The 57,671-nt window shown below is 44.0% G+C and carries 51 protein-coding genes (1 of these 51 running past the window's edge); 31 read left to right on the top strand and 20 right to left on the bottom strand.

Features of this window, described 5'->3' with window-relative positions:
* Positions 1-309: the 3' portion of a serine hydrolase domain-containing protein gene (locus E8M12_RS14170; protein WP_211245051.1), read on the top strand. 963 nt of this gene lie to the left of the window's left edge; the window shows 309 of its 1,272 coding nt (coding positions 964-1,272); its start codon lies off the left edge, out of view; it ends in the stop codon at positions 307-309.
* Positions 310-393: 84 nt separating this feature from the next.
* Here the strand turns inward: E8M12_RS14170 and E8M12_RS14165 are convergent, their stop codons facing one another.
* From E8M12_RS14165 to ppsR, 3 genes are all read right to left on the bottom strand, one after another.
* Positions 394-1,605, bottom strand: coding sequence for a uracil-xanthine permease family protein (locus E8M12_RS14165; protein ID WP_136736919.1), 1,212 nt, complete (start codon positions 1,603-1,605; stop codon positions 394-396).
* Between the two features lies 1 nt (position 1,606).
* Positions 1,607-2,236, bottom strand: coding sequence for a uracil phosphoribosyltransferase (gene upp / locus E8M12_RS14160; protein WP_136736918.1), 630 nt, complete (start codon positions 2,234-2,236; stop codon positions 1,607-1,609).
* Positions 2,237-2,451: 215 nt separating this feature from the next.
* The gene (ppsR, locus tag E8M12_RS14155; RefSeq protein WP_136736917.1) at positions 2,452-3,261 is read right to left on the bottom strand and encodes a posphoenolpyruvate synthetase regulatory kinase/phosphorylase PpsR; all 810 of its coding nucleotides are present in this window, start codon (positions 3,259-3,261) and stop codon (positions 2,452-2,454) included.
* 130 nt (positions 3,262-3,391) lie between these two features.
* Here ppsR and ppsA point away from each other — a divergent pair, with 130 nt between their 5' ends.
* Complete coding sequence (gene ppsA, locus E8M12_RS14150; protein ID WP_136736916.1) at positions 3,392-5,764, top strand: phosphoenolpyruvate synthase; 2,373 nt, start codon at positions 3,392-3,394, stop codon at positions 5,762-5,764.
* A gap of 114 nt (positions 5,765-5,878) precedes the next feature.
* Here ppsA and E8M12_RS14145 read toward each other — a convergent pair whose 3' ends face one another.
* Complete coding sequence (locus E8M12_RS14145) at positions 5,879-6,874, bottom strand: NADP-dependent oxidoreductase (RefSeq protein ID WP_136736915.1); 996 nt, start codon at positions 6,872-6,874, stop codon at positions 5,879-5,881.
* 194 nt (positions 6,875-7,068) lie between these two features.
* Between E8M12_RS14145 and E8M12_RS14140 the strand changes: the two genes are divergently transcribed.
* Together E8M12_RS14140 and ydiJ are read left to right on the top strand one after the other, a co-directional pair.
* Positions 7,069-7,497 carry a MarR family winged helix-turn-helix transcriptional regulator gene (locus E8M12_RS14140; protein ID WP_136736914.1) on the top strand — a complete coding sequence of 143 codons (429 nt, stop codon included), beginning with the start codon at positions 7,069-7,071 and terminating at the stop codon, positions 7,495-7,497.
* A 280-nt stretch (positions 7,498-7,777) separates the two neighbouring features.
* Positions 7,778-10,831, top strand: a complete 3,054-nt coding sequence (gene ydiJ / locus E8M12_RS14135) for a D-2-hydroxyglutarate dehydrogenase YdiJ (RefSeq protein ID WP_136736931.1) — start codon at positions 7,778-7,780, stop codon at positions 10,829-10,831.
* A 66-nt stretch (positions 10,832-10,897) separates the two neighbouring features.
* Here the strand turns inward: ydiJ and E8M12_RS14130 are convergent, their stop codons facing one another.
* Positions 10,898-13,012: a GGDEF domain-containing protein gene (locus tag E8M12_RS14130; RefSeq protein WP_136736913.1), complete on the bottom strand. Its 2,115-nt coding sequence runs from the start codon at positions 13,010-13,012 to the stop codon at positions 10,898-10,900.
* Between the two features lie 334 nt (positions 13,013-13,346).
* Positions 13,347-14,390, bottom strand: a complete 1,044-nt coding sequence (locus tag E8M12_RS14125) for a Glu/Leu/Phe/Val family dehydrogenase (RefSeq protein ID WP_136736912.1) — start codon at positions 14,388-14,390, stop codon at positions 13,347-13,349.
* 252 nt (positions 14,391-14,642) lie between these two features.
* On the opposite strand from E8M12_RS14125, the gene E8M12_RS14120 reads away from it, so the two are divergent.
* Entirely contained in the window at positions 14,643-15,074 is a 432-nt protein-coding gene (locus E8M12_RS14120; RefSeq protein WP_136736911.1) for a DUF4826 family protein, read from the top strand.
* Positions 15,075-15,179: 105 nt separating this feature from the next.
* Here the strand turns inward: E8M12_RS14120 and E8M12_RS14115 are convergent, their stop codons facing one another.
* The 7 genes from E8M12_RS14115 to E8M12_RS14085 form a co-directional block, all read right to left on the bottom strand.
* Entirely contained in the window at positions 15,180-15,641 is a 462-nt protein-coding gene (locus E8M12_RS14115; protein WP_136736910.1) for a GNAT family N-acetyltransferase, read from the bottom strand.
* Between the two features lie 8 nt (positions 15,642-15,649).
* On the bottom strand, positions 15,650-16,795 hold the full coding sequence (locus E8M12_RS14110) for a cupin domain-containing protein (RefSeq protein WP_136736909.1): 1,146 nt from the start codon (positions 16,793-16,795) through the stop codon (positions 15,650-15,652).
* 438 nt (positions 16,796-17,233) lie between these two features.
* Positions 17,234-18,601 (bottom strand): adenylosuccinate lyase, encoded by a 1,368-nt coding sequence (purB, locus tag E8M12_RS14105; protein WP_136736908.1) that lies wholly within the window; start codon positions 18,599-18,601, stop codon positions 17,234-17,236.
* A gap of 13 nt (positions 18,602-18,614) precedes the next feature.
* Positions 18,615-19,232 carry a high frequency lysogenization protein HflD gene (gene hflD, locus E8M12_RS14100; protein ID WP_136736907.1) on the bottom strand — a complete coding sequence of 206 codons (618 nt, stop codon included), beginning with the start codon at positions 19,230-19,232 and terminating at the stop codon, positions 18,615-18,617.
* A 70-nt stretch (positions 19,233-19,302) separates the two neighbouring features.
* Positions 19,303-20,433, bottom strand: coding sequence for a tRNA 2-thiouridine(34) synthase MnmA (gene mnmA, locus E8M12_RS14095; RefSeq protein ID WP_281277726.1), 1,131 nt, complete (start codon positions 20,431-20,433; stop codon positions 19,303-19,305).
* Between the two features lie 67 nt (positions 20,434-20,500).
* Entirely contained in the window at positions 20,501-20,971 is a 471-nt protein-coding gene (locus E8M12_RS14090; protein ID WP_136736906.1) for an NUDIX hydrolase, read from the bottom strand.
* A gap of 3 nt (positions 20,972-20,974) precedes the next feature.
* The gene (locus E8M12_RS14085; RefSeq protein ID WP_246034157.1) at positions 20,975-21,715 is read right to left on the bottom strand and encodes a pseudouridine synthase; all 741 of its coding nucleotides are present in this window, start codon (positions 21,713-21,715) and stop codon (positions 20,975-20,977) included.
* A gap of 454 nt (positions 21,716-22,169) precedes the next feature.
* On the opposite strand from E8M12_RS14085, the gene E8M12_RS14080 reads away from it, so the two are divergent.
* Complete coding sequence (locus tag E8M12_RS14080) at positions 22,170-24,401, top strand: NADP-dependent isocitrate dehydrogenase (RefSeq protein WP_136736905.1); 2,232 nt, start codon at positions 22,170-22,172, stop codon at positions 24,399-24,401.
* 505 nt (positions 24,402-24,906) lie between these two features.
* Here the strand turns inward: E8M12_RS14080 and cspD are convergent.
* The gene (gene cspD, locus E8M12_RS14075; RefSeq protein ID WP_136736904.1) at positions 24,907-25,131 is read right to left on the bottom strand and encodes a cold shock domain-containing protein CspD; all 225 of its coding nucleotides are present in this window, start codon (positions 25,129-25,131) and stop codon (positions 24,907-24,909) included.
* 219 nt (positions 25,132-25,350) lie between these two features.
* On the opposite strand from cspD, the gene clpS reads away from it, so the two are divergent.
* Both clpS and clpA read left to right on the top strand, forming a co-directional pair.
* Complete coding sequence (gene clpS, locus E8M12_RS14070; RefSeq protein ID WP_136736903.1) at positions 25,351-25,671, top strand: ATP-dependent Clp protease adapter ClpS; 321 nt, start codon at positions 25,351-25,353, stop codon at positions 25,669-25,671.
* Positions 25,672-25,701: 30 nt separating this feature from the next.
* Positions 25,702-27,960, top strand: a complete 2,259-nt coding sequence (gene clpA, locus E8M12_RS14065; RefSeq protein ID WP_136736902.1) for an ATP-dependent Clp protease ATP-binding subunit ClpA — start codon at positions 25,702-25,704, stop codon at positions 27,958-27,960.
* Between the two features lie 84 nt (positions 27,961-28,044).
* Here the strand turns inward: clpA and infA are convergent, their stop codons facing one another.
* The 5 genes from infA to ald all read right to left on the bottom strand — a co-directional run bounded on the left by infA (position 28,045) and on the right by ald (position 32,102).
* The gene (infA, locus tag E8M12_RS14060; protein WP_011043571.1) at positions 28,045-28,263 is read right to left on the bottom strand and encodes a translation initiation factor IF-1; all 219 of its coding nucleotides are present in this window, start codon (positions 28,261-28,263) and stop codon (positions 28,045-28,047) included.
* A gap of 85 nt (positions 28,264-28,348) precedes the next feature.
* Positions 28,349-29,059, bottom strand: a complete 711-nt coding sequence (locus tag E8M12_RS14055) for an arginyltransferase (protein ID WP_136736901.1) — start codon at positions 29,057-29,059, stop codon at positions 28,349-28,351.
* Positions 29,060-29,119: 60 nt separating this feature from the next.
* Entirely contained in the window at positions 29,120-29,833 is a 714-nt protein-coding gene (aat, locus tag E8M12_RS14050; protein WP_136736900.1) for a leucyl/phenylalanyl-tRNA--protein transferase, read from the bottom strand.
* Positions 29,834-29,846: 13 nt separating this feature from the next.
* Positions 29,847-30,809, bottom strand: coding sequence for a thioredoxin-disulfide reductase (trxB, locus tag E8M12_RS14045; RefSeq protein ID WP_136736899.1), 963 nt, complete (start codon positions 30,807-30,809; stop codon positions 29,847-29,849).
* Positions 30,810-30,986: 177 nt separating this feature from the next.
* Positions 30,987-32,102, bottom strand: coding sequence for an alanine dehydrogenase (ald, locus tag E8M12_RS14040; protein ID WP_136736898.1), 1,116 nt, complete (start codon positions 32,100-32,102; stop codon positions 30,987-30,989).
* Between the two features lie 145 nt (positions 32,103-32,247).
* Here ald and lrp point away from each other — a divergent pair, with 145 nt between their 5' ends.
* The 9 genes from lrp (at position 32,248) to E8M12_RS13995 (ending at position 41,897) form a co-directional block, all read left to right on the top strand.
* Complete coding sequence (lrp, locus tag E8M12_RS14035; protein WP_136736897.1) at positions 32,248-32,724, top strand: leucine-responsive transcriptional regulator Lrp; 477 nt, start codon at positions 32,248-32,250, stop codon at positions 32,722-32,724.
* Positions 32,725-32,939: 215 nt separating this feature from the next.
* Positions 32,940-35,495: a DNA translocase FtsK gene (locus tag E8M12_RS14030; protein WP_246034155.1), complete on the top strand. Its 2,556-nt coding sequence runs from the start codon at positions 32,940-32,942 to the stop codon at positions 35,493-35,495.
* Positions 35,496-35,596: 101 nt separating this feature from the next.
* Positions 35,597-36,229, top strand: coding sequence for an outer membrane lipoprotein periplasmic chaperone LolA (gene lolA / locus E8M12_RS14025; RefSeq protein ID WP_136736895.1), 633 nt, complete (start codon positions 35,597-35,599; stop codon positions 36,227-36,229).
* Positions 36,216-37,574, top strand: coding sequence for a replication-associated recombination protein A (locus E8M12_RS14020; protein ID WP_136736894.1), 1,359 nt, complete (start codon positions 36,216-36,218; stop codon positions 37,572-37,574). The genes lolA and E8M12_RS14020 overlap by 14 nt, the downstream gene beginning before the upstream one ends.
* Positions 37,567-37,953, top strand: a complete 387-nt coding sequence (gene crcB, locus E8M12_RS14015) for a fluoride efflux transporter CrcB (protein ID WP_136736893.1) — start codon at positions 37,567-37,569, stop codon at positions 37,951-37,953. The genes E8M12_RS14020 and crcB overlap by 8 nt, the downstream gene beginning before the upstream one ends.
* Positions 37,954-37,966: 13 nt before the next feature.
* On the top strand, positions 37,967-39,247 hold the full coding sequence (gene serS / locus E8M12_RS14010) for a serine--tRNA ligase (protein ID WP_136736892.1): 1,281 nt from the start codon (positions 37,967-37,969) through the stop codon (positions 39,245-39,247).
* 130 nt (positions 39,248-39,377) lie between these two features.
* Entirely contained in the window at positions 39,378-39,983 is a 606-nt protein-coding gene (locus tag E8M12_RS14005; protein WP_136736891.1) for a membrane lipoprotein lipid attachment site-containing protein, read from the top strand.
* A gap of 210 nt (positions 39,984-40,193) precedes the next feature.
* Entirely contained in the window at positions 40,194-41,402 is a 1,209-nt protein-coding gene (locus tag E8M12_RS14000; RefSeq protein WP_136736890.1) for an acyltransferase family protein, read from the top strand.
* Positions 41,403-41,426: 24 nt separating this feature from the next.
* The gene (locus E8M12_RS13995) at positions 41,427-41,897 is read left to right on the top strand and encodes a helix-turn-helix domain-containing protein (RefSeq protein ID WP_136736889.1); all 471 of its coding nucleotides are present in this window, start codon (positions 41,427-41,429) and stop codon (positions 41,895-41,897) included.
* A 139-nt stretch (positions 41,898-42,036) separates the two neighbouring features.
* On the opposite strand, the gene gap is transcribed toward E8M12_RS13995, so the two are convergent.
* Entirely contained in the window at positions 42,037-43,047 is a 1,011-nt protein-coding gene (gap, locus tag E8M12_RS13990) for a type I glyceraldehyde-3-phosphate dehydrogenase (protein WP_136736888.1), read from the bottom strand.
* A gap of 237 nt (positions 43,048-43,284) precedes the next feature.
* On the opposite strand from gap, the gene gnd reads away from it, so the two are divergent.
* From gnd to E8M12_RS13915, 14 genes are all read left to right on the top strand, one after another.
* Complete coding sequence (gene gnd, locus E8M12_RS13985) at positions 43,285-44,814, top strand: NADP-dependent phosphogluconate dehydrogenase (RefSeq protein WP_136736887.1); 1,530 nt, start codon at positions 43,285-43,287, stop codon at positions 44,812-44,814.
* Between the two features lie 16 nt (positions 44,815-44,830).
* Complete coding sequence (gene msrB / locus E8M12_RS13980) at positions 44,831-45,214, top strand: peptide-methionine (R)-S-oxide reductase MsrB (protein WP_136736886.1); 384 nt, start codon at positions 44,831-44,833, stop codon at positions 45,212-45,214.
* Positions 45,215-45,466: 252 nt separating this feature from the next.
* Positions 45,467-46,915, top strand: a complete 1,449-nt coding sequence (locus E8M12_RS13975) for a glyceraldehyde-3-phosphate dehydrogenase (protein WP_136736885.1) — start codon at positions 45,467-45,469, stop codon at positions 46,913-46,915.
* 223 nt (positions 46,916-47,138) lie between these two features.
* On the top strand, positions 47,139-47,654 hold the full coding sequence (locus E8M12_RS13970; protein WP_136736884.1) for a TlpA disulfide reductase family protein: 516 nt from the start codon (positions 47,139-47,141) through the stop codon (positions 47,652-47,654).
* A gap of 132 nt (positions 47,655-47,786) precedes the next feature.
* Entirely contained in the window at positions 47,787-48,914 is a 1,128-nt protein-coding gene (locus E8M12_RS13965) for a M14 family metallopeptidase (protein WP_136736928.1), read from the top strand.
* 92 nt (positions 48,915-49,006) lie between these two features.
* Positions 49,007-50,485, top strand: a complete 1,479-nt coding sequence (locus tag E8M12_RS13960) for an alanine/glycine:cation symporter family protein (protein ID WP_136736883.1) — start codon at positions 49,007-49,009, stop codon at positions 50,483-50,485.
* Positions 50,486-50,562: 77 nt separating this feature from the next.
* Positions 50,563-50,886 (top strand): hypothetical protein, encoded by a 324-nt coding sequence (locus tag E8M12_RS13955; RefSeq protein ID WP_136736882.1) that lies wholly within the window; start codon positions 50,563-50,565, stop codon positions 50,884-50,886.
* 3 nt (positions 50,887-50,889) lie between these two features.
* Complete coding sequence (locus tag E8M12_RS13950; protein WP_136736881.1) at positions 50,890-51,198, top strand: YeaC family protein; 309 nt, start codon at positions 50,890-50,892, stop codon at positions 51,196-51,198.
* Positions 51,195-53,999 (top strand): DUF349 domain-containing protein, encoded by a 2,805-nt coding sequence (locus tag E8M12_RS13945; protein ID WP_136736880.1) that lies wholly within the window; start codon positions 51,195-51,197, stop codon positions 53,997-53,999. Before E8M12_RS13950 ends, E8M12_RS13945 begins: the two co-directional genes overlap by 4 nt.
* Positions 54,000-54,292: 293 nt before the next feature.
* Positions 54,293-54,697 carry a ribosomal maturation YjgA family protein gene (locus E8M12_RS13940; protein WP_136736879.1) on the top strand — a complete coding sequence of 135 codons (405 nt, stop codon included), beginning with the start codon at positions 54,293-54,295 and terminating at the stop codon, positions 54,695-54,697.
* A 562-nt stretch (positions 54,698-55,259) separates the two neighbouring features.
* Entirely contained in the window at positions 55,260-55,595 is a 336-nt protein-coding gene (locus E8M12_RS13930; protein WP_136736877.1) for a hypothetical protein, read from the top strand.
* 184 nt (positions 55,596-55,779) lie between these two features.
* Positions 55,780-56,202 carry a hypothetical protein gene (locus tag E8M12_RS13925; RefSeq protein ID WP_136736876.1) on the top strand — a complete coding sequence of 141 codons (423 nt, stop codon included), beginning with the start codon at positions 55,780-55,782 and terminating at the stop codon, positions 56,200-56,202.
* Between the two features lie 178 nt (positions 56,203-56,380).
* Positions 56,381-56,803 (top strand): hypothetical protein, encoded by a 423-nt coding sequence (locus tag E8M12_RS13920; protein WP_136736875.1) that lies wholly within the window; start codon positions 56,381-56,383, stop codon positions 56,801-56,803.
* Positions 56,804-56,848: 45 nt separating this feature from the next.
* Positions 56,849-57,283: a hypothetical protein gene (locus E8M12_RS13915; RefSeq protein WP_136736874.1), complete on the top strand. Its 435-nt coding sequence runs from the start codon at positions 56,849-56,851 to the stop codon at positions 57,281-57,283.
* Positions 57,284-57,671 lie beyond the last annotated feature (388 nt).

Raw genomic sequence — 57,671 nt, 5'->3', positions numbered from 1 at the left:
CAAGTTATGTTAAATGGCGGTGCATTAAACGGCACCAGATTTTTAAGTGAAGACTGGGTAGCCAAGGCTCAATCGCCTAACGTTTCTAACAATGATCCTCGATATGGCTATCAGTTTTGGTTAAATGCGGGCGGTGATGAGTTGCGCTGGCCAGAGCTACCAGACGACGCCTACGCGATGTCCGGTAATCGTTCGCAAGTGGTGATGATGATCCCATCTCAAGATGTCGTCATTGTTCGCCTTGGCTGGAGTGCTGACCCGTATCCGACATCAAGGAAACTTGCACAAGTACTGTCACTGTTAAACTAAATAAAAAATCAAGGGGTCAGAGTTGTTGAAATTTCAACGACTCTGACCCCTTGATTAATACGCTGAGAAATAACGTAATTTTCGCTATTTTTCTTTCGGCAGGACCAGATTCAAAACGATCGCTGAAATCGCCGCCAGGGCGATCCCCTGTAATTGCATGATGCCAAGGTCAAAGTGCATACCACCGAGGCCAAATACCAGGGCAACGGCAACAATGGCCATGTTTTTCCCTTTGGACAGGTCAACCTGAGCAACCACCAGGGTTTTCAGGCCAATGACCGCAATGGTACCAAACAGCAACACCATAATGCCGCCCATTACCGGTACCGGGATGGTACTTAATAGCGCACCGGTTTTTTCCAGGAACGACAAGGCTATAGCAAATACCGCGGTCCAGGTCATAATCACCGGGTTAAACGATTTGGTTAATGCCACGGCGCCGGTAACTTCGGAATAGGTCGTATTCGGTGGACCACCGAACATTGCCGCCGTCGAAGTTGCCAGGCCGTCTCCCATCAGGGTACGTTTTAGCCCGGGCTTTTCCAGGTAGTCTTTACCGGCAACACCGGAGATGGCGGTTATATCGCCAATGTGTTCAACGGCCGGCGCAATCGCAATCGGCAAAATAAACAAAATGGCTTCCCAGTGGAAAACCGGTGCAGTAAAGTTGGGCATGGCGAACCAGCCAGCGCTAGTCACCGCATCAAAATTTACGATTCCGAAGTATAAAGACAGTACGTAACCAACTAAAAGACCAACCAGGATCGGAACCAGCTTAAATATTCCTTTACCCAGCAGTGAGGTCAGTAAGGTTACGGCTAACGCCGATAAGGAAATGATTAATGCAATGTTACTATCGACCAGTTGCGCAGCACCGTCACCGGTTTTACCGAGGGCCATGTTGACACCAACTGGCGCCAGGTTGAGACCAATAACCATGATGACCGGAGCTACTACAACCGGCGGCAGTAGCTTGTGAATAATCGCGTTGCCGCGCCACGCTACCAGTAAGCTTAACAGTACATAGAGTAAACCGGCGGCAGCCAGGCCAGACATAGTCGCAGCGATGCCCCAGGTTGCAACGCCGTAGCTAATTGGCGCGATAAAGGCGAAAGATGATGCCAAGAACACGGGTACCTGACGTTTGGTGACGAGCTGGAATACCAGGGTACCAACACCGGCGGTAAACAGGGCTACGTTAGGGTCCAGTCCGGTTAAAATCGGGACCAACACCAGGGCGCCAAAGGCAACGAACAGCATTTGTAAGCCCAACAAGGGCGTTTTAAGTTGCGTCATGTTATTTGGTACCGAAGATTTTATCACCTGCATCTCCCAGTCCCGGGATGATGTAACCGTGATCGTTTAAATGATCATCAACAGAAGCCACATAGATATCGACATCTGGGTGAGCTTGCTGAAGTTTTTCAATCCCTTCAGGTGATGCCACCAGAAACAGGCCACGAATGTCTTTACAGCCTTTGGCTTTCAATAAATCGATGGTCGCGATTAAGGTACCACCGGTTGCCAGCATAGGATCAACGATTAACGCACTGCGTTCATCAATGTCTTTAACCACTTTGTCGAAATAAGGCACAGCTTCGAGCGTTTCTTCATCGCGATAGAGGCCAACGACACTGACTTTGGCGCTCGGCAATAATGTCATCACACCGTCAAGCATACCCAAACCGGCACGCAGGATAGGCACTAAGGTCATTTTTTTGCCTTTGATGTGTTGTACATCGATGGTATTTCCTTGCCAGCCATCGATAGCTTTGGTTTCCATTGCCAAATCGCGGGTCGCTTCGTAGGTTAGCAAGCTGCCAATTTCTGAGCATAACTCGCGAAAACTTTTGGTACTGATGCCAGCGGCACGCATCAGGCCTAGTTTATGTTGTACTAAAGGGTGTTTAATTTCATGTACAGCCATGATCAATCCTCGGTAAATCTTTTCGCGGGCGATTATAGCAATTTTGCCGGGATTTTGTGGTGGGATATCGAAGATTAATGCACTTTTTGTGGTGCAAAATTAACTACTGCGAATGGCAATGTAAGTAAGATTAAGCGTTACCGTTAACCTGATGTTTCTTTAATTGGACGATTAGTAGCACACGCAGGTTAACGATAGGGATAAGGATTCGAGATCTAATATTTGTAGCGTTGCAGGCCGGTATCCGACAGGATTTTTGCCGAGATTTCTTCCACGGAAAACTTGGTGGTGTTCAGATACGGAATTTTTTCTCGCTTGTAGAGCTTCTCAACTTCTCTTACTTCGAGGCGACACTGCCTGGCGGAAGAGTATTTCGAATTTGCCATACGACCATTGCGAATGTCGGTTAATCGATCCGCATCTATCGTCAGGCCAAATAACTTGTGTTTATGCTTTTGCAAAAATTCTGGTAGGCGTAATTCATCGATGTCATCTTCGGTAAATGGGTAGTTTGCCGCTTTAATGCCATATTGCAGGGCCAGGTAAAGACAGGAAGGGGTCTTACCTGAACGAGATACTCCGACCAAAATAATGTCAGCGTGTTCATAATCCGTTACACGAGTGCCATCATCATTTGCCAGTGCAAAGTTCACGGCGTCGATTCTGTAGTCATAACTGTTCTCATGAATCGAGTGAGTTCGGTGCGCTTTTGGCTTTGCTCCAATACCTAATTGTTGCTCTACCGGGCTGATAAAATGTTCTAAAAAATTGTAAATCACACCATCACAACTGTCGATGATTTGTCGCGTCTCAGGATTTACAAAGGTATGAAATACAAAGGGTTTTAATCCAGATTTCTTATAAGTCTGGTTGATTTGCTGCTTTACCTGTTGGGCTTTTTCGGCGGTCTCAACAAAGGGGATGGTAAAGTGTTCAAACTCGACCGGAAATAACGATAATAAAGCATGACCGAAGACTTCAGAGGTGATTGCTGTACCGTCGGAAATGTAAAAAGCTGCGCGCATTTGTGCTTCCTTGTAAAAACTTACATTATGTGTTTCAGTTAAGTTGAGGGTTGTGTAGAATACCGGCGACTTAATTATCTTTACTATAAGTCACTTCGATCCTGTTTCATACTTCTTGGAGAATAATAACGTGCAAGAACATGTACTTTGGTATGAAGACCTGAACATGAACGACGTTGATCGCGTAGGAGGCAAGAATGCCTCGTTAGGGGAAATGATCAGCAATTTGTCTTCTTTGGGTGTTCAAGTACCATCGGGCTTTGCCACCACCGCTTTCGCTTTCAATGAATTTCTTGACCAGTCGGGTCTCACTGAAAAAATTTATGCCGAATTAGATAGTCTGGATGTTGATAATATTCAGGCCCTTACCGAAGCTGGCGCAAAAATCCGCCAGTGGATTATCGATACGCCATTTCTACCTGAAATGCAAAATGACATCGCTCAGGCATACGAAAAATTAAGTGCCGGGCATGGCGATGAAGTCTCATTTGCGGTGCGCTCTTCGGCAACTGCGGAAGATATGCCGGATGCGTCATTCGCCGGGCAGCAGGAGACGTTTTTGAACGTGCGTGGTTTTGACGCCGTGATGGTTGCCATTAAACACGTATTTGCCTCGTTATTTAACGACCGAGCTATTTCTTATCGTGTCCACTCAGGATATGACCACAAAGGCGTATCCCTGTCAGCGGGCATTCAGCGCATGGTTCGCTCCGATATCGCCTCATCCGGGGTAATGTTCAGTATCGATACAGAATCTGGTTTCGACCAGGTGGTGTTTATTACATCCAGCTATGGCCTGGGTGAAATGGTGGTACAAGGCGCTGTTAATCCTGACGAATTTTACGTATTCAAGCCTTCGGTAGAGAATGAAAAACCGGCGATACTGCGCCGTAATATCGGTTCTAAGTTGGTGAAAATGGTATATACCGACGATACCAGTCACGGCAAGCAGGTCGAAGTTATTGATGTAGAACAGGCTCAGGCTGATCGTTTCTCCATTACCGACGCGGAAGTACAGGCGTTGGCAAAACAGGCAATGATCATCGAAAAACACTATGGTCGTCCAATGGATATTGAGTGGGCCAAAGACGGACTCGATGGCAAGCTGTACATTGTTCAGGCTCGCCCGGAAACCGTGCGCAGTCGTGAAAGCGGCAATGTAATGGAACAGTTTTTATTACAGGGCAACTCCAACGTATTGTGTGAAGGTCGTGCTATCGGTCATAAGATCGGTAAAGGTACGGTAAAAGTTCTCAACAGTATTGATGAAATGGATAAAGTATTACCGGGTGATGTCCTGGTAACGGATATGACGGATCCTGACTGGGAGCCAATCATGAAACGTGCCTCTGCGATCGTAACGAATCGTGGTGGCCGAACCTGTCATGCGGCAATCATTGCCCGTGAAATGGGTATTCCTGCGGTTGTTGGTTGCGGCAATGCCACCGATTTACTGTCCCACGGCAGCAAGGTAACAGTAAGTTGTGCCGAAGGTGATACCGGTTTTATCTATGATGGTGAACTGGATTTCGAAGTTAAGCGCTCTGAAATTGATAATATGCCGGCGATCCCATTTAAAATTATGATGAACGTTGGTAACCCGGACCGGGCATTTACCTTTGCTCGATTACCACACAGTGGTATTGGCCTGGCTCGTCTTGAATTTATCATTAATAAAATGATCGGTGTTCACCCTAAAGCATTGATTAATTTTGATACGCTTGACAGCGGCCTGCAGGATGAAATCAAAGATATCATTGCCGGCTATGATTCTCCCTGTGAGTTTTACATCGGCAAATTAACCGAAGGTATTGCAACACTTGCAGCATCATTCGCACCAGAGCGAGTGATTGTTCGTATGTCTGATTTCAAATCAAACGAATATGCGAACTTAGTGGGTGGTGATGTTTACGAGCCGGATGAAGAAAACCCAATGATTGGTTATCGTGGTGCATCTCGTTATATCAGCGAAGAGTTCCGCGAGTGTTTTGCGATGGAATGTGAAGCGATTAAACGCGTTCGCAATGAGATGGGCTTAGAAAACGTCGAAATTATGATCCCATTCGTTCGTACCTTGAAAGAAGCAGAGCAGGTAATCGATATTCTTGCTGATAACGGTCTGGTGCGTGGTGAAAACGGTCTGAAAGTGATCATGATGTGTGAGTTGCCATCTAACGCCTTACTGGCAGATCAGTTCCTCGATTATTTCGATGGATTTTCGATTGGCTCCAACGATTTAACCCAGCTAACCTTAGGCCTGGATCGTGATTCTGGTCTGGTGGCGCATTTGTTTGATGAGCGCGATCCGGCCATTAAAGCCTTGCTGGAAATGGCTATTCAGGCCTGTAAACGACGTGGAAAATATGTTGGTATTTGTGGCCAGGGGCCATCTGATCATGAAGATTTTGCCGCCTGGTTGATGGAGCAGGGCATCGATAGCGTATCGCTTAACCCGGATTCGGTGTTATCCACCTGGATATATTTAAGCGAAGCCCATAAGTAATTCGCGGATTCGCCAATCAGTAGTGCCGTAAGGCAGGATTAAAAAAGAGGATCTGAAGAGATCCTCTTTTTTGTTATGTCAAAACCCTAAGGGCTTCAGGCCAATCTATGACGGTTATAGTTTGACCAACATTTTGCCCTTGTTTTTCCCTTCAAAAAGGCCGATAAATGCGTCAACGGCGTTATCGAGGCCGTGGTAAATGGTTTCTTCGGATTTAATCTTACCTTCCGCCATCCAGTTTGCCATTTGCGCAACAAACTCAGGAAAACAATCAAAATAATCGATAACGATAAAGCCTTGTACGGTTAACTTCTTTGAGTTGATAAAGAATAAGTTACTCGGCCCAGGAGTAGGTTTGTCTGCATTATATGAGGAAATCATCCCGCATACCGGGATGCGGCCATAATCATTCATGACGTTCAGCGCGGCTTCTAAATGTTCACCACCCACATTTTCAAAATAAACATCGATGCCTTCTGGTGCCGCTTTCTCGAGGGCTTCGGTTAGGTTATCTACCTTTTTATAATTAATCACTGCATCAACGCCGAGTGCTTTAACGAACTCGGCCTTTTCGTCAGAGCCAACAGAGGCGATGACTTTGCAACCTTTTAACTTTGCTATTTGGCAGACGATGCTACCTACTGCGCCCGATGCGGCGGAGACGAAGATTGTATCCGATTCTTTAAGCTCAATGACTTTCGTTAAACCTGCCCATGCGGTAAGCCCTGGCATCCCTAACGTCCCCAGGAACAGTTGCTCCGGCACCTCAATATCGGGCAATACGGTGAGATCTGTACCATCACTAATAAAGCTGGTGCGCCAGCCACTCAGATGGCTTACTTTGGTGCCAACCGGAAAATTGCTGTTGTTAGACTCAATAACCTCGCCGATGGCGCCACCCTCTAGTACTTCATCGAGCTGGAAAGGTGGAATGTAAGATTCACGATCGATCATTCGAGGACGCATGTATGGGTCAACGGACATCCAGGTATTCTTGACCAGGACCTCGCCTTGACCAGGAGCAGGTAAAGTGATCTCAACCGACTTAAAGTTATCTGCTGTTGGTAATCCTGTAGGGCGAGAAATCAAATGGATTTGTTGGCTTTTCATGATAATGAACCTCTGAATGTGTTTAGCTGATGACCGGGTTACGCTCGTTAGCAAGGGTAGTGGTCATAAATGTTTGCGCGCAAACTATTAGCGAGCTAATTTATAGCACTTTTAACTCAGGAGCAAGCAAAATAATTTGCGCGCAAACTATTTTGCGGCAATAATACGATTCCCAAGTCCTCAAGAGTTATCTTATGTCACAGCGCTTATCTGATAATGTGTGTTTTACGCTATACAGCGCCACCAATGCACTAATACGAGCGTTCAGGCCGATTCTCGAGGCCTATGATCTCACTTATCCTCAGTACATTGTAATGCACTCCCTGTGGTGCAAAAATCACGTAAGTTTAAAGGCTCTCTCAGAAGATACCTATTTAGACTCAGGCACGTTAACGCCGATAGTAAAAAGACTCGAAGGTAAAGGCTTATTAACGCGTCGGATTTCGACCGAGGACGAGCGTAAAAAAGTGATTTCTTTAACGGAAAAGGGCGTTAAGTTACAAGCCGATGCGGAAGAACTGTCGGCAACTTTAGTGGCAAATTCTAATATGTGCCTGGAACGAATTGAAAAACTCAGGGAACTGAGCCTGGAACTTCACAAGGAATTGACAAAGGCCAGGTAATTTCCCCAATACAGCTGCTCCCGACTCTTAGCCCATAGACATAGTTCTGATCGTGCCTGTTTGAATATTTGAACGCAACTTATTGAATAATTTGTATTAGTTTTTTTTAGCCTCGCTTTAAACTTATAAAAAAACAAAATTACTTTCCGCTTGCAGCCTGAAGCTTACAGCTAAGAAACCAGAGTTCAATTTCTGGTTTCGCCCACTAAAATCAATTGTTTTTTAACGTGATTTTTAGCATTATAGGCGCATATTCTCCAGGACTTGTGATTTGTTGTATATGCTACCTCGCCTCGATATTGACGATTTGATTTCACCGCTTTATCAAAAGTATCTCGATACCCTTAAATCCAGTGGCTATCGTGGTGATATTTCCTGTCAATACAGTGCGCGTTTGGCTGTGGCCACCGACAACAGCGTCTATCAACAAATACCGCAGGCGGTATTACATCCCAAATCAGTGGATGATATTTCGATACTGACGTCTCTTGCTAATCTTGAAAAGTTCCAGGAAATTCAATTCTCTGCCCGAGGTGGCGGTACCGGCACCAATGGCCAGTCATTAACGCCGGGGATTGTAGTCGACTTGTCCCGCTATATGAACCGCATTCTTGAAATCAATGTGCAGGAACGCTGGGTGCGGGTGCAGGCGGGAGTCGTTAAAGACCAGCTAAATGAGTTTCTAAAGCCCCATGGATTTTTCTTTTCTCCGGATCTATCGACGTCTAATCGCGCCACAATTGGTGGCATGATCAATACTGATGCTTCCGGGCAGGGGTCGCTGGTTTATGGAAAAACTTCTGATCATGTGCTTGGGCTGACCAGCATCCTGGCAAATGGTAGTCTGCTGGAAACGATGCCATTACCGATTGAAGATGCCGAAGCTAAAGCGACACTCGATACCACAGAAGGGTTGCTGTACCGAACGGCTTTGAGTAGCTGTGGTGACAATCGCGATAAAATATTAGCTAAATTTCCTCGCCTGAACCGATTTTTAACCGGTTATGATCTGGAAAACGTTTTTGATCCAAGCCTGACTCAGTTTGATTTAGGCCGTTTGATCACCGGCTCGGAAGGGAGCCTGGCGATTGTCGCCGTAGCAAAACTAAATATTACCGAAATTCCCAACGTCAGGGCCCTGGTGAATATTAAATACGACAGCTTTGAGTCAGCTCTTCGACATTCTCCGGATTTGGTTGAAGCTAAGGCGTTAAGTGTTGAGACCGTTGATTCCAGGGTTTTGAATTTAGCTAAACAGGATATCGTCTGGCACAGCGTTAAGGATTTGATCACCGACGTGCCAGGTGTTGTCATGGATGGATTGAACCTGGTGGAATTCACTGGCTTTGAACAATCCGATGTAGAACGGAAAATCACCGACCTTGAGCGGACGTTGAACGGTGATCAGGCAAAAGCGAAAGGGGTGATTGGCTACCAGGTTACTTATGATCTGGGTAGCATTTCAAAGCTCTATGCGATGCGCAAAAAAGCGGTTGGCCTATTGGGGAATGCAAAAGGGCAGGCCAAACCCTTGGCATTTGCAGAAGATACTGCCGTACCGCCGGAAAACCTTGCCGATTTCATTATTGAATTCCGGGAATTGCTAGACCAGCACAATCTCGATTATGGCATGTTTGGCCATATTGACGCGGGCGTGCTGCACGTGCGTCCAGCGCTTGATATGTGTGACCCGCAACAAGAAGTTTTACTTCGGGAAATCTCCGATAAAGTGGTTGCCCTTACCGCTAAATATGGTGGGTTAATGTGGGGTGAACACGGCAAAGGCTATCGCAGCGAGTATGGCCCGGAGTTTTTCGGCGATGAGTTGTTCTTAGAGTTAAGAAAGATTAAAACCGCGTTTGACCCCCTGAACAAAATGAACCCGGGGAAGATCTGCATACCGTTGGAGCGTGACGACAAGCTGGTGAGTGTCGATGATAAGAAACGTGGTGCGTTTGATCGTTTGATACCAATCCAGGTCCGTGAAGATTTTCCTTCGGTGATGAACTGTAACGGTAATGGCCTGTGCTTTAACTTTGATAGTAAAAGTCCTATGTGTCCATCGAGTAAAATTACCGCTGACAGGCGTCACTCGCCGAAAGGCCGGGCCGGGCTGATGCGAGAATGGTTGCGATTGCTGGCGGATAAGGGCGTTGATTTAGAAACCTTACAACAGGGTAATTCTGGTTTTTCGGTAAAAGCCATGGCATTAAAAACGGCTAATACATTACGGGCAAAAGTGGGCGAATACGATTACTCGCATGAGGTGATGGAAGCCATGTCTGGTTGTTTAGCCTGTAAGGCCTGTGCGAGTCAGTGTCCGGTAAAGGTGGATGTGCCTGACTTTAGAGCGAGATTTATTGACCATTACTATGGCCGTTATTTAAGGCCGATAAAAGACCATTTTGTCGCTCATATCGAAACCCTGGCGCCGATCATGGCTCAGTTTCCGCGTACCGTGAACGCTGGCATTGATAATCCGGTGTTTTCCTGGGTTTCTAAGAAAGTACTGGGTTATGAAGATACACCATTGTTATCTGTTCCTACCCTGGAGCAATACCATAGCGACGAACAGTTCGATGAATTTGATGTCTATGCCTTAGAGCAACTCAATGACGCAGAAAAAGCCAAGACCGTTTTGATTGTCCAGGATCCCTTTACTTCATTCTATGACGCACAGGTGGTTGCCGACTTTATGCGCCTGGCACGAAACCTCGGTTATCGACCGATTCTGTTGCCATTTAAACCGAATGGTAAACCCCAACATGTTAAAGGGTTTCTTGCTAAATTTGCGAAAACAGCAAGCACTTCGGCTGAGTTTTTAAATGAATTGCAGCGTCTTTCTATTCCAATGGTTGGCCTGGATGCATCCTTGGTACTTTGCTACCGAGACGAATATGTACAGGTGTTAGGTGAGCAACGTGGTGATTTTAACGTCCAGCTCAGTCATGAGTGGTTATTACAGGAACTGGATAACCTGGCCGCAGAACCCGTCACTTCCAATCCGGAGACATTTAAATTATTTGCCCATTGCACCGAGAAAACGGCATTGGCACAGACGGAAAAACACTGGCAGCAAATTTTTAAGCATTTTGGACTGGCACTTGAACCAGTCAGTGTCGGCTGTTGTGGTATGGCGGGTACGTACGGTCATGAAACCCAGAATAAACAAAACTCACGGGGATTATTTGAATTAAGCTGGCAGCAACCGTTGAAGCAGAGCCCGGCAGAAATGCAATTAGCGACAGGGTTTTCCTGCCGCAGTCAGGTAAAACGTTACACCGATAAAAAACTTCAGCATCCGGTTCAGGCCTTGTTGAAGCACCTGAATTAGTCTTTTCTTAATAAAATCAAGGGGTCAGAGTTGTTGATTTTCAACAACTCTGACCCCTTGATTTTATTAAAACGAAGATTCAACCTCAAGACCGGTAACACTGGCAATTTCCACCATCGATTTATTATCGCTACCATGGGCTCCCATCCAGGCATTACGGCCTGAATGTTTCGCTGCATACAGACAATGATCGGCAATTTCTAAGGCTTTTGACCAACTGACGCTTTCTGGTTGTGACTTAAATACCGGGAAACTGACAAAACCTATGCTACATGTCACCGAAATGCGATCTCCTGCTTCGGTTAAAAATTCAGTTTTCTCAATAACATGGCATAAACGCTCTGCCATGATTTTGGCCTGTTTTCGCTGTTGAAACCTTAATACCAACAAAAATTCTTCGCCGCCCCAGCGAACTTTATAATCGGACTGGCGCGCGTTCTCATTAAGAATTTGTGCAATTTTTATCAGTATTTTGTCACCTTCTTTGTGACCATAGTTATCGTTAATTTGTTTGAAGTGATCTATGTCTAACAGCAGGCAACAAAGATCCGGGTCCTGTTCATTGTCACCCTGTTGCAGGCTGAGCACCGATTTTATATCGTCAGGCAGATTTTGTTCCAGGTAACGGCGATTGTTGAGACCTGTCAGGCTATCTTTTACCGATGCTTCTTCGGCACTTTTATAGGCAACCTGTAACGCCTGGTTAGCACTTTCCAATTCCTTAGTACGGATTTTTACCAAGCGTGATAGCTTTTTGTTGAGCTTTTTCGATTGCCATCGGGTCCAGCTTAAAAAACTTAAGCCAAGAATCAATATTACACCCAGGTATAGAAACTGGTATAGCTGCTGTTCCTGCTTCGCCCTGACTTCACTGAGTTGATTATCCTTTTGCAGCAGGGCGATGGTCTGTGCCTGGCGAACCGCTTCAGTACGAGCCTGAAAGGCGGCTAATTCTAATGATTTTTGTCGGCTAAAAAGCTCTTTCTCATGATCTCTTAGATCGTTCAGTAACTGAAAAGCCTGGGCATAGTCGCCACTGGCAACACTAATCTCAATGCGCATGCTATTCAGCGCAGCGAGCATCGCTGTCTGGTTTCGTGATTGGTAATAGGCGACTACGGTGTCAGTCAGCTCACTCGCTTTGTCAATATCGCCCTCCTGTAACGCTATTTTAGCGAGTGATTTCCTGACTCGGTTCTTGAGATTTTGCGATCCCTGATATTGGCTTTGCAAAATATCCAGCAGTGTAGTTTTGGCACTCGCTAACTCACCCTTTGCGATGCCGATCTCCGCATTTTTTAATCGCGCCCAGTCAATGTCCCGAGGCGTTTTTAGTTCGTTAAATATCTTTAAAGCTTCGCTTGCATGTACCTGGGCCTCACTCAAATTAGCCATTTTCAAATACACATCTGCCAGTTTTATGTTGCTATAGGCGATGTCTTTTTGATTGCCGGTAGATTGGTCGATGATCAGGGTGTCACGAAAGTAATCGAGAGCGGTATCTACCATCCCCATATCGAGATAAATAGAGCCTATGTTGTATGAATTGGCTGCCATTTCTTTCTGTCGATTCAGGTACTTGTTAATTTTCAGGGCTTTTTCGACGGTCAACAATGACTCTTGATAGCGGCCCTGATATTCATAAATTAATCCAAGGTTCGCATACTGGTTGGCAATACCGGCTTGATCATTAAGGTGTGTGAATGTTTTCAGCGCCTGTTGATGGGCGATAATGGCTTTATCATATTCAGCAACAAAGCGATAATTTCGCCCTAAATCATTGTCGACCATAGCGATAAGAGCAGGTTCATTGATTTTTTCGAAATTATCCCGGGCAGCTGAGAACATTAATTTGGCTTGTTGATGTTCATTAAGTTGCATGGCAATTTCACCAAGCATAGATTCTGCCAGGCCTTGCTTGAGGAAAGGGTTGTTGTCAGCGTTAAGCTGCCATTGTTCGATGGCCTGCCTGGACTGTTGCCAGTCACTGTTGTGGATCAGAGTTTCTATTCGCTGTAGCTGTGTTATCTCATCAGCAGATAAAAGTGCTTTTGCCCGATCTGGTAATGTATAAGCCAGTGCATTAGCGCTATAAAGAAAGATTAATACGAAAACACTTAAGCAAAGGTGCGTTGCAACCTTTTTCCCTGAAAAAGGATCCGATAGTCGTTGATACCACACTGATGAACATCCATTTATTTTTTCTTTTGAGGGTATCCTGTTAACAGAAAAAAAGAAACTGTGATTGTTTATTTCATGGTACCGTTGATTTTTTCGTGTTTATCAAAGGCATGGTATTCAAACTTGCAACGAATGGGCTATGAGCAGTGGGGGAAGTGGTTTGTAAAGACTACAGCATGATTTTTTAGCAATATCGCTCTTAGGTACTCTAGCACTAATGCAGTCAAAGTTGGCTTTGGTGTTAATGGGGGGAATATTAGGGTAGCCGACTTTAGCAGCTACCCATGATATCTTTAATCTGAAATGATATTAAAGCCTGGTTGCCGGGCCAGGATTATTTATGACCGTTAGCAATAATGTCACGGGCCATTTGATCGGCAACCTGACCCGTAGGCAGGCCTTGTTCAGCGGCTTTGGTAAATACATCCATTAGCGTATTGTAGATATCTTCAACCAAGGCAGTCGCTTTATCGGCACAGTATGGCTCGTCACCAATTTCCAGGGCAACGTTGATGATACCACCGGCATTAATGACATAATCAGGCGCATATAGAATACCTTTGTCTTTAACCGCTTGATCGTGTCTGGCTTCCGCTAGTTGATTGTTTGCACAACCGGCAATAATGACTGCTTTCAGCTGTGATAGGGTTTCATCATTAATGGTCGCACCCAGTGCACAAGGGGCATAAACATCAACGTCCTGGCTATAAATTTCATCAAGACCAACGACTTTGGCATTCAACTCCTGGTGCGCGCGTTCAAGCGCTTCTGGGTTGATATCAGTAACAACCAACTCAGCACCGGCGGCGACTAATTTCTCACAAAGTGAATAACCAACACTGCCCAGGCCCTGCACGGCAACGCGAATGCCGTTTAAATCGTCTTTGCCTAACTTAAACTTAACCGCTGCTTTAATGCCTAAGAAAGTACCCAAAGCTGTGAATGGTCCAGGGTTGCCACTTTTACCTTCAAGCCCGGAAACAAACTCAGTTTCCTGGTTGACGATAGCCATGTCGGCAGTCGTAATATTCACATCTTCAGCAGTGTAATATCGACCACCCAAATTATTAACCGCGCGGCCAAAGGCTTTAAACAATTCTTCTGATTTTAGCGATTTTGGATTACCGATTATAACCGCTTTACCGCCACCAAGGTGCAGGCCGGCCATGGCATTTTTATAAGTCATGCCTTTCGATAAACGTAATACGTCTTTCAACGCTTCATCTTCATTTGCATAGTCCCAAAAGCGGCAACCACCGGCTGCAGGGCCTAAGTTTGTGTTATGCACGGCAATGATTGCTTTTAAACCGGTTTGTTCGTCGGAGCAATAAACAACCTGTTCGTGGTAGTCGAAGTCGACAAGTTCAAAAAGAGCCACACCTTTCTCCATTTTGTTGTTCAATACAGGGTGATTGACAGGGTAATTGCAAGCCCGAATTGTGCTGGCAATTATAGCGCTTAAAAATTTCGCGAACCTTATCATTTAAATGCGCCACAGGCCATAAAAAGCGCTAATTTCTTTTTTTTATTCTGTTCATTAAATACTACAACCGATTTGCTTATTTTCTACTTGAGTTTGAGAAGATTATCGGCGAGTATGGGCGAAAAATTTTTCACTATGAGGCATCAAATGAGTGATTCAGACAATAAAAAACCTGAGCAAATGACCGAAGAAAACCGTAGTGCATGGGTAAGAGAACAATATCAGAAAGCAACCAAGTACATGGCTGAAAAAGGACTGGTTGTTGAATCAGTTGCTACGGAAGAAAGTCGTTATGTTGCGCCACTTGTGGCTGTATGGAAACTGCAGGCGATGGATAAGCAAAGCTATTGGGTAATTAGCGGTGATTTGCCTGCCGATCATATCCCGGTGGCAAACGCTGTTGATGGTCGTGAAGCATTAAGAAATTTTTCGATGAAGTGGCAACTTCAGGCACAAAACCTGATGGCTAATGCGGCTGATAATACTCAGGTTGAATTTGCAAATTTATTAGTCAGTCGCGCAGAAGGCCTATACCAAATGTTTGATAACGAAAAACTGTGGACGACGAACGCTAGTTAATCTGTGGTATTTCGTGTCAGCGCTTAGCCGTATTGTTAAGCGCTTGAAAGCGAACAGGCGACAGCCCTTGCACAGCAATAAGGTGTCGCCTTCGCTTATCAATGTTTAGTGACTTAAATAGAAGCGCTTGAAGTCAACTTCGCGAAGGGGACAGGACATTCGTTGCCTGGGTATACCCGCTTCCATAAATACCGCACCAACCGGGCGGAAGTTATGACTGGCGAAATAGCTAACCGCATCTAAATCTGAATTAATATAAACTTCATTTAGCTGGTTTTTTCTGGCTATTTTCAGCAGCGCCTGAATGACTTCTTTACCCACCGGACTTTTCCGTTGTGAAATGACCACAGCAATACGAGAAATCTCACCACTGTTGGTGATTCTTCCGGTCGCTATGGGTTCCTGGGTTTCTTCATCCACCACCAGAACATGGTGGGCTTTTCGGTCTTGCTGGTCGAATTCGATATCGTAGGGGATTCGCCGTTCACAGCAAAACACTTTCTCACGAACAGATTTCAACTGTCGCTCGGCTTGCTGCCAACGAACAATATTCACTTTGTAGCGCACTACTCACCTCAAGCTAACTGCCAAAGTCCTATATTTATAACCCTAGTTAACAGCTCCAGGTTTTTCAAATTGCTTAGTGCGCTTTTCAGCAATTCGGAATTAAGGTGCTGTTTGTTGGCGAGTGCGAGGGCCAGATCGAGTGTATCTTCATAAATGGTAAATCGTTCGCCATTAATAAATAATTTACGTTGCTCGATCAGTAAGGTTTTAAAGCCCAGCACCGGTTCCAATGCGCCATCATCTTCGATGATTTGTTCGATGATGTCAGGAATTTCCTCTATGCTGATTGGTTGTTCCGGTAATCCAACATCCAGTGCGTGGTGCACAGACGTTAATAGCTGACCGAGAAAGTTTTCCATAACATCGTCATTATCAAGCACGTTTTGCATTTGCTGTTTTAACAATTGTAAATCGCGATCGCTGAATAACTCAGGTTGACTGGTTGCCAGACGCTGACTATCGTCGATGCGCTTTGCATAAATGTCTTCATCTAACATGTAATCGGCAAGTCCACCAATCAACTCTTGAGGGTTTGGCGCCTGGAATCCCACCGAATAGTTCATCGCATTATCAATGGCGATGCCATCGTGCGGGTGATGCGGTGGGATATAGAGCAGGTCACCGGCTTCTGTTGTGACATCAATACAGCTTTCAAATGCAGACACCTGCTTTAAATCCGGGTGAGGTACGAGGGTCTGCAGCGTTGAATCGGGTTTACCGACTCGCCATTGTCGTTTGCCGCTTCCCTGGATGATAAAAACGTCATATTGATCGACATGAGCACCAACACCACCTCCAGGTGTCGAAAAACTTACCATTACATCATCAATTCGCCAGTTGGGGATGAACCGGAATGGGCTTATCAGTGAGTCAACGTCTTCAAACCAGTGGTTTACCGCCTGGACCAATAACGTCCACTGGTTATCTCCGTATGACTCAAAATCGTCGAAAGGACCATGGTCGACATGCCATTTATTATCCCGATGTTGGACAATGCGAGATTCAATCATGTCTTCCATGGCAAGACCGGCGAGTTCATCAGGCGCTACCGGGTCTATAAAGTTTGCAAAGGCACCTTTGATAAGCAAAGGCTTTTTCTGCCAGTATTGTTCAAGAAATAATTCAGGGGAGAGATCTTTCCAGTCTATGATCATGGTTTTACAGCAAATTTATCAATCTAATGGTTATAGGATACACGTCAATACGGAAAAAATCAGGCAACTTTAGCTCGATATCGCTTTAAGGCTTTAAGGCGGTAAGGCTCTACAGCTCTACAGCTCTACAGCGTTTTTGGTTAATGCTAATGGTTGTGCAACAGCGCCCGGTCGGTTCGCTTGAAATATTTGCCCAAATTTAGGAGGAGGAAAGTTGTGAATTCTCTGCTAGCGAGGTGCACTTTTAAGGTGCTAAGCGGAGTCAGATGTGTATGCATATAGGGAGGAGTTATGTTGTCTCCTCCCTATATTAACGCTTGAAGGCGATAGAGCCCTATAGCCGTAACGTAAGTTACTTTATCGCCTTACCGCTATACAGCCTTACCGCTTACAGCCTTAAAGCCTTACAGCTTACAGCTCTATAGCGCTTTTTCGAGCTTAAAGTTCGTCGATAAAGCTTACTGCGCGACCAATGTAGCTTGCTGGTGTCATCGCAATCAATTCATCTTTTGCAGACTGCGGTAATTCCAGGTTTTCGATAAATGCTCGCATAGAGTCACCGTCAACACGCTTGCCACGGGTTAACTCTTTGAGTTTCTCGTATGGCTTTTCGATGCCGTAGCGACGCATTACCGTTTGTACAGGCTCTGCCAGTACTTCCCAGTTAGAATCTAATTCATCCAACAGGCTCTGCTCGTTTACCTGCAATTTGCTGATGCCTTTTAAGGTAGCCTGATAGGAAATCAATGAATGAGCAAAACCAACACCTAAGTTACGCAAAACGGTAGAGTCGGTTAAGTCGCGCTGCCAACGGGAGACTGGAAGTTTCTGTGCAAGGTGAGAAAATAATGCGTTAGCGATCCCCAGGTTTCCTTCAGAGTTTTCAAAGTCAATTGGGTTGACTTTATGTGGCATAGTCGAGGAACCAATTTCACCGGCGACGGTCTTTTGTTTGAAGTGACCAAGAGCGATATAACCCCAGATATCACGATCGAAATCAATTAAGATGGTATTAAATCGGGCAACCGCATCGAACAGTTCTGCGATATAGTCATGCGGCTCAATTTGTGTGGTGAATGCGTTCCAGGTAATACCAAGTGAAGTCACGAAACTCTCAGAAAACCCGTGCCAGTTCAGTTCCGGGTAGGCTGAAAGGTGCGCATTGTAATTACCGACAGCGCCATTGATTTTACCGAGGAATTCAACCGCAGCAATTTGATCACGCTGGCGCTTCAGGCGAACATAAACGTTAGCCATTTCCTTACCCATTGTGCTTGGGCTAGCTGGTTGACCGTGGGTACGGCACATCATAGGAATCGTTTTGTATTCTACTGCCAGGTTTTTAATTTCAGTAAGGATTTCATCCATCACCGGTAATAAAACCAGTTCACGACACTCTTTTAGCATCAGCGCATGCGACAGGTTGTTGATATCTTCTGAAGTACAGGCAAAGTGAATGAATTCAGAAACCGCATTTAGCTCAGCGTTGTCCGCAACTTTTTCCTTAAGAAAATATTCGACTGCTTTCACATCGTGGTTTGTTGTTGCCTCGATAGTTTTCACGCGAGCGGCATCTTCTTCGCTGAAATTCGCAACGATAGCATCTAAAACAGCGTTTGCGTCGGCAGAAAATGCCGGTACTTCAGCAATCTCAGCGGTAGCAGCCAGTTTTTGTAACCAACGCACTTCGACGGTAACTCGGTACTTTATTAGTCCGAATTCACTAAAGATTGGGCGCAAGGCCTTAACTTTACTGCCATAACGACCATCTACCGGAGAAATAGCACTGATGCTTGAAAGTTCCATATCTGATTCCTAATTAATGTATAGACTTTAATAATTCTTGCGCTTGCGCCACTACCTGGCGTCTGCGAAATAAAATGACTCGGCGTTTACCACCCATTTGTCGCCACAACACAGCGGCGCGTATTCCTGCAAGAAGCAGGGCGCGAATGCGGTTCTGATTGCCGACTTGTTTTAAAATCCCGGGTTCGCCCGCAATCTGAATCGGGGTTGCCAGCGGGCTGATGATATCACTGTAGACGCTGGCGAAATTGGCAATCATATTATCGCTGTTCAATTCAAAGTGAGTTAACTGACGCTGGCACTGATCGATACGCTCACCAAGACTGGTCATATGCTTTTTCTTGCCTTGCAGGCGACGTTCGAGATTAAGAAGACTGACAATATACCGGGTAATTTCCGGATCTTTATTTACAGTATTATCGCCCAGTTGAGTGACAATCAGCTGTAACCCGGTTTTCAGGTGCGCAATATCGGATCCATAAACGTCCAGTGTATCTTTCGGATTGGTGTTTACAATGGAGTTCAACATTAAATCAAACAGGGAGTCGTCCAGTTGATTTTTGCGAGCAATGCCCTGAACCATGGCAGCAGCCTGGCAAATTGCAGCGAATGTTAAGGTTTGTTCTCTCATATACCTACGGCTTAATTGTTATGATTTATTGGGTTTTTACTAACAACCATTAAAGCAATGGGCTCGTGCCTTAGTTTAGTGAATCAAAATCGCGAATGAGCGTATCAATGATTCCACCACCAAGACATACCTCATCCTGATAAAAAACAACGGACTGGCCTGGTGTTACCGAGCTTTGTTGCTCATCAAACATCACTTCGTAGTCCTTATCGTTAATTCGAGTTACCGTACAAGCCACATCCTGTTGACGGTAACGGGTTTTAACCGTACAACGAAAAGCTTCATTTAATGCTGGCTCAACTCGATCAACCCAATGCAATTGATCGGCGATCAGGCCTTTTGAAAACAGGCGAGGGTGGTTATGACCCTGGCCAACGATTAATACGTTGCGTTTCATATCCTTTTCAACGACGTACCATGGCTCATCACCAGCGTCTTTCAGACCACCAATTCTCAGGCCTTTGCGTTGACCCAGGGTGTGATACATAAGACCATCATGTTCACCAATGACCTGACCTTCACAATTTTCGATATCGCCTGGCTGAGCGGGTAAATAACGCCCCAGGAAATCTTTAAATTTGCGCTCACCAATAAAGCAAATCCCCGTAGAGTCCTTTTTATTGTGAGTAATCAACCCTTCACGCTCGGCAATGGCCCGCACTTCAGGTTTTTCCAGGTGACCGACAGGGAACAGCGTTTGTGCGACTTGCTGGTGGCTTAGTGTATATAAAAAGTAGCTTTGATCTTTGTTGTTATCCAGACCCCGAAGCAACTGATATTTACCATTGCTATCACGGCGTTGCACATAATGTCCGGTTGCGATGAAATCAGCACCCAGGTCTTCGCAGGCAAATTCCAGAAATGCTTTAAATTTGATTTCTTTATTGCACATAATGTCAGGGTTTGGGGTGCGACCGGCTTTGTATTCTTCAAGAAAGTACTCGAATACATTATCCCAGTATTCGGCAGCAAAATTGATGGTATGAAGTTCTATCCCTAATTTTTCACAAACCGCCTGTGCATCTTTCAGATCTTCTGCTGCTGCACAATATTCGTCATCGTCGTCTTCTTCCCAGTTTTTCATAAACAGACCTTCCACCTGATAGCCTTGTTGCTTCAAGAGGTAAGCGGAAACAGAAGAATCAACGCCGCCGGACATGCCGACGATAACTTTTAAATCACGGTTTGCTGTTGTACTCAAGGACTTTAATTCCCAGCCAGTTAAAAAATGGCGCGAATTTTATCATGAAATAGCGTTCAACGCATTATTAAAGATAGGATTTTAAAATGGATAGTGGATATTTATTGCCGTCTAAATAGTCTTTGATGGCAGCAAGCACGATTGGACTTCGTAATTGCGCGGATTTATTTACGATTTCTTCGTAACTCATCCAGACAGCGCGATTGATTTCGTTGTCTTCTGGTTGCGTTTCTAACCACGCATCCAGTTCGACAATAAAGCAAAAGCGCAGATAGAACAGATTGGATCTGGGTAAGTGAAAATAATAGATGCCGCTTAATGCCTGAGCGGTTAACTGTAACCCGGTTTCTTCTTTAAGCTCTCGTTCTAACCCTTCAATAATGGTTTCATTTGCTTCAATATGTCCTGCAGGCTGGTTATAGACCCATTGTTGATCCTGCCATTCTTCAACCATAAGAAATTTCCCTTTATGATGAACGATGGCGGCTACGGTTGTATTAGGTTTAAATTGTAAATGATGGTCATCCAAAGTTGGCATCCTCTATTTTGTGTTACCCGTCGGGTCTAACTCAATTTGTAAATACTGGCCTGGCTGTATTGTTGTTAATGGCGCTATCTGTGCCAGTGAATAAGGTCCCATCGAAACGCGGACCAGGCGTAATGTAGGATAACCAACATGAGCCGTCATCCGTCTTACCTGGCGGTTTCGACCTTCGGTAATGGTAATTTGCAACCAGGTCGTAGGGATGTTTTTTCGATCTCGAATTGGCGTACTGCGCTGCCAGATTTGCGGCTGCTCAATGCGTTCTACCTTTGCCGGTCTCGTCGGGCCATCTTTTAATTCAACGCCTTTACTCAATTGCTCAATGGCTTGGGCACTGACATCACCTTCTACCTGTACCCAATAGGTTTTGGCTTTTTTGAACTTTGGATTGGCCAGTTTATGCTGTAATTCACCATCATTGGTTAGCACCAGAAGGCCTTCTGAGTCTTTGTCGAGACGGCCAGCAGCATAAATATCCTTGATCGGGATAAAATCCTTCAGTGTTGAGCGCTGCTGATCATCGCTAAACTGAGTTAAAACATCGTAAGGTTTATTGAACAGTACCAGTATAGGTCGTTCTGGTTTAGGCTTATTACGGCGAAGCTTATCAGGACTCGCTGCGCGCCTGGTCGAGTTGGAGACTGCAGAGGTTTTCTTTGCCAAATATCTTTTCGAAGAGCCCGTCAACTTAGGGCGTCTGGCTTTTTCTCGGTTTTTAGGGCGTTGCTTTTCCATCATTGCCTGTTGCGCGTTCAACTTAGGTAAAGGTATTGGCTTATGGTATCAAAATCATCTCGAAAAAGCGTTGTAACTTATTCAAATTGGGTTTTACCTTGGGACTAGGTTAATTAAATTCATACTGCTATACTGACGCGCGCTCGTCATTTTTGACCATAAATCTGTCGGCTGTTTTCCACTTAAACGAGGCAGAGCAGATTATTAAGCCCGATCATCAATTTGGTGGTTAGCTGCAGGATGAATAAGGTCGAATGGCGAATAATAAAGGGTCACTTAATATTGTTAACGGCAATTGCTGGTTCTCTGAACCACTTGCAGAGTTTACCCATTAAAACCTTGGGTAGATGCACCAGGGTTAACGCTTGCTCGAAAGCGTCAGCCAAAACACGAAGTTAACAAACCCAATAAATTTAAAGCGGCGCCATATACAGGGCGTACAAACAAAGGATATGGTATGACTTCCGAGAATTCCAAAATTATCTACACTATTACCGATGAAGCGCCTGCGTTGGCAACTCATTCATTTTTACCAATCGTGCAGGCATATGCCGGTACCGCTGGCGTTGATGTGACTACCAAAGACATTTCTTTAGCTGGCCGTATTATCGCTAACTTTCCGGAGTACCTGAAACCAGAACAACAAATTGGTGATGCTTTGGCAGAGCTCGGCGATCTGGCAAAAACACCGGAAGCAAACATTATCAAACTGCCAAATATCAGTGCATCGATTCCACAGTTGCAGGCAGCGATTAAAGAATTACAGAATAAAGGTTACGCGTTGCCTGATTTTCCGGCTGAGCCAAAGACCGCTGATGAGCAGGAAATTCGTGCTAAATATGCGAAAGTACTGGGCAGTGCGGTAAACCCGGTTCTTCGTGAAGGTAATTCGGACCGCCGTGCTCCTGGTTCAGTTAAGCAATACGCAAAAAACAATCCACACTCGATGGGTGCATGGTCAGCCGATTCTAAATCTTGTGTAGCCAGCATGGATGAAGGTGACTTTTTCGCGAGTGAACAGTCTGTCACTATCGATGAAGCGACATCCGTTAACATTGAATTTGTGTCCGAGTCTGGTGATGTTGAAGTCTTAAAATCTGATCTGGCGTTACAGAAAGGCGAAATCATCGATTCTTCTTTCATGAGCAAAAACAAGCTTCGTGCGTTTTTAGCCCAGCAGATCCAAGCCGCTAAAGAGCAAGGCGTATTATTCTCCCTGCACATGAAAGCGACAATGATGAAAGTCTCTGACCCTATCATTTTTGGTCACTGTGTTTCGGTATTTTACAAAGACGTATTTGCTAAATACCAGGACGTATTTGAGAAGCTTGGTGTCAATGTTAACAATGGTATCGGCGATGTGTACGCAAAAGTTGAACAGTTAGAGCCTGCATTAAGAGACGAGATTCTTGGCGCACTGGATGCGGTATATACTGATGCACCAGACCTGGCGATGGTTAACTCTGACAAAGGTATTACTAACCTGCACGTGCCAAGCGACGTGATCATCGACGCTTCTATGCCAGCTATGATTCGTTCGTCGGGTAAAATGTGGAATAAAAATGACCAGTTACAAGACACCATTGCTGTCATTCCTGATCGTTGTTACTCAGGCGTTTATCAAGAAACGATTGAGTTTTGTAAAGAGCATGGCGCGTTTGACCCGACAACCATGGGTAGTGTGCCGAACGTTGGTCTGATGGCTCAAAAAGCCGAAGAATACGGTTCTCATGACAAAACCTTTGAAGTAAAAGCGAACGGTACAATGCGTGTCGTTGATGGCAACGGCAATGTATTGATGCAACACCAGGTAGAAGCTGGTGATATCTGGCGTATGTGCCAGGTAAAAGATGCACCAATTCAGGATTGGGTGAAACTTGCGGTTAACCGTTCTCGCGCTTCTGATACCCCAGCGGTATTCTGGTTAAACCCAGAACGTGCTCACGATGCACAACTGATCAAAAAAGTGAATGAGTATTTGCCACAGCACAACACAGAAGGCCTGGATATTCGTATCATGTCTCCGGTTGAAGCGACTCGATTCTCGTTACAACGTATCAAGGAAGGTAAGGATACGATTTCAGTTACCGGTAACGTCTTACGTGATTACCTAACCGACCTGTTCCCAATTTTAGAACTGGGTACCAGTGCAAAAATGCTATCAATCGTTCCTCTGATGAACGGTGGCGGCCTGTTTGAAACTGGTGCTGGTGGTTCTGCTCCTAAGCACGTGCAACAGTTTGAAAAAGAAAATTACCTGCGTTGGGATTCACTGGGTGAGTTCCTGGCACTGGCGGCATCGCTTGAGCATTTAAGCAATCATGCCAACAACCCTAAAGCGCAGGTATTGGCAGACACGTTGGATGCTGCAACTGCCACTTTCCTGGCCGAGAATAAGTCTCCGGCTCGTAAAGTAGGCCAGATTGATAACCGAGGCAGTCATTTTTACCTGGCTATGTACTGGGCACAAGAGTTGGCATCGCAGGATAAGGATGCGGAATTAAAGGCTATTTTCGCGCCTGTTGCTGAAAAGCTGACGTCTCAGGAAGCGAAAATCGTTGAAGAACTTAATTCAGCGCAAGGTGTAACGGTTGATGTTCACGGTTATTACCAGCCAGATAGTGAACTGGCTGCTAAAGCGATGCGTCCAAGCGCAACACTGAACGAAACTATCGATTCATTGCGCTAATAGTCTTAATACCGACTGATAATAAGGCCCGCTTAATTGCGGGCCTTTTTGTTTCAGGATAATCTTTATCCTGTAAACGGAAATGGGGGATATTGGCAAAGCGCTACCTTGTAATTGTCTAAATCAGCCCTTATATCTTTTTTAGAGGCGATTGAACCAAGAACGCCTTTTAGAGAAAGGAAGCTATAAAAGCTATAAAGTTGTATGGCTGTAAAGTTATAAGGTCAAAGCCCACTACTTACGGCTTATAGCTTACGGCTTAAGGCTTTATCTTCGGTGGATTGAACAGCAAAAGCTGTACTCACTGGAGATAGCGAGCGAAGAAGGGGCGGCATCATTGGCCGCTAAACAGAGAAAACTTACTCTGTCCTGTGATGCGATTCCGATTCCTCAATATTTACGCATTATTACGCAATTATGGGGAACAAGATGTCATTCAGAGCGAGTTCAGGACCCAGCAAAGAGAGGGGTGCTCTCTTGCTGTAAATCTCTGAAAAAAGCCGGACTATTGTTGGTCGCCTTCCATATCGAGAGGGCGAATACTTGCCGCGTGATGACCTTTTGGCCCTTCATTGAGCTCGTAGTCGACACTTTGGCCAGCTTTTAGGGTACGGTAGCCGTCCATTTGAATTGTTGAGTAGTGTGCGAAGATATCTTCACCGCCGGATTCAGGACGAATAAAACCAAAACCTTTGGCGTTATTGAACCATTTCACTGTACCATTAGCCATACTTCCACTTCCTTCTTAAACATTGGTATTTTTGTTTGAATCGATCTCACATGATCATTAAAGTATTTCTATCAGTAAATTACTGGTAGGGGTGTGACTAAAAAATAGCCACAATTAAAAATTTAGATTAATAGAAAAATTAGTCAAGATAAATAGTTGGTTTTTTTGATTTTTTAAATCTTGATTATTTTTAACGCAGTAAGAGCTAAAATATTTTATATGAGTAAAGCTAAAGAACTTATCGGTACAGATAATGTAGTTGAAGAGCTTGAACGACAGAAAATAAAGCGTCCGTCTATGTATCGGGTGATTATTTTAAATGATGATTACACACCGATGGACTTCGTAGTTGAAGTGTTAAGTAAATTTTTTAATATGGATACTGACCAAGCGACGCAAATTATGCTAACAATACATTATAAGGGTAAAGCAAGTTGTGGAGTGTTTACCGCCGAAGTTGCTGAGACGAAAGTTGATCAAGTTTGTCGGTTTGCCCGTAAGCATGAACATCCACTGATGTGTACCATGGAAAAGGTGTAGTATTCCCCCAAAGTATGGAGCAAGACGTAAATGTTAAATAAAGAACTAGAAATCTCCTTAAACCTGGCTTTCCGTCAAGCCAAAGACTCTCGCCATGAATTTATGACGGTCGAACATCTATTGCTTGCTTTATTGGAAAACCCGGAGGCGATTGAAGCCATAAAAGCCTGTGGCGGCGATCTCGAAAAGCTCAGGCTTGAGCTCAATACCTTTATCGCTGAAACCACACCCGTTATTCAGGAAGGCGATGAAGACAAGGAAACTCAGCCAACGTTAGGGTTTCAACGGGTCTTGCAACGTGCTGTGTTCCACGTTCAGTCTTCAGGTAAAACCGAAGTAAATGGTGCCAATGTTTTGGTGGCTATTTTTAGTGAGCAAGAATCCCAGGCCGCCTATTTCCTGAAAAAATCGGATATCACCCGGTTAGATATCGTTAATTATATTTCTCATGGCATTGCGAAAAACCAGGCCATTGAACCGACCCTGGAGCACGATGACGGGATTAGTGTCGAAGAGGAAAACAAAACCGTCGATGCCTATGCTGATAACTTAAACAAGGCGGCACAGCTTGGACAGATTGACCCAATGATTGGTCGCGCCCGGGAGCTGGAGCGTACCGTTCAGGTGTTAAGTCGACGTCGCAAGAACAACCCATTGTTTGTTGGTGAGGCTGGGGTTGGTAAAACCGCCATTGCCGAAGGCCTGGCAAAATTAATTGTTGAAGAGAAAGCTCCTGAGGTCTTGCTGGACGCGACCATCTACTCACTTGATATGGGCGCTTTGCTGGCGGGAACCAAATATCGAGGGGATTTTGAAAAACGTTTCAAAGCCTTGTTAAAAGAGCTTGAAAAAGATCCACATGCGATATTGTTTATCGATGAAATTCACACCATTATCGGTGCCGGTGCAGCCTCTGGTGGCATGATGGATGCCTCTAACCTGATTAAACCATTGCTTTCTGCGGGTAAATTACGATGCATGGGGTCTACGACCTACCAGGAGTTTAAAACCATCTTTGAAAAGGATCGTGCGCTTGCCCGTCGATTCCAGAAGATTGATATTAATGAGCCATCGATAGATGAAACTACGAAAATTCTGCAGGGCCTGAAAGAGCGTTATGAGAAACATCATAACGTGAAATATTCAAATAAAGCCTTGAAAGCGGCCGCAGAATTATCTGCCAAGTACATCAATGACAGGTTCCTTCCTGATAAAGCCATCGATGTGATCGATGAAGCAGGTGCCAAACAGCAACTGTTAGAAGCGAAAAAACGTAAGAAAACTATCGGGATCGGCGAGATTGAAGCTATCGTGGCTGCAATAGCCCGAATTCCAGAAAAATCTGTGTCTTCTACGGAAAAAGACAACCTGATGAATATCGACCGCAATTTAAAAATGGTGGTATTTGGCCAGGACGAAGCAATCGATGGATTAACCTCGGTCATCCGATTAAATCGAGCGGGTCTTGGAAATGAAGACAAACCGGTTGGTTCATTCCTGTTTTCCGGGCCTACCGGGGTAGGGAAGACCGAAGTCACGAATCAGCTGGCAAAAATACTCGGTGTCGAGTTATTGCGCTTTGATATGTCAGAGTATATGGAGAAGCATGCGGTTAGTCGCCTGATCGGTGCACCTCCGGGTTATGTTGGTTACGAGCAAGGCGGTTTATTAACGGATGCGGTGATTAAACATCCGCACTCGGTCGTACTGCTGGATGAGATAGAGAAAGCGCACACCGATATCTACAATATCCTGTTGCAGGTAATGGACCACGGCACACTCACTGATAACAATGGCCGCAAGGCTGATTTTCGCAATGTGATCCTGGTGTTAACCACGAATGCCGGCGTACGTGAAACGACTCGACAATCTATTGGTTTCCAGCAGCAAGATCATAGTTTTGATGCGATGTCGGAAATTAATCGGGTATTTTCACCAGAGTTTCGCAATCGGTTGGATTCAATTATCTGGTTTAATCATCTGCAAACCGAAGTTATTGAGCAGGTGGTGGACAAGTTTATTGTCGAGTTGCAGGCGCAGTTGGATCATAAAGGTGTCTCACTGGAATTGTCTAAGAAAGCGCGAGCCTGGTTGGCAGAGCATGGCTATGATAAGGCCATGGGAGCCAGACCGATGGCCCGTTTAATCCAGGAACAACTGAAGAAACCTCTTGCTAACGAACTGCTGTTTGGTGAGTTGATGCAAGGCGGTGTCGCCAAGGTCGATGTTGATAAGAAGGCGGATAAACTGGTGTTCAGTTTTGAAGAAAAAACGGAACTGGTGTCGTAAGCAGTAAGAAGACTTAAGTTTCAACCACAAAAAAAACCTCGCATTGCGAGGTTTTTGCTTTTTCAACTCGTTGGAGTTAACAGATTATCTGGCGCGGAAAATAATGCGACCTTTAGATAAGTCGTAAGGGGTCAATTCAACGGTAACCTTGTCACCAGTCAAAATACGGATGTAGTTCTTACGCATTTTTCCTGAGATGTGTGCAGTTACAACGTGACCATTTTCTAATTCAACACGAAACATGGTATTCGGCAACGTATCTAATACCGTACCTTGCATTTCAATATTTTCTTCTTTCGCCATCTAAGCGTTAATCCTCTAAAATTTTGCATAATAAAATTGCTGCGCAGATCATGCCGAAAAGCGAGCAATTTGTAAAGTCAATGCGCTATTTATTTGTTCGTTGCCAACGCTCACCCTGTAAACGCTGATGTGGAAAATATCTACTCTTATAGTTCATTTTACTGCAGTCGTCGATTTGGTAGCCCAGATAAAGAAAGTTTTTTTGTAATTGTTGAGCGACCTTAATCTGGCTGAGAATTGATAAAATACCCAGGGAACGCTTTGGCAGGTCGGGATCATAGAAAGTGTAAAGCGCTGAAAGCGCATTGGGAAGGTTGTCGGTTACCGCGACGCTGACAAGTTTCTGTTCCAAATACAGTTCGATGAATAACTGAGAAATGTTCTTGCTGAAAATGAAGTTATTGTATTGTTCCCGGTTCGCAGGATACATGCCACCGTCCTGGTGAATGGCGTTGATATAGCGTTTGTATAGTGGGTAGTAGGTGGGTTTTTCCAGCGAGCTAATCTGTATTTCGATGTCCTGGTTTATTTTTAAAACCCGCTTTTGACTGCGAGTGGGAGCAAATTCCTGTACTGGAACTCGAAGCGACTCACAGGCATCACAGTTTTTACAATGGGGCCGGTAAACCTGGTTACCGCTGCGTCGAAACCCTGCTTCTAACAACCGTTGGTAGTTTTCATTGGACAGTAGTTCATGATTCATAACCACCATCAAACGTTCTTTTTTTTCAGGTAAATAGTTGCAGGCAAAGTGCTGGGTAAGGCCAAACTGAAAGTATTTTTTTTGCTCACTCATCAACAATTAACCCGGATAAATCAAACACAACTACCTTTGCTTACTATAAAGAATAGTCGCTCAATAATCGAGATGCAGAGCTTGTGGTTGCCAAAACTGATCGTTAAATTGACGCTGGGTGGCCCGAGCCTGAGCCTGGGAAAACGCCTGGCGAGAAATTTCGATAGCGCCCATCGATTGTAAAAATGGGTTTTGGATTTGACAGTCAATAAAATCAACATGCTCGCTTAACAGGTGGTTACGTAATGCCACTAACGCAACTTTTGATGCATTTTCGGCCCGATAAAACATAGATTCGCCGCTAAAAAAGCCGCCAATACAAATGCCGTATAAACCACCGACAAGGTAATTGTCCTGCCAGACCTCAATCGAATGCGCAAAGCCCTGCTGGTGTAATTGCTGATATGCCTGCATCATTGATGGCAAAATCCAGGTGTCTTCCTGGCGAAATGGCGCATCGGCACATAATTCGATCACCTGATTAAATGCTTTGTTTAAGGTGACCTGATAAGGCGATTTCTTCAGAAACTTCGTCAGTGAACGATTAATACGCAGCTTATCGAGGGGTAGCACGGCTCTGGGATCGGGGCTCCACCAAAGAATCGGATCACCTTCTGAAAACCAGGGAAAAATACCATTGGTATAAGCATTGATAATGCGGGGAGGGGATAAGTCTCCGCCGACGGCGAGCAAACCGTTAGGTTCAGATAGTGCTTGCTCAGTCGGCGGGAACGACAGATCCTGTAAAGTTAGACGGTGCAGAATCTGTTGCATTCAGGGAATGACCTTACTTTTTAGCGGCCAGAGCATCCAGATAACGCTCAGCATCTAATGCCGCCATACAACCGGAACCGGCAGAAGTAATTGCCTGACGGTAGATATGATCAGCCACATCGCCGGCAGCATAAACGCCTTCAACACTGGTTTGGGTTGCATTGCCTTCGGTACCCGAGTGAATTTTTAAATAGCCGTCTTTCATTTCTAGCTGGCCTTCGAATATTCCCGTATTCGGCTTGTGACCGATAGCGATAAAACAACCGGCAACGTCGATTTCTTCCGTTGCATCGGATTTAGTATCCTGTAAGCGCAGTCCTGTAACGCCCATGTCATCACCTAAGACTTCGTCTAACGTGCGGTCAAGGTGCAATACAATATTGCCGTTTTCCACTTTGTCCATTAAACGTTGGGTAAGGATTTTCTCACTACGGAACGTATCACGACGATGAATTAAATGAACTTCAGAGGCAATATTCGACAGGTATAGCGCTTCTTCTACTGCGGTGTTACCACCACCCACGACCGCAACTTTCTGGTTACGATAAAAGAAACCATCACAGGTCGCACAGGCGGAAATGCCTTTACCCATAAACGCGGTTTCTGACTCCAGGCCAAGGTATTGAGCTGAAGCACCCGTTGCGATAATCAGTGCATCACAGCTGTATTCACCGCTGCTGCCTTTTAATTTAAATGGGCGATTGGATAAATCCACTTCATCAATATGATCGAAGATAATCTCGGTATCAAATTTCTCCGCGTGTTTCTGCATGCGCTCCATCAGCAGGGGACCTGTCAGGTCGTCCGCATCACCCGGCCAGTTTTCAACTTCGGTCGTGGTGGTTAACTGGCCACCTTGCTGCATACCGGTGATCATTACCGGGTGTAAATTAGCGCGCGCAGCGTAAACGGCGGCTGTGTAGCCAGCTGGACCTGAGCCTAAAATCAAAAGAGGGCAATGCCTTACATCACTCATGTAATACTCCATGGAATTGAGAAAAAGTTATAACTTGCAGGTTATAATTTGAATATGTTGTCTTGATTGGGGTAGTAAAATCCAATTACAAGACTTAAAGATAAAAAAAACGCTGTTATATTAACAGCGTTTTTATCAATTTGTTAACAGTCTGGTTGTCAACTTGTAATTACAGGCTTAGGCTAACGCAACCTTTGGTTCTACGTATTCGAAACCAAGGTTTTGTGCAACGCTTTCACAGGTAACTTTACCATCAATCACGTTCAGACCATTTAATAGGTGATGATCGTCAAGCAATGCCTTTTTGTAGCCCTTGTTAGCCAACTGAATGATGTACGGCAAGGTTGCATTGTTTAATGCGAACGTTGACGTGCGTGGCACGGCTCCTGGCATGTTGGCTACACAATAGTGGACAACCTCATCAACAATGTAAGTCGGTTCTGCGTGAGTCGTTGCTTTTGACGTTTCAATACAACCACCCTGGTCGATGGCTACATCAACAATCGCTGAACCAGGCTTCATCGCTTTGATGTGCTCTTTGGTGACTAGTTTTGGTGCTGCTGCACCCGGGATCAGGACACCACCGATCACTAAATCGGCTTCCAATACATGTTTTTCTAATGCATCGGCAGTAGAGTAAACGGCCTTGATTTTGTTACCAAATTGAGCGTCTAAGCGACGTAATACGTTGATGTTGCGATCCAGAACAACAACTTCTGCGCCAAGGCCAACTGCCATTTGTGCAGCATTGTTACCAACCATACCACCGCCAATAACAACGACTTTTGCCGGGGCAACACCAGGAACACCACCAAGTAGCATACCACGACCACCGTTGGCTTTTTCTAACGCCTGAGCACCAGCTTGAATTGACATACGACCGGCAACTTCTGACATTGGCGCTAATAATGGTAAACCACCATTGTTGTCAGTAACGGTTTCATAAGCAATACAGATTGACTTAGATTTAATTAAGTCTTCTGTTTGCGGTAGGTCCGGAGCCAGGTGCAGGTAAGTGAATAAAATCTGACCTTCACGTAACATTGCACGTTCAACGGCTTGTGGTTCTTTTACCTTAACAATCATTTCCGCTTGTGCGAACACATCAGCGGCAGTGCCTAAAACACTTGCACCTGCTTCGATATAGTCTTCATCGGTAAAACCAATGCCCATACCCGCCTGAGTCTCTACGATCACCTTATGACCGTGGTTAATTAGCTCACGAACACTAGCTGGTACCATACCTACGCGATATTCGTGGTTTTTAATTTCTTTAGGGACACCAATAATCATGATTTATCTCTTGTTGCCTGTTGTATTAAGTTGGCTAAATTATAAATCTAATATGTGAGGTTTTTGTAAGATTTATTGGTTGTTTTTAAGATATAAAAAGATAATTATATTAAAATAACAAGATTTAGTAGATTAAATAACTATTATGGCGATTAACGAAAGAAAACTAGACCGAATCGATAAGAATATCCTTAAAGAATTGCAAAATCACGGCCGTCTATCTAACGTTGAGTTATCGAAACGGGTAGGATTAAGTCCAACCCCGTGTCTGGAGCGAGTAAAAAAGCTGGAAGCAGACCAGGTGATCCTCGGTTACAGCGCTAATTTAAACCCCAAACATCTGGGCGCATCCTTGTTAGTTTTTATGGAGATCACCCTAAGTCGCTCGTCACCTGATGTATTTGATAAATTTTCACGGGCAGTAAAACAACTCGATGTGATCCAGGAATGTCATCTGGTTTCCGGGAATTTTGACTTTTTATTGAAAACCCGGGTTTCGGACATGCAGGCTTATCGCGATTTACTCGGTGATTTACTGTTAACGTTGCCTGATGTAAGTGATAGCCGTACCTATGTGGTGATGGAAGAAGTTAAGTCGAACAACTATATCTCGATACGTTAGTGTTACCGCCTGCGGTATATGCTCGGTGAATTAACCTGATATTGCCAATATAGTTATTCCCATTAATCACACCCTGGTTTGATTAATAGTAAATTAAGACCACTAATTAAGCATTCAACCTGAATATTGCTAAGGTTTCGGGTTAGTTATTTTCAGCGTCCTAAATGTTTGCTATTTTAGGGGTAATAACAATAACGATTTCCATGGATTTGAATTTGTCTGACACTGCCAAGAAAACCCTAAGTGGCGGCCAACGCCTTCTCGAAGTGGGATTAATATTCACCACCGTCTTTGCTATTTATCTGGTTGTTGCCTTATTAACGTTTGATCCCAGAGACCCAAGCTGGTCACAAACCGGCTACCATGCCGCGGTTAATAATGCTGGTGGCGCGGTCGGCGCATACCTGGCAGATGTGATATTTTTCAGTTTTGGCCGTATCGCGTATACCTTACCCTTTACCGTTGCGCTGATTGGCTGGCTGTTATTCCAGCGCATTCGATATTTATTAGAAATTGATTTTTTTACCCTCGGGTTGAAGTTTGTCGGCTTTTTGATGCTTTATATCGGCCTTACGTCAATCTGGAGTATGAATGGCAACGATATCTACGAATTTTCCGCGGGCGGGTTAATTGGCGACTTGGTCTCGAATGCACTTATACCGTACATGAACTTTGTTGGTACCAGCCTGTTATTACTGTTGTTAACCACCTCAGGCTTTGTGTTTTTGACCGGTATCTCGTTTTTTACAATGATTGACTGGCTTGGCGCCCAGGCGATTGCTGCCTTTATGCTATTAATCACTGGCGGGCAACGTATCAGGCATTCTTTCTCATCTTCGCCACTTGATGTTAATACCGAAATGGACGCAGCAGAGGTTATTGAAGAACCGGCTCTTGCTAATGCTGCTGCCTCGGGCAATAAACGTGTTTCGTCCATAGCACAGGACAATCATGCCGTTGTTGAACAACCAACCGTAAACACCTTGTCCCAGGCGGATGAAGAGTTAGCCGCCAGGTTCTTCGCACCAGATCCAGAGTCGAACACCGATCATGACGAACCGTTCATCGATATCGATGACATTCTTGACGAACCTATGGTAAGCCATATCGATCAGGATATTTCTCAGGATGAGATTGATGCGGCGTTTTCTCCGGCGCAACCGATTCCACCATTTGATGACCAGAATGACGTTGTTGATAATCAACAAAGTGTCACGGCGCCAATTACGGCAAAATCAGGCGTTGCCAAAAAAGCGGATGCCGGATTTGATAAATATGTGGGCATGCCTTCGATTGAACTGCTTGATCGTCCCGATAAAAATGAAAATCCGATCAATCAGGAAGAACTGGATATGGTCAGTCGCCTGGTAGAAGCCAAATTGCTGGACTTTTCGGTTCAGGCCCAGGTGGTCAATGTCTTTCCTGGTCCGGTAATTACCCGCTTCGAGCTGGATCTGGCACCCGGCGTGAAGGTAAGTAAAATCTCTAACCTGTCGAAAGATTTGGCGCGGGCATTATCGGCTATCAGCGTACGTGTTGTTGAAGTGATTCCTGGTAAGTCAGTCATTGGCCTGGAACTTCCTAACAAGCATCGTGAAATCGTTCGTCTTAGTGAAGTCATAAGTTGTGATGCATTCAGTAAATCAACGTCCGCCCTGACGATGGTACTGGGTAAGGATATTGCCGGTGAGCCGATTGTGGTTGATCTTGCCAAAATGCCACACTTATTGGTGGCCGGTACTACTGGTTCCGGTAAATCTGTCGGCGTAAATACGATGATATTGTCATTGTTGTATAAATCGACGCCGGAAGATGTGCGTTTGATCATGATCGACCCGAAAATGCTGGAGTTGTCGGTTTATGAAGGTATTCCGCACTTATTAGCAGAAGTGGTCACCGATATGAAAGAAGCTGCTAATGCGCTTAGATGGTGTGTTGGTGAGATGGAGCGCCGTTATAAACTGATGTCAGCCCTGGGGGTTCGCAACCTGAAAGGCTACAATCAGAAAGTGAAAAAAGCCATTGCTGCAGGTGAACCACTTACCGATCCGTTATGGAAGCCGGGCGACAGTATGGATGAAACGGCACCATTGCTGGAGAAATTGCCTGCCATCGTCGTCGTGGTTGATGAATTTGCCGATATGATCATGATTGTCGGTAAAAAAGTTGAAGAGTTAATCGCCCGAATTGCACAAAAGGCTCGTGCGGCGGGCATTCATTTAATTCTGGCGACACAACGACCTTCAGTGGATGTGATAACCGGCCTGATCAAAGCCAATATTCCAACCCGAATGGCGTTCCAGGTTTCGTCCCGAGTCGATTCCAGAACCATTTTGGATCAACAGGGTGCGGAACAATTGTTGGGGCAGGGTGATATGCTGTACTTGCCACCTGGAACTGGGGTGCCAACCCGTGTTCACGGTGCGTTTGTTGATGATCACGAAGTGCATGCCGTCGTTAATGACTGGAAATCTCGTGGTACGCCAAATTACATAGATGAAATACTGTCCGGGGAAACCAATGCTGATAACCTGTTACCTGGTGAGCAGGCTGAGTCAGACGAGAGCGATTTAGATCCCTTGTACGATGAAGCACTGGCACATGTTACCGAAACTCGTCGTGCATCTATTTCCGGTGTGCAACGTAAATTCCGTATCGGTTATAACCGGGCGGCAAGATTGATTGAACAAATGGAAATGAGCGGTGTCGTAAGTTCTCCGGGACACAATGGTAATCGAGAAGTTCTAGCGCCACCACCGGTTAAAAATTAATAACAAAGCGTGTTGCACACGTACACATACAATCCATGATGCCGGCTGATGTTAAACTCCGTTGACCAGGGCCGGTTAACACTGAATACAAGGTTGTTACTTTGCTTAAATTAAAGAAATTATCAAAACTTTCATCGTTGCTTTTCATTGGTTCACTGGCGTCAAGCTTCGTTGCCCAGGCAAATGATGCCAAGCAACAATTGATCAGCAAACTTGAAGTGGTTGGTGGGTTTAGTGCCAATTTTACCCAGCTGGTCACAGACGCGGACGGAAATGAACTACAACAACAAAGTGGCGTCCTGAAAGTTCGCCGCCCTAATTTAATTTATTGGAAAACGGTAGAACCGGACGAGACTTTAGTGGTCAGCGATGGCAAGACACTTTGGTTTTATAATCCGTTTGTCGAGCAGGTTTCTGCATTCAAAGTAGATACCGCCGTTGCCAATACGCCAATTTTATTACTCAGTGGTTCTGACCAATCCTTGTGGCAGGATTATCAGGTCAGTATGAAGGATAAAAGCTCTTATACAATTTCTTCATTGGACGAAAATGCTCAGGTAAAAACTCTGGATCTGTCTTTTCAGGGCGATACATTAGTTGCTTTTACCATCGAAGATGCCACGGGTCAGTTCAGTGAGTTTCACCTTTCAGACGTAAACTCTGATCCATTACCAACACTGCAACAATTTACTTTTACCCTGCCTGAAGGCGTAGACTTTGATGACCAGCGATAATGGTAACTTGAGTTTTGATCTCGATTCGCCTGATTTGTTTGCGCCACTGGCCGCCCGCATGCGGCCTCGTCATCTTGATCAATACATTGGCCAGGAACACTTATTAGGAGTTAATAAACCGTTGCGACAAGCCATTGAGCAAGGGCTATGTCACTCTTTGATTTTCTGGGGACCACCGGGTACCGGTAAAACCACCTTGGCGGAGCTTATCGCTCGTTATGCCGATGCAGACATTGAGCGATTATCCGCAGTTACTGCTGGGGTCAAAGATATACGGGCAGCGATTGATCAGGCTAAGTTACGAGCGCAGTCCAAACAACGACGTACCATTTTATTTGTTGATGAGGTACATCGTTTTAATAAAAGCCAGCAAGATGCGTTTTTACCCTTCATTGAAGATGGCACGATTACCTTTATTGGTGCGACTACTGAAAATCCGTCATTTGAACTGAATCAGGCATTGTTGTCTCGTGCCAGAGTTTACGTTTTGAAGTCGCTAACACCGCAGCATTTGCATCAGGTTCTCGATCGGGCTTTAAACGACTCGGAAAAGGGCGTAGGCAAATTCAAGGTGCGACTTGATGAAGATGCACAATCCAGTCTCATTGCCCTGGCTAATGGTGACGCCCGGCGGGTGTTAAACCTGTTAGAGATTTGCGTTGACTTAGCCGAACAGGAGGGTGATGAACGTTCGATAACCGTAGCTACTGTGCAACAGGTGGCGGGTGATAAACAACCCCTGTACGATAAATCCGGTGATCACTTTTACGATTTAATTTCCGCGTTCCACAAGTCAGTGCGTGGCTCAGACCCAGATGCCGCGTTGTATTGGTACTGTCGAATTTTAGAAGGTGGTGGTGATCCGTTATATGTCGCCAGACGATTACTGGCGATTGCCAGTGAGGATATCGGCAATGCCGATCCCAGGGCCTTGCAAATTGGCTTAAATGCCTGGGATACGTTTCATCGGGTCGGACCGGCCGAGGGTGAAAGGGCAATCGCCCAGGCAACCGTGTTTATGGCGCTGGCACCAAAAAGTAATGCCGTGTACATGGCATTTAAACAGGCCAGGCAACTGGCGAAGGCTACCGGTGATTTAACCGTGCCATTGCATTTACGCAATGCAACTTCCAGTATTACCCGGGAGTTAGGTCATGGTCAGGATTATCGATATGCCCATGATGAAAGCGGCGCATTTGCCGCCGGGGAAATTTACTTTCCTGAATCGCTTGCCGGCACGCGTTTGTATCAGCCAAGTGAAAGAGGCCTGGAGAAAAAGCTTAAAGAAAAGCAGGATTATTTACAGGCGTTAAACGAACAAGCGGGTACACGTCGTTATGATTAGTGGCTGGCAAACCTATGCGTTTATTGCCATCGGTGGTGCGGCGGGTGCCTGTATGCGTTATTTTATATCGCATATGGTGTTGCTGTGGTTAGGAAAGGGATTCCCTTTTGCCACATTGCTGGTTAATATCACCGGTTCATTATTAATGGGGCTGCTTTATGGTTTAATCCAGCAGGGTACGATCGAGGTGGTAGTTTACCGCACATTATTGGGGATCGGCTTTCTTGGCGCCTTCACAACTTTTTCAACTTTTTCGTTAGATACTTTGTTGTTACTGCAACAAGGTGAGATAATAAAAGCAATGTTAAACGTCATTCTTAATGTTGTCCTGTGTTTACTCGCGGCAGGATTAGGAATGTTCTTAGTCGTAAATAAATAACAAGTGAACAATTATGCTTGATGCAAAACTGTTAAGATCAGATATTGAACACACTGCCGAATTGTTGGCAAAACGTGGATTTAAATTAGACACCGCACAATTACAGGCGTTGGAAGAACAGCGCAAAGAAATTCAGGTAAAAACGCAAGAGTTACAAAATCAGCGTAATATTCGTTCCAAATCGATTGGCCAGGCAAAAGCCCGTGGCGAAGACATTCAACCGTTGCTTGCCGAAGTAGGGCAATTGGGCGCGGACTTGGATGCTGCCAAAGAAGCGCAGGACACCATTCTTGCGCAAATCAATGATATCGCCAGTACCATTCCAAACATTCCCCATGAGTCAGTGCCAGATGGTGCCAGTGAAGATGACAACGTTGAAGTGTTAACCTGGGGTGAGCCTAAGCAATTTGATTTTGACGTTAAAGACCACGTGGATCTGGCGACAGCGATAGACAAAGGTCTTGATTTTGAAAGTGGCGCAAAACTGTCTGGTACTCGCTTTGTGGTGATGCGTGGACAGATTGCTCGTTTAAATCGGGCCATTGGGCAGTTTATGCTGGATATGCACACGACTGAAAATGGTTATATGGAAACTAATGTCCCGCTGTTGGTCAACCATGATTCTTTATACGGCACCGGTCAGTTACCTAAATTTGGTGAAGATTTGTTCCATACCGACTTAGGTAGCAAAAAGTTTTCACTGATCCCGACGGCAGAAGTACCACTTACCAATCTGGTACGTGACGAAATTGTTGATGAAACTGAATTACCGATCAAATTAACCGCGTTGTCGGCGTGTTTCCGTTCCGAAGCCGGTTCCTCGGGTCGTGATATTCGTGGTTTAATCCGCCAGCATCAGTTTGACAAAGTCGAATTGGTACAGCTAGTTAAACCAGAAGATTCGTTTAACGCTTTAGAAGAGTTAACGTCACACGCCGAAAAAGTTTTACAGGCACTGGAACTACCATACCGTAAAGTCGTTCTGTGTACTGGCGATATGGGTTTTAGTGCAACCAAAACCTACGATTTGGAAGTCTGGTTGCCAGCCCAAAATACCTATCGGGAAATCTCTTCCTGCTCCAATATGGGCGACTTCCAGGCCCGCCGCATGCAGGCACGTTTCCGTAATAGTGAGACCAATAAACCGGAATTGTTACATACTCTCAACGGTTCTGGTCTCGCAGTGGGTCGTACATTAGTCGCTATTTTAGAAAACTACCAACAGCAAGACGGCTCGGTGCTTGTTCCTGAGGTGTTAAAACCTTACATGGGCGGCATCGAAAAAATCGGCTAAAAGCTTACAACTTATTGAATTTTAAGAAAGAGGGTAGTTAACCCTCTTTTTTTTCGCCTGGATTCTAAGTAGACTCATATTTCAGCACGATTTGCTGAAAAAATGTTCAATAAAAATAATAAGGAAAAATATGAAAAAGATATTTTTGGGGGTAGTTGCTACTCTGGTGCTGAGTGGTTGTATCTCATCAAAAACCTATGTTGATCCGAGCTTTGCCAAGGCGTCATATGATGATATTAAGCCAGTAGTGAGTAAATATAACACCAATGTGATGGTTGAGTTTCAGCGTAATGGTGACCCTTTACCCGCTGCCGATAATGAACTTCGTGGTCATGTTGAAAGAACATTGCGAGCCAGTGGTGTTGTGATCCCGAGTGGCGATAGCAGTTTTACGCTAAAGGTGACGGTCAATAATCTAGCGGATCTTGGTGACGCGGCAGCAAAAGGTTTTGGTACCGGGCTGACATTTGGTGCCGCAGGATCCATGGTTACTGATTACTATGAGATAAACATCGAATATACCAATAGCAATGGTGAAATCCTGAATAAATCGTATAAGCATGCGCTACATACAACCGTTGGTAACAAAGAAGCACCGTTTGAGGATGTTGTTCCGACCACACCGGCTGCAGCATTTGGTACGATAGTTGAACAGGTTTTACTGAATTTTATTGTCGAGATGCAGCAAAACAACCTGCTGACTAAATCTGATTCCAATCATTGGCAGTTTATCTAGGCCCTGCTGAAAAGAGAGCGTCACGCTCTCTTTTACTTTGCATCCGAAACCTTTCTCCTCCTACCCGTTCTACCGTTATTTTCATCCCCAGCATCAACTTCGTAACTTATTGATAAATATGATATGTCAGGTCTATGTCAGGTATGTGTCGTGGTCAAAACCGACAAATAACGACAAAGTGTATTCTCTGGAAAAGAATAGGACATAAGCATGCTAACCCTGGAAAATAAATGCGTTACAAAAACCTCTGGTTCATTCCAATACCTGACAAATCTAAGAACCTGTATTGTAATTCTGGTGGTGTTATACCATGTCGGATTGGTTTATGAGAGCAGTGGCGTCGGGGCCGTTTTTTGGATCGTTGATGATGAAAACACCAATCCTGTGTCAGGAATAATTAACCTGATACTTGATAGCTTTGTCATGCCATTAATGTTTTTTATTGCCGGTGTCTTTGCATTGCCTTCGCTAAAAGCAAAAAGCAACGTCGGGTTTATTAAGATAAAAGCGGCTCGATTGATGATGCCATGGCTATTCGGTGTGGTGTTTTTAATACCGATTTATATGCTGATTTTTCATTATTCCCGCGATGCCACTGTAATCGACTATTCAGCTCTTTGGTTTTGGAATAATTCAACAATCTCACAAAGCTGGTTGTGGTTTTTACCAGTACTGTTTTACTTTCATCTTATCCTGTTAGCGCTGCATGGTTTGTTTGCAAATCCACAAGTCATAAAAACCATAATGGCGGTAAGGCCTGCTGTAATGATTTTCACTGCGTTAATGGTTAGTACCAGTTTCTACCTTTGTATTGTCATGCTTGCCGCGAACGGTTGGATCAAAACCCTGTTTCTTGATATTCAACTCGAGCGAGCATTATTGTATTTCATCAGCTATCTGCTGGGGGTCTGGTTCGAGAGAAAAAGACTATTACCCTCGTCTTCGGTGTCGTCAAAATGGATTCATGGCTTAAATGTTATTCTGTGGCTTCCGTTAGTCAGTTATTTACTGGTCTTATTGCACTTTTTGCTCACCCAGTCATACATTTTCAATGCGATTACCGATCAATTGATCATTCGTACCTCTTTTCATCTGCTTTGTTTATGTTTCATTACCTTGCTTTTATTCGTATTTAAAAAATACTTTAATAAAACCAATAGGATAATGAAGTTATGTAACGCCCAAAGTTATAATGTTTATTTATTACATGTACCTGTTTTGGGTGGTTTTTCATTAATATTTAGGGACGTAGAATTACCTTCATTGTTGATAGTATTTATGGTTACCGGATTCACTTACGGCATTTGTGTCCTGCTGGGGAGAATCTGGCTGGGTTTGAAAGTCTGGTTGTTTGCTTTGAGGCTGACAAAAAAACATGAGTCATGTTGTTTGGCCAATGAAGTGAATAGAGAAGCCTAATTTTTTTACTCTTGGTATAATCGAATGAACTTCGAAGTAATGAGAGTAGCGCGAATGATAAGGAAGTTACGACTTGCAAAAGGCTGGTCGCAGGAGCAACTTGCGGAATTTTCAGGGTTAAGTATCCGCACCATACAACGTATTGAAAGTGGACAAAAGCCTGGGCTTGAGTCAGCGAAGGCGCTGGCGTCCGTCTTGGAAGTGGATTTCGAACAATTACGAGGCGATGAAAAAGAAATGGCTATTGTTGAGCCGCGGGATTCGTTGGCACCGGATCATCAGCGGCAACAGGAACGTTACGGATTTTATCTTAACCTCATCACCTTCTGCATTATCATGCCAATCCTGTTTGTGGTGAATTATTGGCTAAGTCCAAATCATTACTGGGCTTATTGGATACTTGCTGGCTGGATACTTGCTACCATCTTATATGGGACTCTCGTCTTTGACGCGATAGGTTGGATACAAAGTCGTTTTACTAAATCGGAAAGATAGGGTGCCTCGCTGAAAGATTATGTCGCGATAGCAGGACTAAACAACTTAAAGCTTGTGGCTTACAGCTTTCCACTTATCTCTGGTTTCATTAACAAAAAAAGGGAGCATTCGCTCCCTTTTTTTTGTTAATCCGTTTTGATTACGCGGTTGCTTCCTGGTAAGCAAAGATGTGCTCGGCAAGGTCTAATACCTTGTTAGAGTAGCCCATCTCGTTATCGTACCAGGCAACCAGTTTGACAAACGTATCACTCATTGCGATACCGGCTTTTGCATCGAACACTGAGGTGCATTTTTCGCCAATGAAATCATTTGAAACAACCTGTTCTTCAGTGTAATCGAGAACGCCTTTCATTTCATTTTCAGACGCAGCTTTTACCGTTGCGCAAATATCCTCATAGGTTGCTGGCGTTTTCAGATTTAAGGTTACGTCAACCACAGAAACATTTGGTGTCGGTACACGGAATGCCATACCGGTCAGTTTGCCATTTAATTCCGGGATAACCCTGCCTACAGCTTTGGCAGCACCGGTTGATGAAGGAATAATGTTCTGACCCGCACCACGACCACCGCGCCAGTCTTTAGCACTCGGGCTATCCACGGTTTTCTGGGTTGCCGTTGTTGCATGTACCGTAGTCATCAGGCCGGTTTCAATACCGTATTTGTCATTAATCACTTTTACTAAAGGCGCTAAACAGTTGGTGGTACAAGAGGCATTTGAAACAATGTCCTCACCTTTGTAATCATTGAAGTTTACACCGGCTACAAACATTGGCGTATTATCTTTTGAAGGGGCGGACATAATGACATTTTTCGCGCCCGCTTCAATGTGTTTGCGAGCGGTTTCATCGGTCAAAAACAAACCGGTAGATTCAACGACGATTTCGGCACCAACTTCAGCCCAGTTAAGATTTGCAGGATCGCGTTCTGAAGTGACACGTACGGTTTGTCCATTAACAATCAGAGCATTATCAGATACTTCGATAGTGCCATTGAATCGACCATGGGTGGAATCGTATTTGAGCATGTATGCCATGTAATCAATGTCAATCAGGTCATTAATCGCCACAACCTGCAGGTTTTCTCGCTCCATCGCGGCGCGAAATACCAGTCGACCAATACGACCGAAACCATTAATAGCAATTTTCTTCATTACGAAATCCTTAGGTAAAATTTTAATGTAGTAAAATTACAACATTTGAGGGTTTTTTCAAGTGTTTTTTACAAACGAGTAAGGAATTGATGTTGTTTTATTAAATATATAAATATTTATTTACGAACAATTACATAAACCATGATTTTTATGGCAGAATACGCCCCATTTTTAGGCCGGTACGCTTTAATTATAGGTATTACTGGCGACTCCTCCTTGAAATAGATGGAAAAATACATGTCTGAAGATGCAGCAAAATGCGACATTGGCTTTGTTGGCCTGGGTGTTATGGGCAAAAACCTGGTGCTCAACCTGGCCGACAATGGTTACAAAATAGCGGCCTTTGATCTTGATTTTGAAAAGGTCGATGCGGCAATAGCACAAGATGTACAGGAAAACTCACAAGGAAGCCCAAGAGTCATCGGGTGCTCGTCATATACCGAACTCTTGTCGAAACTGAAAGCTCCGCATTTGATTGTATTAAGTGTACCTGCTGGTGAAGTCGTGGATCAGGTTTGTCATAATTTGATCGGTGCCGGTATCCAGCCTGATGACATCGTTATCGACACAGGCAACTCGCTATGGACAGATACAGTAGAACGTGAGAAACGTTATAACGAAAACTTTATCTTCTTCTCTTCCGCCGTATCCGGTGGTGAAGTAGGGGCTCGATTTGGTCCGGCCTTAATGCCAAGTGGCAGTGCTTATGCGTGGACCCGAGTTAAGCCTATCTGGCAGTCAATTGCTGCCAAAGTAGATGCCGAAACGGGTAAGCCTTTAGAGCGTAGCAAGCCGGGCGAAATTATTCCTCATGGTGAAGCCTGTGCTGAGTACATTGGCCCAGCGGGTGCTGGTCATTACGTGAAAATGGTCCACAATGGCATTGAATATGCGGATATGCAGATTATCTGTGAAGCCTATCACGTACTTCGTGAAGGTCTTGGCATGGACTGTGATCAGGTGGCGGATGTATTTGCTAAATGGAATGCTGGTGACCTAAACAGTTATTTGATGGAAATCTCGGTCGAAGTTTTGCGTCATAAAGATCCAGAAAGCGGTTCAGCGTTAGTCGATTTAATTCTTGATAAAGCAGGGCAGAAGGGTACCGGGTTATGGACCGCAGTGAGTTCTCTTGAAGTTGGCTGCCCAGCACCGACCATTTCGCAAGCGGTGTATGCTCGTTCAATTTCTTCGTTTAAAAACTTACGAATTGAAACCGCTAAACACTTAACTCGTCCGCCAGCGGATGCGTTAAGTGCTGAACAAAAAGAGTCTTTAGTTGAAGAATTACATGATGCTCTGTATTGCGCCAAAATCTGTGCATACGCCCAGGGTTTTCAGCTAATGAAACTCGCGTCTGTTGAGCATAACTGGAAGCTTAACTTCGCATCAATCGCAAAAATCTGGCGTGCTGGATGTATCATTCGTGCATCGTTCCTGCAGTCCATCACCAAAGCGTTCGAACGTGACAGTGAATTGGAAAACCTGCTATTAGATTCTTACTTTTCTTCCCAGCTAAGCAAGTATCAAAGTAACTGGCGCCAGGCCGTTGCTAAAGCGACGCTGATGGGGATCCCTGTAGGGGCAATTTCCGCGTCGCTGAGTTATTATGATTCTATGTGCTGTGAAATTTTACCTGCCAATTTATTGCAAGGGCAGCGTGATTTCTTCGGCGCACATACGTTCGAACGTGTTGACAAACCGGCAGGGAAAAAGTTCCATGTAGAATGGTCAACAACAGAGCGTGTAATAAAACCGCTAAACTAAACGTAGGATACACCTGATGAGTGACTCGAATGATGATTACAAACATAAATTATCACCAGAGGCGTATCAGGTTTGTCGTTTAGGGGCTACCGAAGCTCCATTTTCCGGAAAATATTGCGACCACTGGCAGCCAGGCACATATCTTTGTGCCTGCTGCCAACAACCCCTGTTTAGCTCTGCGGCAAAATTTGAGTCAGGCTGCGGGTGGCCAAGTTTTAATGCGTCAATTCCTGAACAAGTAACCTATCTTCTAGATCACTCGCATAACATGGTGCGAACGGAAATACAGTGTCGACACTGCCAATCCCACTTAGGTCATGTATTCGATGATGGTCCTGCACCTACTTTTAAGCGATATTGTGTTAACTCTTTAAGTCTCTGTTTCGAAACTGAAGACTAATACAAGTTATTTCATAAAACTTTCATAATCCCTACTTGAATGCTCAAAATCGAGCATGATTCAGAGAATTAAAAGTCTGTTTTAGCTAGTTTACACCTGAATTTAGATTAAATTTGTAAATTTCCATGAAAACCCTAGTGTAAGCTTTCATAATTAATTACAATGGCGCCGCTTAATCGGGAGCAGCATAATAAAATTCATAACTGCTCTGTTTGCTTTGTCTATATATTTTTATACCAAAAGGTTTATCGCATGAGTTCTCACAACGAGGAAATTTACCAAAAGAGCTGGCAGGAACGTCAGGACTTCGCCGAAAAGATGTTGCCAATCATTGGCCAACTGTACAGAAACTACGGCGTTGAAATTTCCGTATATGGTCGTCCGCTGGTTAATGCATCCGCTATCGATATTATTAAAGCACACAAGTCGGTTGCTATTCACGAAGCCACAAAGCTTCGCTTGAGAGAAAGCTTCCCATTTTTAAAAGCGTTAAGCGAAATGCCATTAAAACCGTGCAATATTGATATCGGTAAACTGGCATATCGTTATTTGTTCCATGGCGAAGCAAACGGATTAAGTATTGAAGAGTACCTTGATAAAGAGTTAACGCCACTTAAGGAAGAGTTATCTCAAAACGGTCCTCAGGATGTAGTTCTTTATGGTTTTGGTCGTATCGGTCGTTTATTAGCCCGCTTGTTGATCGAACAAACCGGTCCTTTGGCGAACCTGCGTCTTCGCGCTATTGTGATTCGCCCAGGCAAAGATGGTGATCTAGAAAAACGCGCCAGCTTATTGCGTCGTGACTCAATTCACGGGGCATTTAATGGCAGCATTTCTATCGACGAAGAAATGGGTGTTATTAAAGCAAACGGCGCTTACATTAAAGTTATCTATGCTAAATCACCAGCAGAAATTGATTATACCGAGTACGGTATTAATGATGCGTTAGTTGTCGATAATACTGGTATCTGGACAGACGAAGCGGGCCTTGGCCAGCACCTTGAAAGTAAAGGTGTTAAGAAGGTACTTCTTACTGCTCCGGCAAAAGGCGATATCAAAAATATCGTTTATGGTGTCAACGAAGATATGATTCTTGAAGAAGATCAAATTGTTAGTGCGGCAAGCTGTACAACAAATGCGATTACACCAGTATTAAAAGCGGTAAATGATCAGTTCGGTATCCGCAATGGTCACGTAGAAACTGTGCACTCATACACTAACGATCAAAACCTGATCGATAATTACCACAAATCAGAGCGTCGTGGTCGCAGCGCACCTTTGAATATGGTTATCACGTCAACTGGTGCTGCAAAAGCCGTAGCCAAAGCCCTGCCAGAACTGAAAGGTTTGCTAACTGGTAACGCTATTCGTGTTCCTACCCCGAATGTATCGATGGCGATTATGAACCTTAACCTGAAAAAGGCTACAGATCGTGATACCTTGAACGACTACTTACGTTCAGTTTCATTGGATTCACCACTGCGCCAACAGGTAGACTACACGGCATCGACGGAAATCGTTTCCTCTGATCTGGTTGGTTCTCGTTTTGCCGGCGTTGTTGATTCTCAGGCTACTATCGTAGATGAAGATCGCGCTGTATTGTACGTATGGTACGATAACGAGTTTGGTTACAGCTGCCAGGTAGTGAAAGTAATGAACAAGATGGCTGGTGTAAAAGTATTGAGCTTGCCTAAAGCTTAATAACATCAGATAACATCTGTTGATGAAGAAGGCGGGGCAATGGCTCCGCTTTTTTTATACACGAATGTATGTAATCGGGATATTGCCTCGATAAAAGCAATGGATTAGTCGGGACAATGGTTAGCGCTGCGCTTCGAAAACCCAGAGGGTTAATGAGCTGTTTGTGATGAAATAGCTTTACGGCTAATTCGGTCACTTTAATCGGCGCAATGAAAGGATAAAAATGTCGACATTTATGCAAATACTGAAAAGTCTATTTTTGCAGTTGCTGATCATAGCCATCGTTTTTAACGGAGTATCAGCATTGCGAGAAATGGGAATGTTGTCCAGTTGGATGAAGCAACAGGCACCGGACTTTCATTTAACCTCCTTACATTCCGAGCAGGTAAATTTACAGCAGATGCTTGGCAAACAGAAAACCGTGCTTTATTTTTTTGCTCCCTGGTGCTCTGTCTGCAAGTTCAGTATGGGCAATTTACAATCTTTGCATGATAAAAAAGCCAGTGCCGATTTTAAGGTTATTGCTATTGCACTTGATTATGTCGACCATGATGAAGTGACTGATTTTGTAAAGGATATGGAACTGACAATGCCCGTATTATTTGGCAACCAAGCCTTAAAGCAACGCTATCAGGTTTCTGCATACCCAAGCTATTATGTGGTCGATAACAACCAACAGGTGATCCATCGCTCCATGGGGTACTCGACAGAACTGGGTTTGTTTTTACGAACCTTGTAAGTAAAACCATTTAATCCTCCTTCCCTTAAATTTTCAAAGCAAATACCTTCAGTTCACGCAATCCTTTGTGTAAACTCAAGCAATTCGTTCCAACTTTGGATGGCAAATATGACAATAAACACCAATGATTCGATTCAAATCAGCTGTGCTTTTGATAGTGGCAACATTAGCGTAGTAGAAGCTGAGCAAGCGTCTGACATCAAATTAGAGATTGTGAAAGATAATCAATCTGACTTTTATCAGTGGTTTCATTTTAAACTACACAACCCGGCACTGGGTGAGCATGTGATGCGCATTACTAACGCCGGCCAATCTGCTTATGTAGAAGGTTGGAAAGACTATCAGGCGGTAGCGTCGTATGATCGTGAAACCTGGTTTCGGGTTGATACGGAATTTGATGGCCAGAACCTGATCATTAAACATCACCTTGAACATGCCTCCGTTTACTTTGCCTATTTTGCGCCATACAGTTATGAGCGCCACCAGGATTTAATCCATCAGGCCCAGGAAACCGATATCTGTGAATTAACCGTGCTTGGTCAAACCTTAGATGGTCGTGACATGAGCCTGTTAACCATTGGCGAACCGGGTGAAGGCAAAGCCAACATCTGGATCACAGCCCGTCAGCACCCAGGTGAAACCATGGCCGAATGGTTTATGGAAGGTTTTATTGAGCGCCTGCTTGACCTTGATGATGGTGTGGCCAATGCATTGTTGCAAAAAGCGGTATTTTACCTGGTTCCGAATATGAACCCGGATGGTAGTGTTCGTGGTCATCTTCGCACCAATGCGATCGGCGTTAACCTCAATCGTGAGTGGCAGGAACCGAGCATGGAGAAAAGTCCGGAAGTATACTTGGTGCGTGAAAAAATGATGCAGACTGGAGTCGACATGCATCTGGATATTCATGGAGATGAAGCTTTACCGGTTAATTTTGTGGCCGGTTGTGAAGGTGTTCCAAACTACGATGCACGCCACAAAGCCCTTGAAGATAAGTTTAAAGAGCTCCTGTGTGCCATCACTCCGGAATTTCAGGACGAAAAGGGCTATCCCAAAGATGAACCCGGTAAGGCAAACCTGACTGTTGGTTCAAACTGGGTGGGCAACCACTTTAAATGCCTGGCATACACTGTAGAAATGCCATTTAAAGATAATGAACTGTTGCCTGATGTGATCTTCGGCTGGTCGGACGCCCGCTCGGCGATCCTCGGCAAAGATACATTAACTGCTATCTATCATGTAGTAGATGATTTAAGATAAAAACAATTCACTCAGATGGTAAGTGAGTTGCCATCAATAAAGCCAGCGAAAGCTGGCTTCTTTATAATAATAAAATCTGTTCAGGGGTCATTGTGCTTGAATTTGTAAACACGTTAAACGGGATCATCTGGAGCCCGGCATTAATATACCTGTGCCTGGGAGCCGGGCTATTCTTTTCATTCTTCACACGCTTTGTACAAGTTCGTCATTTTCGTGAGATGTGGCGATTATTGTTTTCCGGCAAGAGCTCGGATAAGGGCATATCGTCTTTCCAGGCTTTAGCAGTTTCATTATCAGGTCGTGTTGGTACCGGTAATATTGCTGGTGTCGCTGCGGCAATCGGCTTTGGTGGCCCGGGAGCGGTTTTCTGGATGTGGGTTGTTGCCTTTTTTGGTGCAGCTACGGCCTATATTGAGTCAACGCTGGCACAAATCTATAAAGAAGAAGACGAGGGACTGTATCGTGGTGGCCCGGCTTATTACATCGAAAAAGCATTGGGTCAGAAGTGGTATGCATGGCTATTCGCTATTGCCACTATCCTGGCGACGGGCTTGTTGTTACCTACCGTACAGTCAAATGCGATTGGTGCTGCCGTAGAGCAGGCTTTTGGTGCAGGTGATTTGGTAGAAACAGCGATGGGCACCTATAGCGCAACCAAAATCTTTACCGCTACTGGTGTCGTACTAATCCTTGGTTTCATCATCTTTGGTGGTGTTAAGCGTATTGCCAAATTCACAGAGTTTGTAGTGCCATTTATGGCTTTGGCGTACATCATTATTGCTATGGTTATCATTGCTCTGAATATTACCGAGCTACCGGGTATCCTGATGTTAATTGTATCTGATGCTTTCACGCCGATGGCGGGTATCGGTGCTGCAATTGGCTGGGGTGTTAAACGTGGTGTCTATTCCAATGAAGCAGGTCAGGGTACCGGTCCTCATGCTGCCGCTGCTGCGGAAGTTCAGCATCCAGCGCAACAAGGCCTGGTACAGTCATTCTCGGTTTATGTGGATACCTTGTTTGTTTGTACGGCAACCGCACTGGTTATTTTGATCACGGGTCAATATAACGTTGTGGGTGAGGGCGCAACCATGATTCAACAAAACATTGCTAATGTTGATCCTAATAGTCCGATGTTTACGCAAATGGCGCTGGACTCGGTATTCGCCGGCGCAGGAAGTCCATTTGTTGCGGTTTCTTTGTTCTTCTTTGCATTTACCACGATACTTGCCTACTACTTTATCGCGGAAAATAACGTCACTTACATTAATCGCCATTTTCATGTGCCGGGACTGACCTTCGGTTTGAAAGTGATGATCATGGCAGCTACGTTATTTGGTTGTTTACGTGAGGCGAATATTGTCTGGAGTCTTGGGGATATTGGTGTAGGTTTGATGGCCTGGTTGAATATCATCGGCATTCTAATCATCTTTTTTATTGGCCGTCCGGCGATGAAAGCGTTGAAAGATTATGAACGCCAGCAAAAAGAGAAAGTCAGTACGTATACATTCGACCCAGAGGCATTAGGTATTAAAAATGCCGGACTGTGGCAAAAGAAACTGAAAAAATAAAATTGTTAAAATCTTAAAAAAACACCCGCAACGGGTGTTTTTTTTTGTAAAATGCTGGTTCAGATTAAGAGGTGTATATGGCTTTAATTAATTGCCCGAATTGTGCGAAGAAAATTTCATCGTTAGCTAAATCCTGTGAACACTGCCAGATTGAATTAGGTGGGTTGGATACAGAGCAGCGCTTAAACCTTGAGCGCATGAAAAAAATCGAAGAGTCTCAGAAGCTAATGAATCAGTCTATGCTGGCTATGGTTTTATTCTGTGCCGGTATTGGTGGCATGTTTTGGGGTGAACCCGATCCAGGTTCGACACAGCATAACCTTGCTACCGGTTCTGCGGTCATTGGATTTGTCTGGTATCTGGTTAATCGGGTACGAATGATTATTTTAAAACGCAAATAAGCTATGAATTTAATTGAAATCGTCGACAGCATGTCGCAAGAAATGTACGAGCGGATGAAAACCGCAGCAGAAACTGGTAAGTGGCCAGAAGGCACACCGGTTGATGAAGCGACTCGCCAGTCGGCATTGCAAATCAGCATGGCCTATCAGGCGCGCCATCTCAATAGTAATGAGATGATGACGGTTAATGCCAAGGGTGAGTTGGTGCACAAAACCAAACGCGAATTACGCGCCGAATTTAACAGCAAGCAAGAATCTGAAACTTCACAACAACAAAGCGGCGACGATATCGCCCGATTCAGGGATATATGATTTTTAGCAATTGGCGAAAGCCAAAATGGCAGCACGCGGATGCCAACGTACGGATAGATGCTATCGATGAATTACGTCGTCATCAGGGGACGATGTCACAACTACAACAATTACTCTGTGATGATCCCGATATTCGAGTGCGTAAACATGCACTGATGGCTATCGAATCACCGCAGTTGCTGTTATCAATAAACGTACAAGATCATTGTCCAGCGTTAGTTGAATTTGCAGAAAACCGCATTCAGGCGCACTTAGTCAGTGAGCAATTAGAATTCAGCGCCGCACAAAAGCAGGATTACCTGCAACGAATTCGCAGCAAAAAGCAGCATATTGATTTTATGCTGCAATGGTTGCGTCGAGAACAAAGCGAAGCCCTGGAGCTCTATTTACTCGGTTCCATAGACAATCCTGTGACTTTAATAGCGCTGTTTTCACAAACCGTTTTTGCTAAAGTGCAGACGATTATTATTGAAAAAACAGAAGATGAAAAACTGTTGAATAAGCTTTTCAGTCGCGCATTAAACAACGAAGTGAAAACAGCGATTGAAGCAAAGCTTAATACATTGGTCCAACTACGTGAGCAGCCTGCTAAAGTAAAAAAGCGTATCAAACTGGTTTTATCAAAGTTACTGGCATTGCGCGATCAACATAACCCGGAAGAGGTTATTGCAAGCTATAAAAAATTCGTCGATGAGTGGCAAGCCCAGAGTAATGACCTTTCTTTACTATGTATTAGCGAACAACAGTTGTTACTTGAAAAACAAGCTCAGATCATTGCCATACTTGAACCTCACCTGGCAAAAATGAACGAGTTGTTGGCTCATCAAAAAAGTGTTGAAGAACAGCAGGCAAAGCGCATCAATCAGCAACGTCGTGTTGATGCTTTGATCGATGATTTGCACAAAACCATTGCAACTGTCATTGATACCAACCAGCCACTTGATAACCTGAATGATGTTATCGCTGAACTCACTCAAATGAGTAAGCATCCCTCTTTAACTTCTGTCTGTCAGAAAAACATTGATCAGGCATTAGCAACAGCAGACCGGTTCATTAAAGAAATAGAGCACATTCGTGAACAGTTAGTCGCGGCAACGCGTTTAGTCTCGCAGTTATCAGAAAGAAAGTTACCAGTCGAAACGGAATCTTGGACAGAGGCAGAAAGCGCATTTAAAGATTGGTATCAACAGTGGCAAGATACGGAATCGAAACTTGGTATTTGGCTACCTGAGTCGATAGGTAATGCTGCAAAATTACTGGTCAACCAATGGCTAAAAGCCTTAAAACCGTTGCGTGACGCGCGTCAGAAACAACGGCATTGGTTTAAACAACGCTTTGGTGAAGTAAACGGTTTAATTCATGCCGGTAAATATCGTGCAGCAATTGCAGTTTTTAACAAAATCAGTCAGGCACGTGAAACGATATCCAGCACAGAACAGCACCGAATTGACGATGATTATCAGAGGGCTTTGCACAGCGTCGAAGAAATTAAGGCGCTGGAATCTTTTGTCGTTGTCCCGAGAAAAGAGCAGTTGCTCAAGGAGCTTGAAGTGCTTGTAACGGCACCACTCGCTGATATTCAGGCGCAAACTGATAAAGTTAAGGAGTTTCGCCAACGCTGGTTAGCCCTGGGCAGGGCGGAAGGTGAATCAGAAGGGCAATTAAACCAGGCGTTTAATCGTTTATGCGAGCAGGCATTTTTGCCGTGTCGTGAATATTATGCTGAACAGGCAAACATTCGCGAACAAAACCTCGTTGCCAGACAAAACCTGTTGAATGAGTTATCAGAATTGTCAAATCAGATGGACGCAAGTCATAGCGAAGATTTTAAAACCTTTTCTCATCGATTAAACCAACTACTCAATCGCTGGCGAGACGCGGGCGATGTTGATCATGATAAGTACCAACCGTTACATCAGCGCTTCAGAAAGATTGTAACGCCAATGCAGAATTCGGTGCGTGAATGGCAACAGGCCAATGCAGAAGCAAAACGTCAAATCGTCATCAAAGCTGAAAACCTTATCGGCGCTGATGATATACAAAGCAGCATAGCCGATCTGAAAATGCTACAGCAACAGTGGCGTGAGATCGGATTTGCCGGTGGCAAACTGGATAAGCAACTATGGAAGGCTTTTCGAACGGCTAATGATCAAGCGTTTAAACGCCGTGATGCCATAAAAAATGTGCAACACCAGCAACGACAAGAACTGCAGCAGCAATGGCAATCGCAGATCGAAGAATTACTCTCTAAGGTCTATTTCGCCGATGAGCATTTATTGAAAGATATGCGCTCAAATGCCCAGGCATTAATGCAGGAAATAAATACATATCGTTCTTTTAATGGTGAATTTCTTCCTAAGGTGACTGAAGTGCAGGAACGTATTGCTACACGTCAACGTCAACTTAAAAAACAGAAACAAAACCTCGGATATCAATTGTTGTTTGATTTATTTGCTTCTGTTGACCCAGCGCAAAAAGACAAAGAATTACTGACCAAATCTGAACAATTTGCACAATTAAGCAAAGCTTATCAACGAGCGCTGCTGGCCAGCCTGAATGGAGAGGCTGACGATAATTCTCGGATTAAACTTACCGTGGAGCTGGAAATTATCGCTCAGGTTGACTCACCACAAGAAGAGCGGGAATTACGTCAGAATCTTCAGGTGGCCATGTTGAAAGATAAATTAAATGGCGCAGAGGTATCTTTAGAAGAAAAGCTACTTCAATGGATATCCTGTGGTCCTTTAACCGAACAGCAGCAACCGCTGTTGACACGGACTAAAGCGTTATTCATACGATAAAGAGGGGTTACATACCCCTTTTTTTATGGGGTCTGTTTAAGCATTGATTATTCCTGTTTTGCCTGGTTTTTCCTCTATACTTCATATGGTTAGAAGTGTCAGTGATAAAGAACAGTGTGTTATAAATACTTCAAATAACAAATGACAGCTTTTACTATCAAACTAATAACGCATCAAGTGAATAAAACTCTTCAAGCAAGTTTTTGATCCAGTTCACTTGTACACACTTATGAAAATATCATCAGAATTATGAAAACAAGGAAATCTGTTTGTATGGGGGTAAATGTAGAAGCATGATGTTATCTAATACACGTATGACATACGCTGTCTTTGCATTATTGACGCTTACATCAGGGCTTTTATCACGGTCACATTTTTTTGAATTTCCGACATTCGTTACTCTATATGTTGGTGACGCACTTTGGGCGTTGCTTGTCTTCTGGCTTATAAGTTTATTTTTTCCGGCCAATAAAAATACTGCCGCTGCAACAATGGCATTGATTTTTGCAATTTCAATAGAGGTATCACAACTTTATCAACAGGATTGGATAAACTCTTTGCGACAAACCACATTTGGCGCTCTAGTTCTCGGATTTGGATTTAAATGGTCTGACATAGTGGCATATGTCATTGGTATTACTCTTGGCTTTCTACTCAGATGTTTTATAGAAAAAAGAGGAAATGATCTTAGGGAATAAAATAGGGCTGTTAAGGCTGTGTTAGGCTTTTGCTAAAATCCAAGCGCACACAATTTGTGATTATTTACGGACTAATTTTAGTGCTAATTTGACGTCAACAGATTGAAAAGGTTAATGTCTTCTTAGAGCGATCTACAGCCGTTCAAGGTTTAATAATTAGCGGCTAATTCATATTAAGAAGTTATGGGAAAGTATGGGGCCTAAAAATCACACATCTGAATTACGGCAATTGATTAAAGATGCACGCTGGGCAATGTGGGCGTTTGCAACTATCAATATCTTGGTGTTAGTTGTGCTTGTGATTGATGGCATGAATAACATGTTCGTTTTCATGGCCATGTTTCTTCAAGTATTCCTATTTCTAATCTGGTTACTGCCAGTATTTCTATACCAAGTTTTAATCAAAAAGCTTTCATTAAAATATGCTTTATATACATCTTTCGCGTCATACAAAGAAGCGCTTGGTCACCTTTCATGGTAAAAGGATATTAGTTTGACGTTAACTTGCTGAAAAGGTTAATGTCTTTAAAGAGCGAACAAGAGTCATTCAGGGAATTGCAATATGGCTTTAAAAGTATTCAAGGTTGCAACTATTTTAGCGCTAGTTTCGTCACCCTTTAGCGCTATAGCTAATAGTGATGGTGCCTGTTCAGAATCAAACTTTGATTTTGTGATGACTAAGCTGAATGACAATAAGTTGGCTGGCAATGGTCTGACCCAGGAAGAGTTTAGCAAAACCATTCCTAATCCAAGCCCCGTTTGCGAAATTAAAAATGATTTGATGAGCGATGGACTAGCTTTTACCGTGTATAAAGAAGGTGCAGACTCTCAACTTTACATAAGCGTATACAACGGATTAAACGGCTCTGTTAAGTATTTTGGACCGTTTGAACTATAACGATTACGTCTGCTTAGAGCGATCTACAGTCATTCAAACTAACTGTAAGTAAATCGCTAATGGAGATTCAAATCTAATACGAATTGAGGACGGTGATAATCGGCCTGCAAGTTCGTAAGCTTCTGGTATGTCGATCAACAGGTGATCGCCAACATACGAAAATATCACGGATTGGAGGGTTGATATGACAGGGAAAAACCTCTGGAACTGCTTGATGGCGCTTATTGTTGCAGTTGCGTGTGTGGCTTTTGGTTATTCGACAATACCTGATACAGATGATGTTGAAAATCCTATTTATAGTATCACCTTCAAAATTTCTCCTACCTCTAGGAATGTTTTTTATTCGCGCATTGAGGCATTTGCTGAAGCGAATGCATTTGCGATTAGAAGCGCGCCTACAAGACCAAATTCAGATAGCTCACTGACTCAGCTTTGGCGTGAAGACATCAAGATAATCGGCGTAAATCCATTTGATCCAAATGTTTATAATTTTCACTTCTACAACAATGATAGTGCTCCTGTGAATCCGAAATCTTTGAGTTACCTTGTTCGGGAAATTAAAGCTGTAGTGAAAAACTTGAAAGGTGCCAGCTTCGAGGAGCAATAAATAAATCGTCCAGAATTAAAAGTTACTTCGTGTCATTGACGTTTTTATCAACTTCTAAGACACCACTCTGGGTAGATTTTGATAGCGCATCACATGAATTTGACGCTAACCAACTGAAAAGGTTAATGTCTTCTTAGAGCGAGCAACGGACGTTGAACCGTTTGATTCAGGGAATATTTTGAAGAAAGTTAAATTACTTGGAATTTTTGGTTTAGGTTGTGTGTCGGGATGTATCTTGATGACTTACCTATATTCGATGCATTACAAAGATGAGCTATTAGCAAGCGAGCTTTCTTATCTTTACTTACCAATAAATGATTTTGTAACTTCACTTAATTGGACTGAAAAGCAAAAATATTGCATTGAATATCAACGTAGCAAAATAGACTCCGAACACATTAAAAAACTCATCGATGAAGTTAACGAACGCCAAGTATATTCTTCGACTTTAACAACTGTTTCTATCTATGCGGGCCAAGCTGTAGAAAATTTCGAAGATATGAAAAGCCTGCAAAGTAAATATGATTGCGATAACATCAATGACAGAGATTTAACCTCAATCGATAGTAGTAGTTTGGCGATAACTAACTCACAAGGATAATGTCTCTGATGAGCGACAAGCAGCCATTAATAAAACAATAAAAATATGAAAGTAAATGATTTTGTCGACCATATTAAAAGCTATCTAGCATACTTGGCTTTTGGTGGCGTTTTCCTGTTTTTGACAGCACCAGATTTGTATAACTTATATTACAAAGGGGCCATTTATACAGGTACAGTTATTGAGATCAAAAAAGTCGCTCCAGTCAGAAAGACAGTAATGCAAAAGGGGTGGAGTGAAGTATCTGTTATTGAAGTAGGAGGCAAATATCCTATAAACATCAATGGTAAACTTAAAGTTGGAAAAGAATACACTTTCAGGTTACATGGTTCTTACCCAAACAGAACGCAATCAATATATGCACTCAGCCACGCCTTTCGGTTAATTGAATTTCACTTCTTAATTTCTATTGTGTTACTTCTTAAAGGGGCAATCGGAATCTATAGGGTTAGAAAAAAGTTCAACCGAGTTACTACATAACAAAGTCATCAACGACTGTTAGTCACAGCACGTTTGCGTCGGTCGGCGCAATCCGGTACTTTGGAGAAGCAACCAGGGGCTGTAATGAGCGATCTACAGTCACTCGGAATTCGCTTAAAAGAGAATTACAGAGCCGTCTACAAAATAAACCATTAGTTTCACAAGGAAGTATGGTGTTTCAATCTAGCCAAACATTTATAGATAAGATTCATAAAAGCTTTCAATTTTTAAAGCACTTTGGCTTTGAGAGAAAACCACCCAAAACCTTTAGAGAAGAAACATCGATTTGTTATACGTCCTCTATGCTTATGGTTTGAATCGCCACCAATAACTTAGACACTTCTGAGTTGTTCTTGATAGCGTGTTTCATACTCTACTGGAGATAGTA

It is taken from the genome of Thalassotalea mangrovi, assembly GCF_005116735.1.
Lineage (GTDB): Bacteria > Pseudomonadota > Gammaproteobacteria > Enterobacterales > Alteromonadaceae > Thalassotalea_A > Thalassotalea_A mangrovi.
This window is presented reverse-complemented; position numbering and strand designations above follow the sequence as displayed.

Coding starts and splice junctions, on each gene's coding strand:
- E8M12_RS14000 (WP_136736890.1), top strand. CDS start 40,194: ATGCTAACCCTGGAAAATAAATGCGTTACAAAAACCTCTGGTTCATTC.
- trxB (WP_136736899.1), bottom strand. CDS start 30,809: ATGAGTGATGTAAGGCATTGCCCTCTTTTGATTTTAGGCTCAGGTCCA.
- E8M12_RS14090 (WP_136736906.1), bottom strand. CDS start 20,971: ATGCCAACTTTGGATGACCATCATTTACAATTTAAACCTAATACAACC.
- gap (WP_136736888.1), bottom strand. CDS start 43,047: ATGAAGAAAATTGCTATTAATGGTTTCGGTCGTATTGGTCGACTGGTA.
- msrB (WP_136736886.1), top strand. CDS start 44,831: ATGAGTGACTCGAATGATGATTACAAACATAAATTATCACCAGAGGCG.
- E8M12_RS14055 (WP_136736901.1), bottom strand. CDS start 29,059: ATGAGTGAGCAAAAAAAATACTTTCAGTTTGGCCTTACCCAGCACTTT.
- E8M12_RS13945 (WP_136736880.1), top strand. CDS start 51,195: ATGATTTTTAGCAATTGGCGAAAGCCAAAATGGCAGCACGCGGATGCC.
- ald (WP_136736898.1), bottom strand. CDS start 32,102: ATGATTATTGGTGTCCCTAAAGAAATTAAAAACCACGAATATCGCGTA.
- clpS (WP_136736903.1), top strand. CDS start 25,351: ATGAGTAAAGCTAAAGAACTTATCGGTACAGATAATGTAGTTGAAGAG.
- E8M12_RS14165 (WP_136736919.1), bottom strand. CDS start 1,605: ATGACGCAACTTAAAACGCCCTTGTTGGGCTTACAAATGCTGTTCGTT.
- E8M12_RS13975 (WP_136736885.1), top strand. CDS start 45,467: ATGAGTTCTCACAACGAGGAAATTTACCAAAAGAGCTGGCAGGAACGT.
- gnd (WP_136736887.1), top strand. CDS start 43,285: ATGTCTGAAGATGCAGCAAAATGCGACATTGGCTTTGTTGGCCTGGGT.
- ppsR (WP_136736917.1), bottom strand. CDS start 3,261: ATGCGCGCAGCTTTTTACATTTCCGACGGTACAGCAATCACCTCTGAA.
- serS (WP_136736892.1), top strand. CDS start 37,967: ATGCTTGATGCAAAACTGTTAAGATCAGATATTGAACACACTGCCGAA.
- E8M12_RS13915 (WP_136736874.1), top strand. CDS start 56,849: ATGAAAGTAAATGATTTTGTCGACCATATTAAAAGCTATCTAGCATAC.
- cspD (WP_136736904.1), bottom strand. CDS start 25,131: ATGGCTAATGGTACAGTGAAATGGTTCAATAACGCCAAAGGTTTTGGT.
- hflD (WP_136736907.1), bottom strand. CDS start 19,232: ATGAGAGAACAAACCTTAACATTCGCTGCAATTTGCCAGGCTGCTGCC.
- E8M12_RS14110 (WP_136736909.1), bottom strand. CDS start 16,795: ATGATCATAGACTGGAAAGATCTCTCCCCTGAATTATTTCTTGAACAA.
- clpA (WP_136736902.1), top strand. CDS start 25,702: ATGTTAAATAAAGAACTAGAAATCTCCTTAAACCTGGCTTTCCGTCAA.
- E8M12_RS13925 (WP_136736876.1), top strand. CDS start 55,780: ATGACAGGGAAAAACCTCTGGAACTGCTTGATGGCGCTTATTGTTGCA.
- E8M12_RS13955 (WP_136736882.1), top strand. CDS start 50,563: ATGGCTTTAATTAATTGCCCGAATTGTGCGAAGAAAATTTCATCGTTA.
- lrp (WP_136736897.1), top strand. CDS start 32,248: ATGGCGATTAACGAAAGAAAACTAGACCGAATCGATAAGAATATCCTT.
- E8M12_RS14120 (WP_136736911.1), top strand. CDS start 14,643: ATGAGTGATTCAGACAATAAAAAACCTGAGCAAATGACCGAAGAAAAC.
- E8M12_RS13995 (WP_136736889.1), top strand. CDS start 41,427: ATGAACTTCGAAGTAATGAGAGTAGCGCGAATGATAAGGAAGTTACGA.
- E8M12_RS13930 (WP_136736877.1), top strand. CDS start 55,260: ATGGCTTTAAAAGTATTCAAGGTTGCAACTATTTTAGCGCTAGTTTCG.
- upp (WP_136736918.1), bottom strand. CDS start 2,236: ATGGCTGTACATGAAATTAAACACCCTTTAGTACAACATAAACTAGGC.
- E8M12_RS14085 (WP_246034157.1), bottom strand. CDS start 21,715: ATGATGGAAAAGCAACGCCCTAAAAACCGAGAAAAAGCCAGACGCCCT.
- crcB (WP_136736893.1), top strand. CDS start 37,567: ATGATTAGTGGCTGGCAAACCTATGCGTTTATTGCCATCGGTGGTGCG.
- E8M12_RS13940 (WP_136736879.1), top strand. CDS start 54,293: ATGATGTTATCTAATACACGTATGACATACGCTGTCTTTGCATTATTG.
- E8M12_RS14080 (WP_136736905.1), top strand. CDS start 22,170: ATGACTTCCGAGAATTCCAAAATTATCTACACTATTACCGATGAAGCG.
- E8M12_RS14140 (WP_136736914.1), top strand. CDS start 7,069: ATGTCACAGCGCTTATCTGATAATGTGTGTTTTACGCTATACAGCGCC.
- E8M12_RS14020 (WP_136736894.1), top strand. CDS start 36,216: ATGACCAGCGATAATGGTAACTTGAGTTTTGATCTCGATTCGCCTGAT.
- E8M12_RS13970 (WP_136736884.1), top strand. CDS start 47,139: ATGTCGACATTTATGCAAATACTGAAAAGTCTATTTTTGCAGTTGCTG.
- purB (WP_136736908.1), bottom strand. CDS start 18,601: ATGGAACTTTCAAGCATCAGTGCTATTTCTCCGGTAGATGGTCGTTAT.
- infA (WP_011043571.1), bottom strand. CDS start 28,263: ATGGCGAAAGAAGAAAATATTGAAATGCAAGGTACGGTATTAGATACG.
- E8M12_RS13950 (WP_136736881.1), top strand. CDS start 50,890: ATGAATTTAATTGAAATCGTCGACAGCATGTCGCAAGAAATGTACGAG.
- E8M12_RS14145 (WP_136736915.1), bottom strand. CDS start 6,874: ATGAAAAGCCAACAAATCCATTTGATTTCTCGCCCTACAGGATTACCA.
- E8M12_RS14005 (WP_136736891.1), top strand. CDS start 39,378: ATGAAAAAGATATTTTTGGGGGTAGTTGCTACTCTGGTGCTGAGTGGT.
- aat (WP_136736900.1), bottom strand. CDS start 29,833: ATGCAACAGATTCTGCACCGTCTAACTTTACAGGATCTGTCGTTCCCG.
- ydiJ (WP_136736931.1), top strand. CDS start 7,778: ATGCTACCTCGCCTCGATATTGACGATTTGATTTCACCGCTTTATCAA.